General features: G+C 63.9%; 49 protein-coding genes, 2 tRNA genes, 1 rRNA gene and 1 pseudogene (1 of these 53 running past the window's edge). 15 read left to right on the forward strand and 38 right to left on the reverse strand.

What is annotated here, in order from left to right:
• Nucleotides 1–316 precede the first annotated feature (316 nt).
• Together AYK61_RS25305 and AYK61_RS25310 are read right to left on the reverse strand one after the other, a co-directional pair.
• Nucleotides 317–1,834: ribosomal RNA gene (locus tag AYK61_RS25305) — 16S ribosomal RNA — on the reverse strand.
• Nucleotides 1,835–2,385: 551 nt separating this feature from the next.
• Nucleotides 2,386–3,081 (reverse strand): pyridoxamine 5'-phosphate oxidase family protein, encoded by a 696-nt coding sequence (locus tag AYK61_RS25310; RefSeq protein ID WP_121873646.1) that lies wholly within the window; start codon nucleotides 3,079–3,081, stop codon nucleotides 2,386–2,388.
• A gap of 100 nt (nucleotides 3,082–3,181) precedes the next feature.
• On the opposite strand from AYK61_RS25310, the gene AYK61_RS25315 reads away from it, so the two are divergent.
• A complete protein-coding gene (locus tag AYK61_RS25315; RefSeq protein WP_121873647.1) occupies nucleotides 3,182–4,579 on the forward strand; it encodes a PLP-dependent aminotransferase family protein in 1,398 nt (465 codons plus the stop codon).
• Here the strand turns inward: AYK61_RS25315 and murA are convergent.
• Nucleotides 4,572–5,825 (reverse strand): UDP-N-acetylglucosamine 1-carboxyvinyltransferase, encoded by a 1,254-nt coding sequence (gene murA / locus AYK61_RS25320; protein WP_121873713.1) that lies wholly within the window; start codon nucleotides 5,823–5,825, stop codon nucleotides 4,572–4,574. The two genes, AYK61_RS25315 and murA, sit on opposite strands and share 8 nt — an antisense overlap.
• Nucleotides 5,826–5,879: 54 nt before the next feature.
• On the opposite strand from murA, the pseudogene AYK61_RS25325 reads away from it, so the two are divergent.
• Nucleotides 5,880–6,481, forward strand: a pseudogene (locus AYK61_RS25325) (cob(I)yrinic acid a,c-diamide adenosyltransferase).
• Here AYK61_RS25325 and AYK61_RS25330 read toward each other — a convergent pair.
• The 22 genes from AYK61_RS25330 to argS all read right to left on the reverse strand — a co-directional run bounded on the left by AYK61_RS25330 (nucleotide 6,482) and on the right by argS (nucleotide 29,161).
• Nucleotides 6,482–6,919, reverse strand: a complete 438-nt coding sequence (locus AYK61_RS25330) for a DUF2550 domain-containing protein (protein WP_094647098.1) — start codon at nucleotides 6,917–6,919, stop codon at nucleotides 6,482–6,484. It abuts the pseudogene before it with no gap.
• 29 nt (nucleotides 6,920–6,948) lie between these two features.
• Entirely contained in the window at nucleotides 6,949–7,308 is a 360-nt protein-coding gene (locus AYK61_RS25335; RefSeq protein ID WP_037193376.1) for a F0F1 ATP synthase subunit epsilon, read from the reverse strand.
• A 30-nt stretch (nucleotides 7,309–7,338) separates the two neighbouring features.
• Complete coding sequence (gene atpD / locus AYK61_RS25340; RefSeq protein WP_094638681.1) at nucleotides 7,339–8,787, reverse strand: F0F1 ATP synthase subunit beta; 1,449 nt, start codon at nucleotides 8,785–8,787, stop codon at nucleotides 7,339–7,341.
• 3 nt (nucleotides 8,788–8,790) lie between these two features.
• Complete coding sequence (locus AYK61_RS25345) at nucleotides 8,791–9,762, reverse strand: F0F1 ATP synthase subunit gamma (RefSeq protein WP_121873648.1); 972 nt, start codon at nucleotides 9,760–9,762, stop codon at nucleotides 8,791–8,793.
• 52 nt (nucleotides 9,763–9,814) lie between these two features.
• Complete coding sequence (atpA, locus tag AYK61_RS25350) at nucleotides 9,815–11,458, reverse strand: F0F1 ATP synthase subunit alpha (protein WP_037193380.1); 1,644 nt, start codon at nucleotides 11,456–11,458, stop codon at nucleotides 9,815–9,817.
• Nucleotides 11,459–11,546: 88 nt separating this feature from the next.
• A complete protein-coding gene (locus AYK61_RS25355) occupies nucleotides 11,547–12,374 on the reverse strand; it encodes a F0F1 ATP synthase subunit delta (RefSeq protein ID WP_121873649.1) in 828 nt (275 codons plus the stop codon).
• Nucleotides 12,375–12,382: 8 nt separating this feature from the next.
• Nucleotides 12,383–12,943 carry a F0F1 ATP synthase subunit B gene (locus AYK61_RS25360; protein WP_121873650.1) on the reverse strand — a complete coding sequence of 187 codons (561 nt, stop codon included), beginning with the start codon at nucleotides 12,941–12,943 and terminating at the stop codon, nucleotides 12,383–12,385.
• A gap of 7 nt (nucleotides 12,944–12,950) precedes the next feature.
• Nucleotides 12,951–13,190: an ATP synthase F0 subunit C gene (locus tag AYK61_RS25365; RefSeq protein WP_121873651.1), complete on the reverse strand. Its 240-nt coding sequence runs from the start codon at nucleotides 13,188–13,190 to the stop codon at nucleotides 12,951–12,953.
• A gap of 78 nt (nucleotides 13,191–13,268) precedes the next feature.
• A complete protein-coding gene (atpB, locus tag AYK61_RS25370; protein WP_243597129.1) occupies nucleotides 13,269–13,994 on the reverse strand; it encodes a F0F1 ATP synthase subunit A in 726 nt (241 codons plus the stop codon).
• A gap of 441 nt (nucleotides 13,995–14,435) precedes the next feature.
• Nucleotides 14,436–14,867: a hypothetical protein gene (locus tag AYK61_RS25380; RefSeq protein ID WP_183130562.1), complete on the reverse strand. Its 432-nt coding sequence runs from the start codon at nucleotides 14,865–14,867 to the stop codon at nucleotides 14,436–14,438.
• A gap of 66 nt (nucleotides 14,868–14,933) precedes the next feature.
• On the reverse strand, nucleotides 14,934–16,145 hold the full coding sequence (locus tag AYK61_RS25385; protein WP_121873654.1) for a glycosyltransferase family 4 protein: 1,212 nt from the start codon (nucleotides 16,143–16,145) through the stop codon (nucleotides 14,934–14,936).
• Between the two features lie 18 nt (nucleotides 16,146–16,163).
• Nucleotides 16,164–16,826, reverse strand: a complete 663-nt coding sequence (locus tag AYK61_RS25390; protein ID WP_121873655.1) for an L-threonylcarbamoyladenylate synthase — start codon at nucleotides 16,824–16,826, stop codon at nucleotides 16,164–16,166.
• Between the two features lie 66 nt (nucleotides 16,827–16,892).
• Nucleotides 16,893–17,777, reverse strand: a complete 885-nt coding sequence (prmC, locus tag AYK61_RS25395; protein ID WP_121873656.1) for a peptide chain release factor N(5)-glutamine methyltransferase — start codon at nucleotides 17,775–17,777, stop codon at nucleotides 16,893–16,895.
• A gap of 34 nt (nucleotides 17,778–17,811) precedes the next feature.
• Nucleotides 17,812–18,621, reverse strand: coding sequence for an SHOCT domain-containing protein (locus AYK61_RS25400; protein WP_121873657.1), 810 nt, complete (start codon nucleotides 18,619–18,621; stop codon nucleotides 17,812–17,814).
• Nucleotides 18,622–18,728: 107 nt separating this feature from the next.
• The gene (gene prfA / locus AYK61_RS25405) at nucleotides 18,729–19,805 is read right to left on the reverse strand and encodes a peptide chain release factor 1 (protein ID WP_121873658.1); all 1,077 of its coding nucleotides are present in this window, start codon (nucleotides 19,803–19,805) and stop codon (nucleotides 18,729–18,731) included.
• A 97-nt stretch (nucleotides 19,806–19,902) separates the two neighbouring features.
• Nucleotides 19,903–20,136, reverse strand: a complete 234-nt coding sequence (rpmE, locus tag AYK61_RS25410; RefSeq protein ID WP_008715081.1) for a 50S ribosomal protein L31 — start codon at nucleotides 20,134–20,136, stop codon at nucleotides 19,903–19,905.
• A 199-nt stretch (nucleotides 20,137–20,335) separates the two neighbouring features.
• Nucleotides 20,336–22,405: a transcription termination factor Rho gene (rho, locus tag AYK61_RS25415; protein ID WP_397485801.1), complete on the reverse strand. Its 2,070-nt coding sequence runs from the start codon at nucleotides 22,403–22,405 to the stop codon at nucleotides 20,336–20,338.
• A 371-nt stretch (nucleotides 22,406–22,776) separates the two neighbouring features.
• A complete protein-coding gene (thrB, locus tag AYK61_RS25420; protein ID WP_121873659.1) occupies nucleotides 22,777–23,709 on the reverse strand; it encodes a homoserine kinase in 933 nt (310 codons plus the stop codon).
• A gap of 19 nt (nucleotides 23,710–23,728) precedes the next feature.
• Nucleotides 23,729–24,796, reverse strand: coding sequence for a threonine synthase (thrC, locus tag AYK61_RS25425; protein ID WP_027497914.1), 1,068 nt, complete (start codon nucleotides 24,794–24,796; stop codon nucleotides 23,729–23,731).
• Nucleotides 24,793–26,094, reverse strand: coding sequence for a homoserine dehydrogenase (locus AYK61_RS25430; protein ID WP_121873660.1), 1,302 nt, complete (start codon nucleotides 26,092–26,094; stop codon nucleotides 24,793–24,795). Before AYK61_RS25430 ends, thrC begins: the two co-directional genes overlap by 4 nt.
• Complete coding sequence (gene lysA / locus AYK61_RS25435; protein ID WP_121873661.1) at nucleotides 26,091–27,512, reverse strand: diaminopimelate decarboxylase; 1,422 nt, start codon at nucleotides 27,510–27,512, stop codon at nucleotides 26,091–26,093. The genes AYK61_RS25430 and lysA overlap by 4 nt, the downstream gene beginning before the upstream one ends.
• A complete protein-coding gene (gene argS / locus AYK61_RS25440) occupies nucleotides 27,509–29,161 on the reverse strand; it encodes an arginine--tRNA ligase (RefSeq protein WP_121873662.1) in 1,653 nt (550 codons plus the stop codon). The genes lysA and argS overlap by 4 nt, the downstream gene beginning before the upstream one ends.
• A 231-nt stretch (nucleotides 29,162–29,392) precedes the next feature.
• On the opposite strand from argS, the gene AYK61_RS25445 reads away from it, so the two are divergent.
• From AYK61_RS25445 to AYK61_RS25465, 5 genes are all read left to right on the forward strand, one after another.
• On the forward strand, nucleotides 29,393–30,274 hold the full coding sequence (locus tag AYK61_RS25445; RefSeq protein WP_121873663.1) for a DUF3105 domain-containing protein: 882 nt from the start codon (nucleotides 29,393–29,395) through the stop codon (nucleotides 30,272–30,274).
• Nucleotides 30,274–30,996, forward strand: coding sequence for a DUF305 domain-containing protein (locus AYK61_RS25450; protein ID WP_121873664.1), 723 nt, complete (start codon nucleotides 30,274–30,276; stop codon nucleotides 30,994–30,996). Before AYK61_RS25445 ends, AYK61_RS25450 begins: the two co-directional genes overlap by 1 nt.
• A 68-nt stretch (nucleotides 30,997–31,064) precedes the next feature.
• Nucleotides 31,065–31,137: transfer RNA gene (locus AYK61_RS25455), tRNA-Arg, on the forward strand.
• Between the two features lie 60 nt (nucleotides 31,138–31,197).
• Nucleotides 31,198–32,079, forward strand: coding sequence for a hypothetical protein (locus AYK61_RS25460; RefSeq protein ID WP_121873665.1), 882 nt, complete (start codon nucleotides 31,198–31,200; stop codon nucleotides 32,077–32,079).
• 14 nt (nucleotides 32,080–32,093) lie between these two features.
• Nucleotides 32,094–32,681 carry a class I SAM-dependent methyltransferase gene (locus tag AYK61_RS25465; protein WP_121873666.1) on the forward strand — a complete coding sequence of 196 codons (588 nt, stop codon included), beginning with the start codon at nucleotides 32,094–32,096 and terminating at the stop codon, nucleotides 32,679–32,681.
• Between the two features lie 49 nt (nucleotides 32,682–32,730).
• Here AYK61_RS25465 and AYK61_RS27500 read toward each other — a convergent pair.
• Nucleotides 32,731–32,790: transfer RNA gene (locus tag AYK61_RS27500), tRNA-OTHER, on the reverse strand.
• A 215-nt stretch (nucleotides 32,791–33,005) separates the two neighbouring features.
• Here AYK61_RS27500 and AYK61_RS27120 point away from each other — a divergent pair.
• Nucleotides 33,006–34,295: an ATP-binding protein gene (locus AYK61_RS27120; RefSeq protein ID WP_147458406.1), complete on the forward strand. Its 1,290-nt coding sequence runs from the start codon at nucleotides 33,006–33,008 to the stop codon at nucleotides 34,293–34,295.
• A 64-nt stretch (nucleotides 34,296–34,359) separates the two neighbouring features.
• Nucleotides 34,360–34,854 carry a hypothetical protein gene (locus tag AYK61_RS25475; protein WP_121873668.1) on the forward strand — a complete coding sequence of 165 codons (495 nt, stop codon included), beginning with the start codon at nucleotides 34,360–34,362 and terminating at the stop codon, nucleotides 34,852–34,854.
• Nucleotides 34,855–36,273: 1,419 nt separating this feature from the next.
• On the opposite strand, the gene AYK61_RS25485 is transcribed toward AYK61_RS25475, so the two are convergent.
• The 3 genes from AYK61_RS25485 to AYK61_RS25495 are packed head-to-tail and all read right to left on the reverse strand — an operon-like array spanning nucleotide 36,274 to nucleotide 41,453.
• Nucleotides 36,274–36,531 (reverse strand): hypothetical protein, encoded by a 258-nt coding sequence (locus tag AYK61_RS25485; RefSeq protein ID WP_121873669.1) that lies wholly within the window; start codon nucleotides 36,529–36,531, stop codon nucleotides 36,274–36,276.
• Nucleotides 36,524–37,738 carry an alpha/beta hydrolase gene (locus tag AYK61_RS25490; RefSeq protein WP_183130559.1) on the reverse strand — a complete coding sequence of 405 codons (1,215 nt, stop codon included), beginning with the start codon at nucleotides 37,736–37,738 and terminating at the stop codon, nucleotides 36,524–36,526. The genes AYK61_RS25485 and AYK61_RS25490 overlap by 8 nt, the downstream gene beginning before the upstream one ends.
• Nucleotides 37,739–37,793: 55 nt before the next feature.
• The gene (locus tag AYK61_RS25495) at nucleotides 37,794–41,453 is read right to left on the reverse strand and encodes a CHAT domain-containing protein (protein ID WP_121873671.1); all 3,660 of its coding nucleotides are present in this window, start codon (nucleotides 41,451–41,453) and stop codon (nucleotides 37,794–37,796) included.
• 388 nt (nucleotides 41,454–41,841) lie between these two features.
• On the opposite strand from AYK61_RS25495, the gene AYK61_RS25500 reads away from it, so the two are divergent.
• From AYK61_RS25500 to AYK61_RS25510, 3 genes are all read left to right on the forward strand, one after another.
• Complete coding sequence (locus AYK61_RS25500; protein ID WP_121873672.1) at nucleotides 41,842–43,185, forward strand: DUF2254 domain-containing protein; 1,344 nt, start codon at nucleotides 41,842–41,844, stop codon at nucleotides 43,183–43,185.
• Between the two features lie 35 nt (nucleotides 43,186–43,220).
• Nucleotides 43,221–43,754 carry a MarR family winged helix-turn-helix transcriptional regulator gene (locus AYK61_RS25505; protein ID WP_121873715.1) on the forward strand — a complete coding sequence of 178 codons (534 nt, stop codon included), beginning with the start codon at nucleotides 43,221–43,223 and terminating at the stop codon, nucleotides 43,752–43,754.
• A gap of 102 nt (nucleotides 43,755–43,856) precedes the next feature.
• A complete protein-coding gene (locus AYK61_RS25510; protein WP_121873673.1) occupies nucleotides 43,857–44,681 on the forward strand; it encodes a hypothetical protein in 825 nt (274 codons plus the stop codon).
• A gap of 12 nt (nucleotides 44,682–44,693) precedes the next feature.
• On the opposite strand, the gene AYK61_RS25515 is transcribed toward AYK61_RS25510, so the two are convergent.
• The 7 genes from AYK61_RS25515 to AYK61_RS25545 all read right to left on the reverse strand — a co-directional run bounded on the left by AYK61_RS25515 (nucleotide 44,694) and on the right by AYK61_RS25545 (nucleotide 53,746).
• On the reverse strand, nucleotides 44,694–45,470 hold the full coding sequence (locus tag AYK61_RS25515; protein WP_121873674.1) for an enoyl-CoA hydratase: 777 nt from the start codon (nucleotides 45,468–45,470) through the stop codon (nucleotides 44,694–44,696).
• Nucleotides 45,467–46,375 carry a 3-hydroxyisobutyrate dehydrogenase gene (gene mmsB / locus AYK61_RS25520; RefSeq protein ID WP_121873675.1) on the reverse strand — a complete coding sequence of 303 codons (909 nt, stop codon included), beginning with the start codon at nucleotides 46,373–46,375 and terminating at the stop codon, nucleotides 45,467–45,469. The genes AYK61_RS25515 and mmsB overlap by 4 nt, the downstream gene beginning before the upstream one ends.
• Nucleotides 46,372–47,430 (reverse strand): enoyl-CoA hydratase/isomerase family protein, encoded by a 1,059-nt coding sequence (locus AYK61_RS25525; RefSeq protein ID WP_121873676.1) that lies wholly within the window; start codon nucleotides 47,428–47,430, stop codon nucleotides 46,372–46,374. The genes mmsB and AYK61_RS25525 overlap by 4 nt, the downstream gene beginning before the upstream one ends.
• Nucleotides 47,427–48,566, reverse strand: a complete 1,140-nt coding sequence (locus AYK61_RS25530; RefSeq protein ID WP_121873677.1) for an isobutyryl-CoA dehydrogenase — start codon at nucleotides 48,564–48,566, stop codon at nucleotides 47,427–47,429. Before AYK61_RS25530 ends, AYK61_RS25525 begins: the two co-directional genes overlap by 4 nt.
• A 7-nt stretch (nucleotides 48,567–48,573) precedes the next feature.
• A complete protein-coding gene (locus AYK61_RS25535) occupies nucleotides 48,574–50,082 on the reverse strand; it encodes a CoA-acylating methylmalonate-semialdehyde dehydrogenase (RefSeq protein WP_121873678.1) in 1,509 nt (502 codons plus the stop codon).
• A 77-nt stretch (nucleotides 50,083–50,159) separates the two neighbouring features.
• Nucleotides 50,160–50,912: an SWIM zinc finger family protein gene (locus AYK61_RS25540; RefSeq protein ID WP_121873679.1), complete on the reverse strand. Its 753-nt coding sequence runs from the start codon at nucleotides 50,910–50,912 to the stop codon at nucleotides 50,160–50,162.
• The gene (locus tag AYK61_RS25545) at nucleotides 50,912–53,746 is read right to left on the reverse strand and encodes a DEAD/DEAH box helicase (RefSeq protein ID WP_121873680.1); all 2,835 of its coding nucleotides are present in this window, start codon (nucleotides 53,744–53,746) and stop codon (nucleotides 50,912–50,914) included. The genes AYK61_RS25540 and AYK61_RS25545 overlap by 1 nt, the downstream gene beginning before the upstream one ends.
• Nucleotides 53,747–53,827: 81 nt before the next feature.
• On the opposite strand from AYK61_RS25545, the gene AYK61_RS25550 reads away from it, so the two are divergent.
• From AYK61_RS25550 to AYK61_RS25560, 3 genes are all read left to right on the forward strand, one after another.
• Complete coding sequence (locus AYK61_RS25550; protein WP_121873681.1) at nucleotides 53,828–54,733, forward strand: NADP-dependent oxidoreductase; 906 nt, start codon at nucleotides 53,828–53,830, stop codon at nucleotides 54,731–54,733.
• Between the two features lie 146 nt (nucleotides 54,734–54,879).
• Nucleotides 54,880–55,554, forward strand: coding sequence for an HNH endonuclease family protein (locus AYK61_RS25555; protein WP_094615616.1), 675 nt, complete (start codon nucleotides 54,880–54,882; stop codon nucleotides 55,552–55,554).
• A gap of 10 nt (nucleotides 55,555–55,564) precedes the next feature.
• Nucleotides 55,565–56,392, forward strand: coding sequence for a shikimate 5-dehydrogenase (locus tag AYK61_RS25560; protein ID WP_121873682.1), 828 nt, complete (start codon nucleotides 55,565–55,567; stop codon nucleotides 56,390–56,392).
• A 1-nt stretch (nucleotide 56,393) separates the two neighbouring features.
• On the opposite strand, the gene nagB is transcribed toward AYK61_RS25560, so the two are convergent.
• Together nagB and AYK61_RS25570 are read right to left on the reverse strand one after the other, a co-directional pair.
• Nucleotides 56,394–57,185, reverse strand: coding sequence for a glucosamine-6-phosphate deaminase (gene nagB, locus AYK61_RS25565; RefSeq protein ID WP_121873683.1), 792 nt, complete (start codon nucleotides 57,183–57,185; stop codon nucleotides 56,394–56,396).
• Nucleotides 57,186–57,671 carry the 3' portion of an N-acetylglucosamine-6-phosphate deacetylase gene (locus AYK61_RS25570; protein ID WP_259468295.1) on the reverse strand. 699 nt of this gene lie beyond the right edge of the window, so the window shows 486 of its 1,185 coding nt (coding positions 700–1,185); the start codon falls outside the window, past its right edge; it ends in the stop codon at nucleotides 57,186–57,188. It abuts the gene before it with no gap.

Below are 57,671 nucleotides of genomic sequence, written 5' to 3' on the forward strand. Positions count from 1 at the left end.
GTGCAATTCTCAAACAACACACACAACCCGGACTCACAGCAGCACCAGCCACTCCCCAAAGGAAGCACGGTATGACCACCATCCGAATTCTGTATATGTCTTGCCTTGAAAGAAACACTCGCGTGTTCTCTCAGGACCCAACAGTGCATCGATATAGTTCCTGCCGGCGAAACATGGTTTCGCGTTCTGCAGGATCTGATTGTCAGTGTTCCACCCGTGAGCTCCCGCCGTTCCACGTGTGGGAACGAAACGGGCTCTGCCAGACCATCATCCGAGCACCTGTGTGCTGGTACATGTCCTGGAGAATGCTCCTTAGAAAGGAGGTGATCCAGCCGCACCTTCCGGTACGGCTACCTTGTTACGACTTCGTCCCAATCGCCGATCCCACCTTCGACGGCTCCCTCCCACAAGGGGTTAGGCCACCGGCTTCGGGTGTTACCGACTTTCATGACGTGACGGGCGGTGTGTACAAGGCCCGGGAACGTATTCACCGCAGCGTTGCTGATCTGCGATTACTAGCGACTCCGACTTCACGGGGTCGAGTTGCAGACCCCGATCCGAACTGAGACCAGCTTTAAGGGATTCGCTCCACCTCACGGTCTCGCAGCCCTCTGTACTGGCCATTGTAGCATGTGTGAAGCCCTGGACATAAGGGGCATGATGACTTGACGTCGTCCCCACCTTCCTCCGAGTTGACCCCGGCAGTCTCTTACGAGTCCCCGCCATAACGCGCTGGCAACATAAGACAAGGGTTGCGCTCGTTGCGGGACTTAACCCAACATCTCACGACACGAGCTGACGACAGCCATGCACCACCTGTACACCGACCACAAGGGGGACCGTATCTCTACGGTTTTCCGGTGTATGTCAAACCCAGGTAAGGTTCTTCGCGTTGCATCGAATTAATCCACATGCTCCGCCGCTTGTGCGGGCCCCCGTCAATTCCTTTGAGTTTTAGCCTTGCGGCCGTACTCCCCAGGCGGGGCGCTTAATGCGTTAGCTACGGCACAGATTCCGTGGAAGGAACCCACACCTAGCGCCCACCGTTTACGGCGTGGACTACCAGGGTATCTAATCCTGTTTGCTACCCACGCTTTCGTTCCTCAGCGTCAGTTGTTTCCCAGAGACCCGCCTTCGCCACCGGTGTTCCTCCTGATATCTGCGCATTTCACCGCTACACCAGGAATTCCAGTCTCCCCTGAAACACTCAAGTCTGCCCGTATCGCCTGCAAGCCCGAAGTTGAGCCCCGGGTTTTCACAAACGACGCGACAAACCGCCTACGAACTCTTTACGCCCAGTAATTCCGGACAACGCTCGCACCCTACGTATTACCGCGGCTGCTGGCACGTAGTTAGCCGGTGCTTCTTCTGCAGGTACCGTCACTCACGCTTCGTCCCTGCTGAAAGAGGTTTACAACCCGAAGGCCTTCATCCCTCACGCGGCGTCGCTGCATCAGGCTTCCGCCCATTGTGCAATATTCCCCACTGCTGCCTCCCGTAGGAGTCTGGGCCGTGTCTCAGTCCCAGTGTGGCCGGTCACCCTCTCAGGTCGGCTACCCGTCGTCGCCTTGGTAGGCCATTACCCCACCAACAAGCTGATAGGCCGCGGGCCCATCCTGCACCGATAAATCTTTCCACCACACACCATGCGGCATGCAGTCATATCCGGTATTAGACCCAGTTTCCCAAGCTTATCCCAGAGTGCAGGGCAGATCACCCACGTGTTACTCACCCGTTCGCCGCTCGTGTACCCCGAAAGGCCTTACCGCTCGACTTGCATGTGTTAAGCACGCCGCCAGCGTTCGTCCTGAGCCAGGATCAAACTCTCCGTAAAAGACTCTCGATCATGGCCGAAACCACAAATCAGTCATAGACAAAAGAGTCAAATCACTAGCAGAAAAACTCAACTAGCATTTCAAACAACACCCGACAACAACCACCACAAGCGGGCAGCTGATACATCGAATGCTTTCACCAAAACAAATAATTTCGGCACTGACATTCATCGACACACTGTTGAGTTCTCAAAGAACACGCACACACTCTCACCCCACGAACACACAGTCCGTCGGCCTCAAGGGCAACTGCTCCAGCCTATCCCAGCTTGGTCTCGGACACAAGGCCCGACTCTTGGGGGATAAAACCTGCCGAGCCACACGTCCAACCTCGTTCACCCTGTCCGTGAAGACCGGGTCGGTGTCCGTCGCTCTGACTCGACAAAAGTTACGCCACCAACCACACCAACGCAAATCGGCAGGTCGACTGACACTCTCGAGGCATTCACGCAGCTCGACCTCGTAGTGTCACGTCACCGCGCCTGCCACATGCCCCAACGCGCAGATGTGATGCCAGCCACAGCCCGAACTGCCACTGCCGCAACAGCGTTCACCCCCGCATCGCGTTCCGGCGCACATTGTCCACATGCTCCGGCACCGGAATATCCCCCGCGAGGTCCGCGGCAGGTTCGGCGGGGCCGAGTGCCTCCCACACCGGAACAACTCCGGCCCACACGTCTCCCCGCTGGATGTCGAGGTCGTCGTCGACCGGTCCACCGGACCGCGATTTCACCGATGCCTCGTACATCGGAAGCGCCAGCACTGCGGTGGCAGCCAGCTCTTTCCGCGTATGCGAACGCACATGCGCGCTCCTTCCGGGGACCACCTGATCGACTATCGCGTCCAAGGCTCGAATCCGTTCGTCGGCGTCCTCCACTCGGCGAGGCCGGCCGACCACGACCGCACTTCGGTAGTTCATCGAATGGTGGAATGCCGATCGAGCCAGGACGAGTCCGTCGACGACAGTTGTGGTGACGCAGATGTCCTGGTCAAGAGCGTCGATCATGCTGCGTGACGCCACGGATCCGTGCAGGTACAGCGTGCCTTCCCTGTCCGGACCGGCGGGATCGACGCCGAACACCTTCGGTACGACGCGAGGCACCCCAGCGACGATCACGCCGATATGACAGATGCGCGCCGAGCGCAGGACGTCGAGCAGCGCTGCCCGTTCGAGGCCGGCACGATTCCTACCCCTCATCACTACGGTTCGCGCTGTCGGGGAAAGAGGCACGTCGTCGGCTGTCATGGTGTCCAGGATGCGGGACTAGTGGCCTTCCGTCATGGTCCAATGGAGATGAGTTTGTACAGGCCACTTTTACGCGGATGCCGAAGGAGAGCGAAACTCGATGCTCCCGATCTCTCTGTCGATCACCATCGATCGCGCCGACGCTCGGACGCTGCCCGTCCAATTGGCCGATCGCATCCGATCCGCAATCGACAACGGAGAGCTGCAACCCGATTCTCGATTGCCCAGTACCCGAGCGCTTTCCGTCGATCTGGGCATTGCGCGTGCGGTCGTGGAGAAGGCATACGAACAGCTCGTCGCAGAAGGCTGGCTCGATGCCCGGCGCGGTTCGGGCAACTACGTCCGACGAATCCCCCACGCAAGTCGATCGGCTGCGATGGCCTCGAGCGCACTTACTGCCCCACGAACACCCCCGCGGATATCGCTCCGCCCGGGAATCCCGTGGACTCCACCTTCGGCATCCGATGCCTGGAAGCGCGCGTGGCGCGATGTCGGCGGCACACCACCTCCCGGCGACTATCCGGATTCCGTCGGCACTCTCGAGCTGAGGACTCGCGTCGCCGAACTACTCCGCCGCGCACGCGGACTGCACACCACTCCAGCGTCGATCGTGATCACGACGGGCAGCATTCACGGTCTCGATCTCACCCTGGGTGCGCTTTCGGTTTCCGAATCCGTCGAACATGTTCTGGCACTGGAGAATCCGGGATACAAGTCCGCTGCTGCTCTCGCGACGCACCGCGGGTGGTCCTTACACGACGTTCCCGTCGATCGCGATGGCTTGATCGTCGAACAGCTCGACTCGGCTCCCCCGCGGACACCAGCCGTGTACGTCACGCCGTCGCATCAGTACCCGACCGGCGCATTCATGCCCATCGGCCGTCGCCGCGCCCTGGCGGACTGGGCACGCGGCAACGATTCGATGATCATCGAGGACGACTACGACTCCGAATTTCGTTATGGTGCAGCACTTTTGCCCACAGTGGCCGAACTGGCACCCGATCGAACCGTCTACCTCGGCACCGTATCCAAGACCCTCGGTGCCGGGATACGTCTCGGCTGGATGGTGGCACCCCAGACGATGGTCGACCGCATCTCGGCAACGCGCCGCGCGATCGGCGACCACCCATCGGTTCCCGTCCAGCAGGCAATGACGTCCATGCTGCGCGACGGCGAATGGGACAGAGCCGTCCGAACTGCGCGGCGAATATATCGCACCCGTGACCGCATGGTCGCCGCAGCGCTGGCCAGGTTCGGCGAGCTCCGGGGAGTCGGAGCCGGGCTGCATACGGTGTTGATCGTCGATACCGGCACAGCGCGCGACGTCGCTACCGCGTGTGCAGCGAGTGGCGTGGACGTACCGACACTCGAACACTCGACCCGCTCGCACACAGCCCGGGGTGGAATCGTCGTCGGATACGGATCCGTCTCCGACGACGAATTGGACTATGCCATAAGCATATTGGCCGAAGCGCTGGAAGCCGCGCTACTCAGCTGACCCGCTCGATGCTGCCACCGAGTGCACTCAGGTTCTCGACGAATCTCGGATAACCGCGATCGATGTGGAACACGTCGTGCACCTCTGTCGTACCGTCGGCCACCAACCCCGCGAGAACCAAGCCGGCCCCGGCCCGGATATCGGAGGACCATACCGGCGCACTGGACAGCTGCGGTACACCGCGAACCACGGCGTGGTGGCCATCGGTACGCGCGTCGGCCCCGAGCCTGATCATCTCCTCGACGAACCGGAATCGAGCTTCGAAGACGTTTTCGGTGATCATCGACGTGCCGTCGGCGACGGTCGCGAGTCCGATGGCCATCGGCTGCAGGTCGGTCGGGAACCCTGGATACGGAAGCGTCGCGAAATTGACCGCCCTCGGGCGCTCGTGCTGAACGACGCGGAAGCCGTCGGGCTCGCTGGTGACCTCGGCTCCGGCAGATCTCAACTTGTCCAACACCAACGACAGGTGCTTGGGGTTGACCCCACGGACTCGTACATCCCCACGAGTCATGGCAGCGGCGATTCCCCAGGTCGCAGCGACGATGCGATCGCCGATCACCCGATGGGTCGTCGGCTTCAGCGCGCTCACACCCCGAACGGTCAAGGTCGATGTACCTGCACCGCGGACGTCGGCACCCATCTCGTTGAGCATGTTGCACACGTCGACGATGTCCGGCTCACGCGCGGCGTTGTCGATCACCGTCTCCCCGGTGGCGAGGACTGCGGCCATCAAGATGTTCTCGGTGGCACCAACGGAAGGAAAGGCCAGTCTGATGTTCGCGCCGCGCAGCTCGTCCGCTTCCGCGACGACACACCCGTGTTGAATTTCGCTGCGTGCTCCGAGCAATTGGAGACCGGACTGGTGCATGTCGAGGGGACGCGACCCGATCGCGTCACCACCCGGCAGTGCCACGACAGCTCTCTTGCATCGCGCAACCAACGGTCCCAGCACACACACCGAAGCTCGGAACTGGCGAACTGCCGCGAAGTCGGCGTGATACTTCGGCATGGCCGGAGTGGTGATGTGAACGACCGATCCCTCCAACTCGACCTCACAGCCGAGCCCACGCAACACCTCCGCCATCAGTGGCACGTCCAGGATGTCGGGGCAATTGGTGATCGTGCTCGTGCCCTCTGCCAGCAGCGCTGCCGCCATCAACTTGAGGACGCTGTTCTTTGCACCACCGACCGCCACCTCACCGACGAGGCGATTTCCACCGTTGACCAAAAAGCGTTCACTCACGTCGACAGCGTAGCCAGCGGGACCGACCGACACCCGCGCGGTACCGTAGCGCGCATGGCCGTCCACCTCACCCGCATCTATACGAGAACCGGCGACGACGGGACCACCGGGCTGAGCGATTTCTCCAGGGTGTCCAAGAACGACGAACGTCTGATCGCCTACGCGGACTGCGACGAGACCAACGCAAGCCTGGGTGTGGTTCTCGCACTGGGCAACCCGCCCGAATCGGTGCATTCGGTGATCCGCACCATCCAGAGCGATCTTTTCGACGCGGGGCCGATCTGTCGACTCCGGTCGTCGAGAATCCGCAGTACCCGCCTCTGCGCATCGATCAGAGCTACGTAGACCGCCTTGAAGCCTGGTGCGACGAGTTCAACGAGGAGCTTCCCGCTCTGACGTCGTTCATTCTGCCAGGTGGAACGCCGCTGGGAGCGTTGCTACACGTGTCACGAACGGTGGCCCGACGCGCGGAGCGGTCGGCATGGGCCGCAGTGCACGCGAGCCCGGAGACAACGAGTGCCTTGCCGGCGAAATACCTCAACCGACTCTCGGATCTACTGTTCATTCTGAGTCGTTACGCCAACCCCGAAGGCGACGTCCAGTGGGTTCCCGGATCGAGCCGCACGCCGAGCGATCCGACTACCGACGAGAGCTGATCAGGCCGCCGGTCGGCGGCGACGGGATCGGCCGGAGGGCCGAGACTCGACCCAGGACAGGAAAGCGGTCAACGCACTTCTGTCCAAGGCGATCTCGAAATACTTACCGTTGTCGGACAGTTCCAACACCGCGATGTCGGGTGTCATGATGTCGAACTCGGTGTCCCGTGGGGCTCGTCGATCACCCACATGAATGTCCTGCCGACCCAGCCGATGATCGGGGCCGGGGCGAAGACTCGACAGCTTGAAGAAGACGAGGGTGTTGTCGCCGTATCGAATGATGCCGTGGCGCCAACCGGCACCACCGTCCGACGGCAGCACTCGCATGATCGCCGCAGTTCCCCCGCGGCGAAGAACCATCAGACGGTACGCAAAAGCCGCGACGAGCCCTGCGAGCAGCACAACCAGAATGATCAGAACAATCAATCCGTAGTGCATCGCAGGTCTCGTCGCGGCTTCTCGTGAACCTAGGACCGCTCGACAGCGCGGACACGCCCCTTCGCCACAGCAATGGCCTCGAGGTCGTCGCCGTTCTCTGCCACTACAGCCCGTGCCGCCTCGACATCGATGTCGTCGGCGAAATCGGCCGATTCTGCCAGCACGGTGACCGTCTTACCGGTCACCGACAGGAATCCACCGTGGACGGCTGCGATGAGCTTCTCACCGTCCGTGGTCGTGATCGACACCGTGCCACCCTCGATCAACTGCCCGAGGACAGGCTCGTGGCCCAGCATGATGCCGATCTCACCTTCGGTGGTCTGAGCGCTGACGATGGTCGCGGTACCGGACCACAGCTTTTGCTCCACAGCGACCAGGGAGACCTCCATGCCGCTCTTCTCGGAAGAAGTCACGTCGGTCTACTTTCCGGCCATCTTCTTCGCGGCTGCCTCGACATCGTCGAGACCGCCGCAGCTGTTGAAGGCCTGCTCGGGAAGGTGGTCGTACTCACCCTTGGTGACCTTGTCGAATGCCTCGATGGTGTCGGAGAGCGACACGACCGAACCGGCCTCGCCGGTGAACTTCTCGGCAACGATGAAGTTCTGGCCGAGGAACTTCTGGAGGCGGCGTGCGCGGCCGACCAGAACCTTGTCCTCTTCCTGAAGCTCGTCCATGCCGAGGATGGCGATGATGTCCTGCAGCTCCTTGTACTTCTGCAGGATCCGCTTGACCTCGTTGGCGACGCGGAAGTGTTCCGCACCGACGATGCCGGGCTCGAGGATGCGCGAGGTGGAGCTCAGCGGGTCCACAGCGGGGTAGATACCCATCTGCGAAATCGGACGCGAGAGCTCGGTCGTCGCATCGAGGTGCGCGAACGTCGTGGCCGGGGCCGGGTCGGTGTAGTCGTCGGCGGGAACGTAGATCGCCTGCAGCGAGGTGATCGAGCGTCCACGGGTCGAGGTGATGCGCTCCTGGAGCTCACCCATCTCGTCCGCCAGCGTGGGCTGGTAACCGACGGCCGACGGCATACGACCGAGAAGGGTCGACACCTCCGAACCTGCCTGGGTGAAGCGGAAGATGTTGTCGATGAACAGAAGAACGTCCTGTCCCTGAACATCGCGGAAGTACTCCGCCATGGTCAGTGCCGACAACGCCACGCGCATACGCGTGCCGGGCGGCTCATCCATCTGGCCGAAGACGAGGGCGGTGTCCTGGAGGACGCCCATCTCTTCCATCTCGAGGTGAAGGTCGGTGCCCTCACGGGTACGCTCGCCGACTCCTGCGAACACCGAGGTGCCCGAGAACTCGCGTGCGATACGAGTGATCATTTCCTGGATCAGAACGGTCTTGCCGACACCGGCACCACCGAACAGACCGATCTTTCCGCCCTTGACGTACGGGGTCAGAAGGTCGATGACCTTGATGCCGGTCTCGAGGATCTCGGTCTTGCCCTCGAGCTGATCGAAGGCTGGTGGCTTGCGGTGGATGCCCCACTGCTCGCCGTCGCGGCCGAGTCCGGGGGTGTCCAGGCAGTCACCGAGGGCGTTGAACACGTGGCCCTTGACGACGTCACCGACGGGAACCGAGATCGGCTTGCCCGAGTCGATGACTGCAGTGCCGCGGACGAGTCCGTCGGTGGGCTGCATCGAGATGGTGCGAACCAAGTTGTCGCCGAGGTGCTGTGCGACCTCGAGCGTCAGGGTCTTGGCCACGGTCGGCAGAGTGATCTCTGCGTTGAGGGCGTTGAACAGTGCGGGAATCGAGCCGCGCGGGAACTCGACGTCCACAACGGGGCCGATGACCCGAACGACACGGCCGGACTGTGTGTCCGCTCCGCTCGCGTTCTCTTGGGCTACTGCTGCGGTCATTGCTTAGTCACTTCCTGCGCTGTCGGCCAACGCGTTGGCGCCACCGACGATTTCGCTGATTTCCTGGGTGATCTGGGCCTGCCGAGCCTGGTTTGCCTGACGGCTCAAGGTCTCGACCAATTCGTTCGCGTTGTCCGTCGCTGCCTTCATGGCGGTACGACGCGCCGCGGACTCCGACGCTGCTGCATCGAGCAACGACGCGTAGATCCTGGTGCTGATGTACTTGGGCAGCAGCGCCGAGAGCAGAGTTCCTGCTTCCGGCTCGAACTCGTACTGTGCCTGCACATCTGCGGTCGGCGAGTCGCTCAACGCGTCTGCACCCATCTGGTACTCCTCGTCGGTGTACGAGATTTCGAGCGGTGCCATACGACGAACTTCGGGCTTCTGCGTGAGCATCGACACGAAGCGGGTGTAGACGATGTGCAACTCGTCCACGCCCTCGACGGTGCCTTCACCGTTGGGAGCGTCGACCTCGGTGCCCGAGCCGGCCATGAACAGCTCGACCAGGTGCCTGCTCGCCTTGGCCGCGTCGGCGTACCCGGGCTCCTGCGAGAAGCCCGTCCAGGCACCCTTCACATCCCGCTCGCGGAATGTGTAGTAGCCCAGGCCCTTTGCGCCGAGGACGTAGATGACCGGATCCTTGCCCTCGGAGCGGAGCAGCTGGAACAGCTCTTCCGTCTCCTTGAGCACGTTGGAGTTGTAGCCGCCGCACATACCGCGGTCGCTGGTCACGACCAGAACTGCGGCACGCTTGGGCTCGGTTCGCTCGTTGAGCAACGGGTGATCGAGCGAGCTCGATGCACTCGCCAACGCGGAGAGCACCTTGGTGATCTCTTCCGCATACGGCTTCGACGCGGCAACGCGGGCCTGGGCCTTGGTGATTCGCGATGTCGCGATCAACTCTTGTGCCTTGGTGATCTTCTTGGTCGAGTTGACCGACTTGATGCGGGAGCGAAGCTCGAGAATGCTTGCCATCTAGCTGTTCACGCTCCCTTCTGTGCTCGTCTTGTCACCTGTCATCGCCGGCCTACTTGCTGACTGTCTTGCGAGTGACGTTGACCTGCTCCTGGCTGACCTCATCGGCGTTCAGAGTGTCGGCCTCGGCCTCGTTGACGACGCGGTTGCCGTCCGAGTCGACGAATCCGGCCTTGAACTTCTCGGTCGCCTCGGTCAGCGCCTTCTGGTTGTCCTCGTCGAGAGCCTTGCCACCGGCAATGCTGTCGTAGACGCCGCTGGCGTTGCGGTGCAGATCCTCGAGCAGTTCGGTCTCGAAGCGACGCACGTCGCCGACGGGCACCGAGTCGTACGTGCCCTGGCCTGCGAGCCAGATCGAGACGATCTGGTCTTCGACGGCAACCGGGGCGTACTGATCCTGCTTGAGGAGCTCGACCAGACGTGCGCCGCGCTCGAGCTGCGCCTTGGAGGCCGCGTCGAGGTCGGATGCGAACGCCGAGAAGGCTTCCAGCTCACGGAACTGAGCGAGCTCGAGGCGAAGAGATCCGGAGACCTTCTTCATGCCCTTGGTCTGTGCCGCGCCGCCGACTCGGGACACCGAGATACCGACGTTGATCGCGGGACGGACGCCCTTGTTGAACAGGTCCGACTCCAGGAAGACCTGGCCGTCGGTGATCGAGATGACGTTGGTCGGGATGTACGCCGAGACGTCGTTGGCCTTGGTCTCGATGATCGGCAGAGCCGTCAACGATCCGCCACCGAGCTCGTCGGACAGCTTCGCCGAGCGCTCCAGCAGACGGGAGTGCAAGTAGAAGACGTCACCGGGGTATGCCTCGCGGCCCGGCGGACGACGCAGCAGCAGCGAGATGGCGCGGTACGCCTCGGCCTGCTTGGTCAGGTCGTCGAACACGATGAGGACGTGCTTGCCCTGGTACATCCAGTGCTGGCCGATGGCCGAGCCGGTGTACGGGGCGAGCCACTTGAAGCCGGCCGAATCGGACGCGGGAGCCGCGACGATGGTCGTGTATTCGAGTGCGCCCTGCTCCTCGAGTGCAGCCTTGACGCCTGCGATCGTGGAGCCCTTCTGGCCGATGGCGACGTAGATGCAGCGAACCTGCTTCTTCTCGTCACCGCTCTCCCAGTTGGCCTTCTGGTTCAGGATCGCGTCGATGCAGACCGCGGTCTTGCCGGTCTTGCGGTCGCCGATGATGAGCTGACGCTGGCCGCGGCCGATCGGGGTCATGGCGTCGATCGCCTTGATTCCGGTCTGCAGCGGCTCCTCGACGGGCTGGCGCTCGAGCACCGAGGCAGCCTGCAGTTCGAGGGCGCGGGTCTCGGAGGACTCGATGTCGCCGAGGCCGTCGATGGGCTTGCCCAGGGGGTCCACGACGCGGCCGAGGTAGCCGTCGCCCACGGGGACCGACAACACGTCTCCGGTGCGCTTGACTTCCTGGCCTTCTTCGATGTGCTCGTAGTCACCGAGGATGACGGCACCGATTTCGGTGGCATCCAGGTTCAGCGCGACACCGAGGACTCCGCCGGGGAATTCCAGGAGTTCGTTGGACATCGCCGACGGCAATCCGGACACGTGAGCGATTCCGTCGCTCGTGTCCGTAACCGTGCCGACCTCCTCGCGGGAAGACTCCGGTGAGTAGCTCGCGGTGAAGTTATCGATCGCGCTACGGATCTCGTCGGAGGAGATCGTCAGCTCCGCCATAGTGTTTCCTGCTCTTCCTTCAAATGATCGCGGGGTGAAATGTCTCGAAAGTCGAGACGCTTCTTCTCGTTACTGTGTCCGTGTCGGACTATTTGAGCGTCTTTCGCAATGCAGCGAGGCGGCCTGCCCCGCTACCGTCGATGACCTCGTCGCCGATACGAACGACAAGTCCGCTGAGCAGTTCGGTATCGACCTCTACATGCACCGTGACCTGCTTGCCGTACGTGCGGGTCAAGGTTGCCGTCAGCTTCTCGAGCTGACTGTCGCTCAGTGGGGCTGCGCTGCGGACGTGTGCAACCGCGCGGTCACGCTGTTCGGCGGCCAGATCGGCCAGTCCGTTCAGTACGTCCGCGGGAGCCGTCTTTCGCGGACGCGTCACAGCCTGAACTGCGAGCGCCTCGGTGACCGCGGTGACCTTGCCGTAGAGCAGGCGACCGAGCAGTTCACGCTTGGCCTGCGAAGGCTTCGAGCGATCCGACAGGGCCTGCTCGAGCTGCGGGTTGGCTGCCACGATCCGCCCGAGCCGGAACAGTTCGTCCTCGACCGTGTCCAACTGATCCTGATCGGCCGCGGCGCGAAGCAGAGCTTCACGTCCCAGCTCGACCAGCGAGTTCAGCAGGTCACGAGCGGTGGACCAGCTTTCACCGGCAGCGGCCTTGACGATCGTCGCCGTTGCACTCGACACCTGGCCGGAGAAGACCTCTCCGGCCAGATCGCTTCGCCGAACGCCCTCGACCGACGAATCGGCGAGAGCGGTACGCAACGTGCGCTGCGCGTCGAGAGTGTCGACGACGGCGAACAACTCGGCACCGGTCTGAGCAGCGACGGCTGTTGCCTCGCCTGCCGACGCGGACCCCAGAGCTTCGTGGGCAACCGACCGCGTGCGGGCGAGTGCCTCACGAGAAGTTGCGTACATGGTTCGACTCACTTTCCGGATGCGGAGTCCGCGGTGACGGAATCCAACTCGTTGAGGAAGCGATCGATCGAACTGGAACGCTTCGCGTCGTCGGACAACTGCTCTCCGATGACCTTCTCAGCGAGTTCGACGGCCGTGCGTCCCAGATCTCCCCGAAGCTCGGTGACGATCTGCTGACGCTGAGCAACGAGCTGATTGTGACCTGCAGCCACGATCCGGTCGCTTTCTTCCTGCGCCTTTTCCTTCATCTCGGCGAGAATCGCCTGCCCCTGAGTGCGCGCTTCCTCACGGATCTGCGCGGCCTCGGAACGGGCGTCGGCCAGCTGAGCGTGGTACTGCTCGAGTGCAGCCTTGGCTTCCGCCTGTGCCTCTTCGGCCTTCTTGATTCCGCCTTCGATGAGCTCGGAACGCTCAGCGAGAACCTTGGTGAAGCGCGGCACCACGTACTTCCAGAAGAGGAAGCCGATTGCCGCGACACAGACCAGCGACCAAACGATGTCGTAGGTTGCGGGCAGAAGAGGGTTGTATTCCTCCCCCTCCGCCGCCAGCAACGTAATCGCGTTTGTCATCGCGCTCTCAGAGAATGAAGCCGGCGACGAGGCCGATCAGGGCGAGGGACTCGGTGAATGCGATGCCGAGGAACATGGTGGTACGGAGCTGACCGGCCAGCTCGGGCTGGCGAGCGGTTGCTTCCATGTTCTTGGCGACGACGAGGCCGAGGCCGATGCCACCACCGATCGCTGCGAGGCCGTAGCCGATGGCGCCGTAGCCGCTTGCGTTGATTTCCTGCGCCTGGGCCAGAACTTCAAGGCTCATTGGGTTTTCCGTTCCCTTTCTTCGGTCCACATCCGGGTGTCGGAGGTGGCGGTGTAGCTGGTTCGGTCAGTTGGTCGGTCAGTGCGAGTCTGCGTGCAGCGACAGATCGATGTAGATCGCCGTGAGCAGCGCGAAAATGTAGGCCTGGAGGAAGATCACCAGCATCTCGAACAACGTGAACAGGAAGCCCATGATGAGCGAGGGTGCCGCGAAGATCTTCAGCCCGGCCGACGCCTCGAAGAGGAAGAACTGGGTCGCGCTGAAGAACAGCACGAGCATGATGTGGCCGGCCAGCATGTTGGCGAGCAGACGCACCGTCAACGTGAACGGGCGAAGTACGAAGTTCGAGACGAACTCGAGCGGGATCAGCAGCACGTGCATCGCCGGCGGAATGCCCGGGATGACGATGGTGCCCTTGACGAACTTCCCGACACCGAACTTCTTGACGCCTGCGTAGATGAACGCGACGTACGCGACCGCAGCGAGCACGATCGGTAAGCCGATGCGCGCATTCGACGAGATGTTCAGAAACGGAATGACAGCGCTCGCGTTCACCGCGAACACCGTGAAGAAGATGGTCATGATGACGGGCAGGAACCGACGACCCTGTTCTTTACCGAGCACATCTTCTGCGACGTGGATCCGAACGAAATCGAGAGCGATCTCTCCGACGTTCTGAAGACCACGCGGAACGATCTTCGGGCTGCGGAGGGCAACCACCATGAAGATGATCAGAATCGCCGACATCAGGATGCGGATGAGCATCAGCCTGTCGAGCTCGAACGGGGTCCCCTCGAACAGCACCGCGGGAGGAAAGAAATCGGATAGTGACGGCGGACTGTATTCCGCAGCCAGGGTGGTGACGCTCAGCGGTCTCTCCCGTGTTCGGGCCGCAGCCGGGTAACGACTGCGGTTCGATCGGACAATGACGATCTATCAAGTCGACGAAAATCGGCTCGCAATCGTCAGAGGCTGAGGCCCGGTCTTCATCGGCCAAGCGTCTGTCGGGTGTCGGCGACTCACGTCGACTCGGCAACTCTCAGGGCGGAACCTTACGTTGCCGAAGTCGATGACTCCGGGCCTACTGTAAGGAAGCTCACGCTGACTGCTACCTGCGGGGGTCGAGTCCAGGGAAAAAGTCTCTTTCGTCCCAGTCTTGCCCACCGCTTGATGCAAACTTTATCAACAGAACTACGACGTTGTGTAGGCGGCCCTCAGCTTAACCGATTACGACAGGCTGTCGTACTACCGATCGTCGGTCTTGTCCTCGGCGGGGACGCTGTCCACGTAGGCGACCTTGGTCTTGACGACCCCGAAGACCTCCGCACCGAGCACGACGACGAGCGCTCCCAGAATCGTCAGGCCCAACGCGTAGCGGTTGTAGAAGTCGGCGTCCTTGAGTGCGACCAGCACGATCAGCGCAATCACCATCTTCACCAACCAACCGCCCAACAGCAGGGCTCCGACCGCCGAGGCCGGAAATCGCGTGGTGAGAGCAACAGACAACGCCGTCGTGATGACGAAGCCTCCGCCGATGGCCACACCGATGATCGATCCCCACAGGCCGGGCGTTCCGGCCGCGGCCACGGATATACCTACGCTCACCACGGTCAGCATCACCAGTCCGATGAGTCCGTATCGGACTGCGGCGCGAAGCGGCGCGAATTGATCGGGCATGGACTGCGGAGTGAAGGTCACAGTTGTCGAGGGTACCCAGCTCGCGACCGCGAACAACCGACGGGATCAGCCGCCGCGTCGGGCGCTTCGCGCTTCCGAGCCCTGCGATCGGTCCACCCTCAATGTGGGCACAGCCGTGACGACCAGTGCGAACACCAGACCGGCTGCGACCAGAAGCACCACTATTCGGCGGTCCAACAGGGACGACCCCACCGCCCCGAAGGCGAGGACACCGACCCACAGGTAGATCACCAGCACCACCCGGCGGTGCGAATGTCCGATCTGCAGCAGCCGATGGTGCAGGTGCATCTTGTCGGGGCTGAAGGGACTCCGCCCTGCTCGCGTACGGCGGATGACAGCCAGCAGCAGGTCGAGGATCGGGATGAGCATCACGGCCCCGACCAGCAGAAGCGGCGACAGCAGACCCAGCAGGTCGCGTGGGCCGTACGCCGTCAACGGGATCCGCCCCGAGGCACTGGTCGAGATCGTGGCCAGCGTCAGACCGATGAGCATCGATCCCGAATCTCCCATGAAGATGCGCGCGGGTTGGAAGTTGTGCGGCAGAAACCCCAGGCACGCGCCCGCCAGCGCCGCTGCAATCAGCGCCGGCGGGTAGACGCCGACGTCACCGCCCTGCTCCTGCAACAGCCCTACCGAGAAGATGCAGATCGCCACTGAGGAAATGAGCCCGAGCCCGGCCGCCAGCCCGTCGAGACCGTCGACGAAATTCATTGCATTGACGATCACGACGGTGATCAGAACGGTCACCAGTCCGGCTTGCAGTTGGTCGAGCACCAGGGTGCTACCCGGCTGACCGGGCTCGCCTCCCCACGGCTGATACAGAACGACCCAGCTCACCCCCATGATGACGAGGACTCCGGCCGCCGTCACCTGACCGACGAACTTGGTCAGGGCGTCCAGACCCCATCGGTCGTCGATGACGCCGACCAGCACGATCACGAAGCCGGCAACCAATGCGGCGGGAATGTCGCGGTTGTAGGCGACGTCGAATCCGCGAGCCAGCGCTGGCAGCTGCGACGCGAAGAGCAGCGCCGCCAGCATGCCCACGTAGATTCCCACTCCCCCGAGCCTCGGGGTGGCCTGCACGTGGACGTCACGATCACGAGGAACAGCGACGGCACCGAACTTGATGGCCGCCACTCGGACTCCGCCGGTGGCGAAGAACGTGACGACGGCGGCAGTGAGAAAGACCAGCAGTAGCTCGCGGATAGGAACGCCTGCACCCAGATTCGACTGAGCCAACATCTCGACGCTCATGCGGCACGGACAGGCATGTCAGGACGCTCCCGGAACCAGGCTTTCGGCGGTGACACCGAGAACCTCGGCAATCTTCTCGGTGGGAATGGCACCGACCCGGAGAATTCGTGCTCGATCGCTCGTCAGATCGATGATGGTCGACGCCACCGCGTGATCGGCCGGTCCCCCGTCCAGGTAGACCGCCGCCGAGCCGCCGAGTTGATCTCGCGCCTCCGTCACGGTGGTGGCGGGTGGACTGCCGGAGATGTTGGCACTGGACACTGCGAGCGGGCCGACCTCGCGCAACAGCTCGAGTGCAACCGGGTGCAGCGGCATCCGCAACATGACGGTGCCCTGGGCGTCACCCAGATCCCAGGCCAAGGATGGAGCCTGCTGCACCACGACGCTCAGTGCGCCGGGCCAGAAGGCACGAATCAGGTCTCGGGTGCGTGGCCGGACACTCTGGACCAGGCCGTCGATGGTGTTCCACGAACCGACGAGCACGGGAACCGGCATATCGCGTCCCCTGCCCTTGGCCCGCAGCAGATCCGTGACAGCGCTGCCGTCGAATGCATCGGCGGCGATCCCGTACAGGGTGTCGGTAGGCATGACGACGAGTCGGCCGGACTTCAGGGCACCGCGGGCAGCGGTCAATCCGGCAGCGCGCGCGTCGGCTTCACGGCAGTCGTAGACGGTACTCACGGCACCTATCCTTCCACCTTCGATAACGAAGTGATGTCAGGTGTCGCCCGCCTGCCGTTCCCGTCGTCAGGCCGGGGCCGAGTGTGCCCGTGCGGCGACGACGAACCGTGGTCTACCCGCCAGATCCGGATGCGCGGTGACCTCGGTGAACACTCGTCGCCTGGACAGCAGAACCGCAACCTCGCTGCCATTGGAATCGTCGTGTTCGATCGCGACGCCGCCGCCGATCCGAAGCCAGCGGGCGATGTTGCCGATCATCGGTTCGATGACCGACAGTCCGTCCGCACCGCCGAACAGCGCCATGTGCGGGTCGTGATCGATCACCTCGGGGTCCAGGTCTGCCCCCTCCGGGATGTAGGGCGGGTTGGCGACGATCATGTCGACTGCACCGTCGAGTTCGGTCAACAGATCTCGGGCCGTGACGTCGCCGTGGTGCAGTGTGATCGGGGTGTCGCCGTGGCCGCTACGCAGATCGGCATTGCGCCGGGCCCACGCCAATGCAGACGGGTCGAGTTCGACGGCATGGACGACGGCGTCGGGCCGAGCGTTGGCGATCGCCAGTGCCAATGCGCCCGAGCCCGTACACAGATCGAGAATCACCGGCGGATGGTGGTCGACATTCTCGAGGAACGCCAGAGCCCAGGCCAACAACAATTCGGTTTCCGGCCGAGGCACGAACACACCCGGTCCTACTTCGACGTCGATGTTGCCCAGCGAGGTCGTTCCCGTGATGTATTGCAGCGGAATGCGTTTCGCGCGTTGCTCGACGGTGCGGAAGTACGCCTCGACAACCTCGGGTTCGACGAGAGGAACCAGACCGAGACGGCAGCGATCCACGCCGACGAGGTGTGCGGCGAGCAGCTCCGCATCGACCCGTGGGCTCGGCACACCGGCAGCATCGAGCATCGACGTTGCTTCGAGGATGGCCAGACGTAGCGGCTTGCGACTCACCAGTACAGACTGCCACGAGGCACCGACAACCCTGTCACACGCGCCCCAGCAACTCCGACTTCTTGGCGTAGAACTCGTCGTCGGTGAGGAAGCCCTTCGCGTGCAGACCTGCGAGTGCCTCGATCGCAGCCGTGATGTCGGAGATGTCCACGCCCGACGGGTTGCTCTGAGGCGTCTGGTTCGAGGACTGCTGCGAGGAGGACGGTTGCGTGTAGCTCTGCGGAGCGGCTTGCGGTGCCGCCTGGTTCTGCGAGTTCGTTCCGCTCGACTGCTGGTCGACGCGAGGCAGGCTGCCGGCGGTGAACGTGCCGTACTGGCTGGTGAACTCGAGCGAGCCCGGTCCACCGCCCTGCTGTTGCTGGACTCCGCCGATGGAGTGATCGAGAGTGTCGTACACGGCCAATTCGCCGCCGACCAACACGGCGAGGCGTCGAGAACCCGGGAACACTGCGTACTGCGAGCCGTTCTGACCCCCGCTCGAGCTCGGTGCACCGAGATCCGACGGCCACCACGAGCCGCCGCCGAACGAGTTTCCACCGAACGAGCTGTTGCCGGTCTCCCTGGGCGGGTACACCTGATGCTGCGCCAGCACTGCAGACAGATCGCGGCAGAGGCCGTCGACCCGGCTCTTGAGTCCGTGATCGAACATGTTGCCCACCATGGTCATTCCGCCGCGCATCCACTGCCCACTGCCGCCGAGCTCGGGGATGTTGAACTGCGCCATGGTGCCGCGGCCGTTGTTGACGGCGTCGAGCATCGTGCGGACGGCGTCGGTCGAGACGCCGTAGCGCGACGACAGCTCGGACACGGCGTTCTCGCCTGCGGGGGTCAGGGGCTGGTTCATGTCTGGTGTGCCTCTCGGGGCGCTGTTACGGGGTCGAACCTGGCCGCCAGGGTATCGCACCGATCGGCGAATCGGCCCGGCGAAATCTGTAAAGCTATGTGCCGCAATTACTCTGCTTGCATGCGCGCGTCGCGGTCCGCCTTGGCGAGCGCGTCGAGCAACGCATCCATCTCGCCGTCGAGCAGGGCGTCGAGATTGTGCGCCTTGAACCCGATGCGGTGATCGGTGATGCGGTTCTCGGGGTAGTTGTAGGTTCTGATCCGCTCCGAGCGGTCGACGGTGCGCACCTGGCTGGCTCGTCCGGCCGAGGCCTCTTCGTTGGCCGCTTCCTCAGCGGCCGCCTGCAGGCGAGCGGCGAGAACCTGCATCGCACGCGCCTTGTTCTGCAACTGCGAGCGCTCGTTCTGGCAGGTGACCACGATGCCCGTGGGAAGGTGCGTGAGCCGGACCGCGGAGTCGGTGGTGTTGACGCCCTGGCCGCCCTTGCCGGACGAGCGATACACGTCGATGCGCAAGTCGGTTTCGTCGATCTGAACTTCTTCGACCTCGTCCGGTTCGGGATACACGAGAATTCCGGCCGCAGAGGTGTGCACGCGTCCCTGTGATTCGGTGACCGGTACCCGCTGCACGCGGTGGACCCCACCCTCGAACTTCAACCGGGCCCAGACGCCGTCGAGTGGATCCTTGGTCTTGATCGACAGGGTCGCGTCCTTGTATCCACCCAGGTCCGAGACGTTCGCGTCGAGGACTTCGACCCGCCACCCGCGGCGTTCGGCGTAGCGCACGTACATCCGCGCGAGATCGGCTGCGAAGAGCGCCGATTCCTCGCCACCCTCACCCGACTTGACCTCCATCACGATGTCCTCGCCGTCGTGCGGGTCACGTGGTGCCAGCAGGTCGGTCAGAGTCTGCTCGAGCTGCAACACGGTCGCCTCGAGATCGGGAATCTCGGCCGCGAACGACGAATCGTCGGCCGCCAACTCACGCGCGGCTTCGAGGTCGTCCTGCGCGGAGGTCAGCTTGGTGTGCGCGGACATGATGGGGGCCAGTTCGGCGAATCTCTTGCCTGCTCTGCGGGCAGCGGACGGATCGTTGTGCAGAGCTGGGTCGGCGAGTTGCTGCTCGAGTCCGGAGTGTTCGGCAAGGATGTCGTCGATGGCCGAAGGCTTGTCTGTTCTCGCCATGGGGATGACTCACTCTCGAACGCGGGTGCAACTGGGTGTGGACACAAAAAAACCGACGCCCGTCCTGTGAATCACAGGACGGGCGTCGGCGGAACAGCTAGCTGTCTGCGTCGGCCTTCTTGCCGGCGCGCTTGCCGTAGCGAGCCTCGAAGCGAGCGACGCGGCCGCCGGTGTCGAGAATCTTCTGCTTGCCGGTGTAGAAGGGGTGGCACTGCGAGCAGACCTCGACGCTGATGCGCTCTTTGTCGGTGGTGCTTCGGGTCTCGAAAGTATTGCCGCAACCACAGACGACTGTCGTCAGTGTGTAGTCGGGGTGAATTCCTGCCTTCATGGTGTCCTTACCGTTCTTTGTAATGGTCGCCGGGTCGCCTTCGCCGATCGAAGACGTGAACCGGAACCGGACTCGGCCGTTGATTATGCCAGAGCGTGCATCCGCCCTGCTAATCGTCGGTACTTCTGTGCCGACAGATGCTTACAACGCACGCACCTGCCGGCTTGTTCCCCGGGCGAAAGATCCGGGGAACACCCGGTCAGTCGTTGTTGCCGCCCGGCGCGGTCTTGGAGACCTCCATGAGGAATTCCAGGTTGTTCTTGCTCTTCTTCAGGCGATCGACCAGCAGGTCGATGGCCTGATGCGAGTCGAGTCCGGACAACACGCGCCGTAGCTTGTGCACAACGGCAGCCTCGTCGGGAGCAAGGAGCAGCTCGTCGTGGCGGGTGCTCGACGGGTTGATGTCGACGGCCGGGAACACGCGGCGTTCGGCGATCTTGCGATCGAGCTTGAGCTCGGCGTTGCCGGTGCCCTTGAACTCCTCGAAGATCACGGTGTCGCCGGTGGATCCGGTTTCGACCATGGCCGTGGCGATGATCGTCAGCGATCCACCGTGCTCGATGTTTCGAGCCGCACCGAGGAATCGCTTCGGCGGGTACAGCGCGGTCGAGTCGACACCACCGGACAGGATTCGGCCGGATGCGGGCGAGCTGTTGTTGTACGCACGTCCCAGACGGGTGATCGAGTCGAGCAGAACCACCACGTCCTGGCCGGCTTCGACCAGGCGCTTGGCCCGTTCGATCGCCAGCTCGGCCACGGCGGTGTGGTCGCCCGGTGGCCGGTCGAACGTCGACGCGATGACCTCGCCCTTGACGGAGCGCTGCATATCCGTCACTTCCTCGGGACGCTCGTCGACGAGGATGACCATCAGATAACACTCGGGATTGTTGATCGCGATCGCGTTGGCGATGGCCTGCAGAACGCTCGTCTTACCTGCCTTCGGCGGGCTGACGATGAGCGCGCGTTGGCCCTTGCCGATCGGCATCACCAAGTCGATGATGCGTGTGGTCAGGATGTTCTGCTGCGTCTCGAGGCGCAGCCGCTGATTGGGGTACAGCGGGGTGAGCTTGCCGAATTCCGGACGCTTGCGCGCGGCCTCGACCTCTCCCCCGTTGACGGTGTCCAGACGCACGAGCGGGTTGAACTTCTGCCGCTGACCGGACTGCTCGCCTTCGCGTGCCACTCGAACTGCGCCGGTCACCGCGTCGCCGCGTCGAAGGCCGTTCTTGCGCACGAGGTTCATCGACACGTAGACGTCGTTGGGTCCGGCGAGGTAGCCGGAAGTGCGGACGAACGCGTAGTTGTCGAGCACGTCGAGGATGCCGGCTACCGGCTGAAGAACATCGTCCTCGCGAATCTCGGTGTCGCGCTCGCGGCCACCGCCACCCTCGTTGCCTTCGCCACGGTCGCGTCCGCGACGGCGTTCACGGAACCGACGTCCCCGACGTCCGCGGCCTTCGCCGTCGTCGTCCTGGTTGTTGTCGCGGTTGTCGCGCGGACCGTTGTTGCGATCCTCGTTGCGGTTGTCGTTGCGACCGTCGCCCTGATTGCGATTGCGACCGCCCTGATTGCGACCGCCGCCGTCGCGGTTCGAGTTGTCCCGGTCACCCTGATTGCGGTTTCCGTTGTCACGATTGCCGCTCTCGCGGTTGGAGCCGTCCCGGTCGCCTTGATTGCGGCTTCCGGACTCACGGTTCGCGTTGTCGCGGTTGCCGTCGGCGTCACGCGGTTCGCGCTCCGACCCGTCCTGGCGGTTACGTTCGCCGCGGCTACGACGGGGCCGCTCGGTGGCGGCGCTGTCGCCGGTCTCGTCCGACTTCTCGGCCTGCGGCGCGGCTGCGGGCGAATCGGTCGCCGCGGGAGCGGATCCGGCCGAATCGTTGCTGTCGTCGAGTGGGAGTTGATCGGGAGCACCGGCGCGCCGACCTGCGGCACGACGTCCGCGTGTCCGGCGACCCGTCTCGGGAGCCGCATCGGCAGAATCGCTCGATTGCGTCGCGGGTGCGTCCGAGGACGGCACTTCGGGAGCCGACTGCTTCGGTGCCGCCTCGGCTGCCGGCCGATCTTCGACGGCAGGCGCGGATGCAGCGGCACGACGCGACCGGGGTGCGTCGGATTTCGGTGCGTCGGATTTCGGCGCGTCCGACTTGGCCGGTGCGCTGCCCGACTGACGCTCGGAAATCGCAGCGATCAGATCGCCCTTGCGCATACCGGAAACGCTCTTGATACCGAGTTCACCAGCGAGGCTGCGCAGCTCGGTGAGAACCATTCCGGACAGGCCTGCACGTCGGCGTGACGTTTCGGGCGCAGAGATTAGTTCCGTATCGGTCACGGAGGTCCTTTCCTTCCCTCGCTCGCTCGATGCGCAGCCGAGGGTTCGTTCCGCAGTTCGGCGTTCTGCCGAGCTCGGATATTGCCGTTCATGTTCGACGCACTCCGTCGACGACACCATCGATCCGAGACCGCAGAGAACCACGGGGAGGATCGAGTCAGGAGCGTCACATCACTCGGACGTTTGAATCCCCCGAATACAGCGACCTGATTGCCCTGACGAAACCGGCGTCTGAAGCGCACGATGTACGGACAGGGTTCACCATAGCGCCGTTGTCCCCACTCGGCAAGAACCCTACTCGTCGGTTGTCACGCGACGGTGACTCCGTCGGCCACGTCGAGGTCGAGCACCCGCCACCCCTCGGCCGATGCAGCCTCACGCAGATCGGCCGGAAACTCCTCGGTGCACAGCGCCATGACCGTCGGGCCCGCGCCGGACACCACGGCTGCGATGGACCGCGCACGCAAGGTGGCGATCCAGCGAGTGGTGTCGGGCAACGCCTGGGCGCGCTGGCCTTGATGCAGCAGGTCCTCCGTCGCGGACATCAACAGATCAGGACGCTCGGTCAGCGCCACCACCGCAAGTGCACTTCGGCTGACATTGAAGGCCGCGTCACGATGGGGCACCAACTCGGGCAACAGTCCCCGGGTGTGCGACGTCGACGAGCGTTCGGACGGTATGAGCACGACGACCTTGATGCTCGGGTGCACCTCGAGCCGCACGGCTGCGTAGTTCCGCGCCGTCACACTGGCATTGGGCGGTTCGCTCCAGGACACGACCGCACCGCCGAGGCAACTCGCCGACGCGTTGTCGGGATGACCCTCGAACTCCGACGACAGCTGGACGAGCTGGCCCTCCGACAGCGCGAGCGACGGATCAACTTTCGCGGCCAGCGCATTGGCGGCAGCCAGGCCACCGACCACAGCCGACGCGGAGGAACCGAGCCCCCTCGAATGCGGAATCACGTTGCGGCAGTGGACATCCAAACCGTCGGCCCACACTCCGGCAGCTTCGAGTCCCCGCTCGATGGCGCGCACCACCAGATGCGTCGGACCCCACGGCACGTCCGCCGAACCCTCACCGTCGACGTGAATTCGAAGTCCCGACGCGGTGGTCGTGACCTCGATCTCGTCGTACAGCCCCAAAGCGATTCCGAGACTGTCGAATCCGGGTCCGATGTTGGCACTGGACGCCGGAACGCGCGCGGTGACCGTGAGCCCGATGGGGAGTGTCGTCGTCATTGCCGGAGATTCCGTCAACTCAGGCCAGCTCGAGCGCAGCCGCGACAGCGACGGGATCGACCGAGATGGGTTCTACGACAGGCATTCCCGACAGCGCTGTGTCGGGATCCTTGAGGCCGTTTCCGGTGACCGTGCACACGACGGTCAGGCCCGGTTCCAGCCAGCCTTCCTTCCGAGCTGCGAGCAGACCGGCGACGCTGGCCGCGGAGGCGGGCTCGACGAACACGCCCTCGGTCTTCGCGATCAATCGGTACGCCTCGAGGATTTCCTCGTCGGTCGCTGCGCGGAATGCTCCGTTCGATTCTTCCTTGGCGTTGACGGCACCGTTCCAGGATGCGGGCGAGCCGATCCGGATCGCGGTGGCGATCGTTTCCGGATCCTTCACCGGCGCACCGTGAACCAGAGGAGCGGCGCCTGCGGCCTGGACTCCGAGCATCCGCGGCTTGCGCGTGGTGAGACCGTCACGGAAGTACTCCGAGTAGCCGCGCCAGTACGCGGTGATGTTGCCTGCGTTGCCGACCGGCAGTGCATGGATGTCCGGTGCGTCGCCGAGGGCGTCGCAGATCTCGAAGGCCGCGGTCTTCTGGCCTTCGATGCGGACGGGGTTCACGGAGTTGACCAGACCGATGGTCGGGAACTCGGCCGTGGTCTTGCGGGCCAGTTCGAGGCAATCGTCGAAGTTGCCCTGCACCTGAATGATCTTGGCTCCGTGCATGACTGCCTGAGCGAGCTTGCCCATGGCGATCTTGCCCTGCGGAACCAGTACGGCACAGCTCATTCCGGCCTTGGCCGCATAGGCGGCCGCGGAGGCCGAGGTGTTGCCGGTCGAGGCGCAGAGAACGGCTTCCTGGCCTCGGGCGAGCGCGTCGGTGACGGCCATGGTCATCCCGCGGTCCTTGAAGGAGCCGGTGGGGTTGAGTCCCTCGACCTTCAGATGCACTGTGCACCCGGTCAGTTCGGACAGGTGCCCGGCCGGCAACAGCGGGGTGCCGCCCTCGCGCAACGTGACGGTCTTCCAATCCGGGCCGATCGCCAGACGCGAGCGGTACGCCTCGATCAGACCGGGCCAGGGGGTGTGGACGCTCATACGGTGGTGCCTTCCAATCGGAGAACGCTGGCGACGTTGACGACGACGTCGAGCTGCTCGAGGGATGCAACGGTGTCGGACAGTGCGGAGTCGGCCGCGAGGTGCGTGACGACGACGAGCCTGGCTCCGTCACCCGAACCCTGCTGCCGCACCGTGGAGATGCTGACGTCGCGCTTGGAGAACTCGGCCGCCACCGTGGCGAGAACGCCCGGCTTGTCCGCGACCTGCATGCTGACGTAGTAGCGAGTGAGGATGTCACCCATGGGGGCCACCTTGAGCTTGGCGTACTTGGATTCGAGGGGGCCCCGTCCGCCGTAGAACTTGTTGCGTGCGGCCATCACCAGGTCGCCGAGTACTGCGGACGCGGTCGGCGCACCGCCTGCACCTTGGCCGTAGAACATCAGGCGACCGGCGGCCTCTGCTTCGACGACCACGGCGTTGAACGCACCGTTCACCGATGCCAACGGGTGGTTCAGCGGAACGAGCGCGGGGTAGACCCGAGCGGAGATCCGCTCCTTGCCCTTGGGCGTGACGATCCGCTCGCAGATCGCCAACAGCTTGATGGTGCAGTCCAAGGATTTCGCGGTTTCGAGATCGTCCGAGGTGATTTTGCTGATTCCCTCGCGATAGACGTCACCGGCAGTGACCCGCGTGTGGAATGCGATGGACGCCAGGATGGCAGCCTTCGATGCAGCGTCGTAGCCTTCGACGTCAGCGGTCGGATCGGCCTCGGCGTAGCCCAGACGCCCTGCCTCGGCGAGGGTTTCGGCGTAGTCCGCGCCGGTCTCGTCCATGGCGGAGAGGATGAAGTTGGTGGTGCCGTTGACGATGCCGGCAACCTTGTTCACGCGGTCACCCGCGAGAGACTGCATCAGCGGACGAACCACGGGAATGGCTCCGGCCACGGCGGCCTCGAAATACAGGTCGGCACGGGACTTCTCGGCCGCGTCGGCGAGCTCTCCGGTGTACTCGGCCAGCAGGGCCTTGTTGGCCGTGATGACGGACTTGCCCTTCTCCAGAGCAGACAGCACCAGCTTGCGGGGAATGTCGATGCCGCCGAGTACCTCGACGACGATGTCGACGTCGTCGCGGCCGACCAGTTCTGCCGGGTCGTCGGTGAGCAGCTCGGCCGGTACTCCACGATCGCCGTCGACTCGACGCACAGCGATGCCTCGAATCGCCAGTGGCGCACCGATTCTGGCCTCGAAGTCCTCGGCGTTCTCGGTGAGGATGCGGACGACCTCGCTACCGACGTTTCCGAGTCCGAGTACGGCGACGCCTATCGGCTTCGATGTCATGGCTGAACCTCCAAGCTGAGCAGATCTTCGATGGTTTCCCGCCGCAGGATCAGGCGCGAGTGCCCGTCCTTGACCGCAACCACAGCGGGCCGCGTCAGCAGGTTGTAGCGACTGGACATGGAGTAGCAGTAGGCCCCGGTGGCCGCTACCGCGAGCAGGTCACCCGGCCCGACGTCTGCCGGCATCCATGTGTTCTTGATGACGATGTCGCCGCTCTCGCAATGCTTTCCGACCACCCGAGCCACGACGGCATCGGCATCGCTCGAGCGCGAGACCAATCGACAGTCGTATTCGGCCTGGTACAGCGAGGTGCGAATGTTGTCGCTCATGCCGCCGTCGACGCTGATGTAGCGCCTGCGCGTCGACTTGTCGACGGTGACATCCTTGATCGTGCCGACCTCGTAGAGCGTGACAGTGCCCGGTCCGGCGATGGCGCGGCCGGGCTCGACGGCGATCGTCGGAACAGGCAGTCCCACTGCGGCGGACTCCGTCTCCACGATAGCGGTCAACTTCGCCGCGAGCTGCTCCACCGGGGGCGGATCGTCACTCGGCACGTACGAAATACCCATGCCGCCACCGAGATCCAGAGTCGAGATCTGTGCGGTCTTGTCGACGCCGAACTCCGAGACGATGTCTCGCAGCAGCCCGATCACCTTGTGCGCCGCCAGCTCGAAGCCGTCGACCTCGAATATCTGCGAACCGATGTGACTGTGCAGTCCCACGAGGCGAAGGTTGTCGGCAGCGAACACACGCCGAACAGCGTCGAGCGCAGAGCCGTCGGCGAGCGAGAATCCGAATTTCTGATCCTCGTGCGCGGTGGCGATGAACTCGTGCGTATGCGCTTCGACCCCGACGGTGATGCGAATCAGAACGTCCTGCACCACACCGGCTGCGCCGGCGACACCGTCGAGACGGTCGATCTCGATGTTGGAGTCGAGAACCACATGCTCGACGCCTGCGCGCACGCCCGCCTCGAGCTCGGCGACCGATTTGTTGTTGCCGTGCATGGCAATTCGATCAGCCGGGAATCCGGCGGCCAATGCGATGGCCAACTCGCCTCCGGAGCAGATGTCGAGTGAGAGCCCTTCGTCGGCGACCCAGCGTGCGACCTCACCGCACAGGAAAGCCTTGGAGGCGTAGTGCACTCGTTCGGGTGCCCCGAATGCGGCGGCCATTTCACGGCAGCGCGAACGGAAGTCGTCCTCGTCGATGACGAACAACGGTGTGCCGTACTGCTCCGCGAGATCGGTGACCGACACTCCGGCGAGACGGACGGTGCCGTCCTCACCGCGCTCGGCGTTGCGGGGCCACACCTGCTCGGGCAGCGCCGTCATCTCCGACGCGTCGGCCGGGCGATGGGACATCGACTCTTTCGCGGGGGCATCGGCATGCTTGGGTCCCGCCGGATGTGCGCTCACATTCGCTCCGGTGCGCTGACCCCGAGCAGTTCGAGGCCGTTGGCCAGGACCTGCCGGGTCGCGTTCCCCAACGCCAGTCGTGCAGTGTTCACAGGTCCGGGCTCCTCGTCTCCTTGTGGAAGTACTCGACACGCACCGTAGAAACGGTGGTAGGCCCCCGCCAGCTCTTCGAGGTAGCGGGCGATCCGGTGTGGTTCGCGTAGTTCGGCGGCACTGGCCACCACTCGTGGGTACTCGCCGATCGTCCTAATCAGCTCGCCTTCCTGCTCGTGGGTGAGCAGGCTCAGATCCGGCTGGTGCGCGCTGACTCCCAGTTCGGCGGCGTTGCGCGCGAGCGAGGCCAGCCGGGCGTGGGCGTACTGGACGTAGTACACCGGATTCTCGTTGCTCGCACTCGCCCACAGCGCGAGGTCGATGTCGATGCTGGAGTCGACGGACGAACGGATCATGACGTACCGGGAGGCGTCGACGCCGATGGCTTCGACCAGGTCGTCGAGGGTGATGACGGTTCCGGCACGCTTGCTCATCTTCACCGCAACGCCGTCGCGGACGAGGTTGACCATCTGGCCGATGAGGACCTCGACGGTCTCGGGGTCGTCTCCGAACGCCGCCGCGGCGGCCTTGAGCCGCCCGATGTATCCGTGGTGATCTGCTCCGAGCATGTAGATGCACAGATCGAAGCCGCGCTGCCGCTTGTTCTGGAAGTACGCGATGTCGCCGGCGATGTAGGCGGCGTTGCCATCGCTCTTGATGACGACGCGATCCTTGTCGTCACCGAAGTCGGTGGACCGCAGCCACCAGGCCCCGTCTTCCTCGTAGAGGCTCCCCGAGGTCTTGAGGTATTCGACCGACTTGTCGACGGCTCCGGACTCGAACAGCGAGTTCTCGTGGAAGTAGACGTCGAAGTCGACGCCGAACTCGTGCAGGTTCGCCTTGATCCGATCGAACATCAACTCGGTGCCGATGGACCGGAACGCCTCTTCCTGCGCCTCGGTGTCCAACGCGAGCGCATCGGGTCGCTCGGCGAGCACGTGCGCTGCGATGTCGGCGATGTATTCGCCCGCGTAGCCGTTGTCGGGTGCAGGCTCACCCTTCGCTGCGGCGATGAGCGAGTGAGTGAAGCGCGCGATCTGAGCGCCGTGATCGTTGAAGAAGTACTCGCGGGTGACCTCTGCCCCGTGGGCGGACAGGATGCGGCCGAGTGCATCGCCGACGGCTGCCCACCGGGTACCGCCGAGGTGAACCGGACCGGTCGGGTTGGCCGAGACGAACTCGAGATTGACCTTCTTGCCAGCCATCGAGGACCCGTTGCCGAATGCCGAACCTGCCGCGAGCACCCGGGCAACGATCTCGCCCTGCGCTGCAGCGGCCAGTCTGATGTTCAGGAATCCGGGGCCTGCGACGTCGGCCTCGGCGATGGCGGCGTCGGCGGCAAGAGCCTCGGCCAGCCAGCCGGCGAAGTCGCGAGGATTGGCTCCGGCCTTCTTAGCGACCTGGAGTGCCACGTTGGTCGCGTAGTCGCCGTGCTCGGGATTGCGGGGACGCTCGACGGTCAGCTTCGCAGGGAGGACGGATGCATCCAGGCCACGGTCGGCAAGCACCTTCGCGGCGGTCGCGTGAAGCAGTTCGGCAAGATCGGCGGGAGTCACAGGTAGCTATCCTATTGGCTGGTGCGCGGCGTCCTCGCATCCACTGCCCGTCTGCCCGCGAGCAGCCTCGGCCGACGCGGTCCGCGCAGGCTCTGAGCACGCTCTCAGGCAGAGAACGTACAGTGAGGGCGCTCTGCGCCGACGCTCATCCAATGTTGCCGTCACCAGCAGATACGCAGCACCAGCGCAACCGACCACCACCTTTCCTCGACTGAGAGAGCAACTACAGCGATGCCAACGGGTCCCGACAAAGGCAGTCAGAACAAGTCGGCTGCGAAGGCAGACAAAGCCATCAATGCAGCCAACAAGAAGTCAGCTCGCAAGAAGAAGGGCGGCGTGCCCACTGCCACGGGCAGGCAGATTCCCTGGCTGACGGTTGCCGGTGTCGTCGTTGTCGTCGGTCTCGTTGCCGGCCTCGGGATCAATCTGTATCCGAAGTACCAGGACCGAGCCGAGGCGCAGAAGTTCGAGCCCAGCGAGGCCAATCAGGATCCATCGACCGGCATCGAGGGCGTGACGATGCAGGAGTACCCGGCCGCTCTGCACGTCGGGCGCACGCAGCGAGTCGCCTACGACCAGTCGCCGCCGTTCGGTGGACCGCACGATGCCGTGTGGGCCACCTGCACGGGAATCGTCTATCCCGAGGCCATTCGTACCGAGAATGCGGTGCACTCCCTCGAGCACGGTGCCGTCTGGGTCACCTACAACCCCGACGATCTGAATGCGGACCAGGTCCAGACCCTTGCCGATCGCGTCGACGGCGAAACGCAAATGATGATGTCGCCGTACCCCGGTCTCGACTCCCCGGTCTCGCTGCAGTCCTGGGGCCACCAGCTCAAGTTGGACAGCGTGGACGACGAACGCATCAGCCAGTTCATCTCTGCACTGCGACTCAATCGCTTCGCCTACCCGGAGGTCGGTGCGTCCTGCGCGTCCGTCCCGAACACCACCGGCGACGGCTTCGATCCCGACAACCCGCCGCTGTTCGACGCCTCCGCGCCCGGCCCGGACGCGGTGCCGATGGACGGTGCCGGGATCACTCCCGACGCCAGCGAGACCGGCGGGGCCGGCGGAATGCAGCTGCCGAGCGATCTCCAGATCCCCACCAACTGATGACCGACCCGACACCGACCGAGGACGCGGCAGCCACCACGTCCGCGACCAAGCCGAGTCAGCGCACCGCCCTGGTGGCGTTGGCGTTGATTGCCGTCCTGGCCATCGGCTTCGCCCTGGGCTTCCTGGTGCAGAGCCCGTTCCGGGACGACAACTCTTCGCCCGCCGCGGACTCGGTCGATGTCGGCTTCGCTCAGGACATGACCGTGCACCACAACCAGGCCATCGAGATGGCCGCGGTGGCGTTGACCAACGCCACCGATCAGGCCGTCAAGAACCTGGCGTTCGACATGCTCACCTCGCAGCAGAACCAGGTGGGACAGATGCAGGGCTGGCTGGCCCTGTGGGACCGAGCACCGATCTCGACCGACGGGTACATGACCTGGATGGCCGAGGACGACTCGCACGGTCACTCGATGAGCGGGATGTCCATGGATCCCGGATCCTCGGATCCCACCCGGGCCATGCCGGGCATGGCCAATTCGACCGAACTCGCCGCGCTTCGCCAAGCCACCGGCTCGGACGTCGACGTGATGTTCCTCCAACTCATGCTGCGCCACCACGAGGGCGGCTTGGCGATGATGGAGTACGCGCAGACTCACGCGCAGTCGCCTGCGGTGATCAATCTGGCTCAGTCCATGGTTGCCACTCAGACCAGCGAGTCGACGCTGATGAAGCAGATGCTCGCCGAGAAGGGTGCGCAGCCGCTGCCCGAGGGGTGATTTCGACTCCCGTCGCACATGCGCTAGTCTTTCGTACAGCCCAACAGGCACACCGGTTCGTCCGGTGCGCCCCCGTAGCTCAGGGGATAGAGCGTTCGCCTCCGGAGCGAAAGGCCGCAGGTTCGAATCCTGCCGGGGGCACACATCTTTCACGCACGTCACCGTCGTACGGTGACTGCTCGAACGAGACGGTGGACTTCGATGTCCGAGAATCTCCCCCGAGTCGAGACCATCGTCGACGATTTGTACTCACTCCCTCCCGCCGATTTCGTCTCGCATCGTGCCGGATATGTCGCCCGGTTCAAGAAAGCCGGCGACAAAGCCGGTGCCACCCGCATCGGTGCCCTCCGCAAGCCCACGGTCGTGGCGTGGTTGGTGAACACACTCGCTCGGCGAGACGAATCGGCGCTAGCGGAACTGTTCGATCTGGGTGAGCAACTCGAACGAGCCCAGCAGCGCGGCGACGGACCCCGACTGCGTGAATTGTCCACTGCTCGAAGCACTTCTATACGCGCCCTGACCGATCGAGCAGTCTCGCTGGGACGCGGCCTCGGCGCGACCGTCGGCGACAACGCTGCCCGCGAGATCGCCAACACCCTGAACGCGGCGATGGCCGATGCCGAGATACGCGACCGCGTCCGTACCGGCAGAACCGTGGTGGCCGAAACGTACAGCGGCTTCGGGCCTGCGCTGCTCTCCCTCGTTCCCGACCCGCCCGACGACGATGACGACGATGACTACCCAGCGTCTCCGGAGGTCGAGGACGACCGAGAGAAAGCCGACGAAGCCGAGCGGAACCGACTGCTCGCCGAACTCGACTCGGCCGAATCCGATCTCGATACCGCCCGAACCGAAGCCGACGAAGCCCAGGTCGACACCGAACGAACGGCGTCCGAATTACGCAGCGCTGCAGCGGAAGTAGAGCGGATCGAGGCCGAGCTGGAGGTCGCCAGAGTCGCAGAGCAGGCTGCGCGGGAAGCAATCGAGGCCAGTGTCGTACAGGCGAAGTCGGCGGCGGAAGCAGTCGAGTCGGCCCGCGCCCGGGTCGCCGAAGCCCAGTCGGCCCTCGAACAACTGACCTGACCTACCCTGGCGGGGTGACCACACGCTGGCAAGCCGAGAACTCCGCAGACGATTCCGCGCGGTACATCGAGCGATTCGACCGCCTGGCCGAGCGCGGCGTGGATCTGCACGGCGAGGCCCGCATGGTCGACGCGGTGGTCTCCCCCGCGTCGAGCATCCTCGATGCCGGATGCGGCACCGGCCGACTCGGGGTGGAGTTGGCCCGACGCGGACACCGTGTCACCGCAGTGGATCTCGATCCGGTTCTGGCCGAGGCCGCGCGAGCACACCCGGAACTCGACGTGCATGTCGCCGATCTGACGACGCTCGATCTGGGACGGACGTTCGACGCGGCCGTGGCAGCGGGCAACGTACTGGTCTTCATGAAGCCCGGCACCGAACGCGCAGCGCTCCAACGTATCTGGGCCCACCTGACCGACGGCGGGGTGTTCGTCACCGGATTCGCCACCGATCGCGAGTACACCGTCGACATGCTCGACGAGGACCTGGCGGCGGTCGGTTTCGTCCTCGAGCACCGATTCGCGACGTGGGATCTGCGGCCCTGGCGCGCCGACGCGGACTGGGCCGTCACCGTGGCACGAAAGCCAACTCTGCTCGCCTGATGGGAAACGAATCGAGACCGGCCGTCGGCGGCCGGCCTCGATCGACACGAGCGAGCGACGGGATTCGAACCCGTGTAAACGGCTTTGCAGGCCGGTTGAGACAACCCGCGCACGACTAACGCAGGAACAGCACCGCCTCGTGGCGGAAGTCGCCGCCGTGACGTCTCCGCAGGCCAGAGGCTTGAGCAAGTCCGAATACGAAGCGCCTGAAGTAAACGGTACCTCCGCCGTACCTCCACAAACGGCCGCCAGAACAGACAACCGAACGCTGCGTCGCACGGCTGGAATCGTGAGCGAAGGCCGGATTTGTGTCAGACTCTGGGGGTGGATACAGCCCTAAATATCTGGCCGACATTCGGGTTCAGAAAGAACCCATATGGCACGGAAGAGTTGAAGCCCGACTCTGAGGGCGACGAACTGCTAATTGGACGCGACGCCGAGGTGCGGAAGTTGCAGCGACGGTGGTACTCGTCCACTCAAATTGCCACGCTCGAAGGTCCGGTAGGCGTTGGAAAGACAAGCCTCGCGGGAGTTGCCGCGTACCGTGCAATGCAAGTTCGCCTCGCTGCGAGATCCGAGCTGATTGTTCCCTTGAACAAAACCATACAATTTGAAGCGGACACCCAATCGCTGACGCGAAAGATATTGTTCGAGATAGCCCAGGCGTTACTCCGGCATGAGACGACCTTTCGAAATTGTGGACACCCTTTACCGAACCTCAATGATCTTCGATCTTGGGTCAACAACCCGGTCTTCAAAGGCGGGTCGGTCGGAATTGCCCCACTGTCAGCTGGAAAAGCGACGCCGTCACCGAACTCCACAAGTGGATTTTCGGAATCAGGGTTCGAGGAACATATAACGTATCTCCTCCGGGAATGCTTTCCTGAGGACAAAACGGGATCGCTGGTCGGAGTAGTCGATAATCTCGAACTTCTCCGAACTGCCGGTTCAGCACGTGAATGCTTGGACCAGTTGCGCGACACAGCCTTCAAGCTACCGGGAATTCGCTGGGTACTAGTTGGAGCGACCGGGATTGTCAAGACTGCCGTGAGCGTTCCACGGCTATCCGGTAAGGTGGCCAATCCGATTCAACTTGAACCAGTCACCGACGAATATCTATCGTCGCTAATCGAAAAGCGAATCAACTATTATGCGGCAAGCGAAGGGGCAACTGCTCCTGTCAATCCGAAACAATTTCAACAGCTTTACGCAATCGCAGGCAAGAACCTGCGGGACACTTTCAAGCATGCGCAGGACATAGCACTGTGGCTTTTCGAGCTTTCAGAAGACGGTAAGCCCACACCCATCAATCCCGTCGAATCATGGATCGAGGAGCAGGCCGATTATGGCAATATCGCTACTCAAATGACTGCCGCTGCGCAAGAAGTCTTCGATGAGCTGGTTAAAAACGGAGGCGCGATCCCCGCCGCGCAGTTGGCCGATGACCCCAGCACCTACGCCCAGAAGGTTCGGTACCGCGTGCGCATCCTTGAGAAGCTTAATCTCGCCGAGACCGTTGGCACGGAAGACGATCTACGATTCAAAGTAGTCAGGTTGACCGCACTCGGTTGGTTTACCCATCATGTCCGCTCGTCGTCACAAGGCTCGCACTGAGCGGTTTGCAGCGACCTGCCTGTCGAACGGGCCGACTGTCGGTAGCCGGTGACACAATCACTCAATGAGCGATTCCCCGGAACCTGCAGACAACTCTGACGAGCCGACAATCTCCGAGTACCCAGAACTGACGAACGTTGACGACTGGTCTACCCATCCAGACTTCACCCTGCAATTGATGGCCAATTTCGCCAATAGGGCGCGAGCTGGTCTGGGACTCACCCTTGTCCTATCCGGCACAGTCATGTCTGGCGTTGTCGTCTCGGTCGAAGACTTCTACCAGTGGGGAAGCGATCGACAGACCGAGGACATCGACGGCTCAGACGACAGCCAGCAGAAGGTCAGGGCAATGTTCGCTGAGGCGTTCTTTGACACCCAGGTGGCGGAGCATCGCAGGGCAAGGGAAACCGGCGAGATCACAGATCCGCAGCGGACGCGTCACATCCACCTGAAAGACGCGAAAGTCTTTACTCCGGGGCAAGTCCACGGCATCGAGTTGGGTTGGACACGCGTTCTTCTTGCTCACGTCAACGCCTGGACGGTCGGCACGCTCAATTAGCTAGTTCGTACGGGCACCACGTTGTCTGCGCGGGCGGGGCGTCCAAATGCCCCCAGAGCGGCCATGGCGCCTGGGTGGTCGTCCTCGAACAGGTGCGCGTACACGCCTGACGTCACGTTCGCGTTGGCGTGCCCCATGAACTTCGAGAGCTTGAACGGTGCGATCCCGGCCGCGATGCACAAGCTGGCGTAGGTGTGCCGCAGCGAATCAAACCTGAAGTTAGGCAGCAGCTTTGCGCCGTTGAGGTTTTGCCCGCAACACCGCAGGGCGGTACATCGCGCCGTAAAAGTTGCGGTGCACCAGGGGGCAGGTCCAATCGAGCATCAGGCGCGCTTCGGCCTGGCTCACTGTGGCGGTTGCAGCCTGCGCGGCCGGTGACATCCGCGAGCCGTCCGCGTGGGTGGGTGCGGACTTCCCTGTCGGCCTAATGGGGCGCAGGCTGCATGCGGGAAACAGCGGCGCTTCCACTTCGTCGGCCCGCGGGTGCAGCGACAGATGGTCCCGGACCATTACGCAGGTGGCGGGGGTCAGCGGTACACGGCGACGGCTCCCCCGCGTCTTCGGCGTGTCGTAGACGATCTCTGGCTTTACCTCCCAGCGCGACGGCCTGGCTTCCGTTCACCTTCTGCGAGAGATCCGTCTCTGACGGGCACCGTACGAACGAACGTTCACCGCGCCGTGCGTGCGGCTGGTTTTCCGGCGGCAGCTCCATGTCACCAATCTGCAGTCCGGGCAGCTCGGCAGCGTAGGCCAGTCCACGCGGCCACGTGCACGGTGACGATGTACGGCCACGGAGTCGCGCTGACCAACGCCGTACCTGGCCAGCCATGAGGAACTGCGCCGGATCCACAACTCCATCGACCGACGACGCCTTAGGCGCGACAGCTGTCCGCGCAGTAGGCAACGTGACGTGCGCGCAGGGGTTGGCGCTGGGCCGTCCGTCTGCAATCGCTTGGTCCAGCACCTGCTCAAGAATGAAGTATTGGTGACGAACTGTGCTCGGTCGCTTGCCCTCGGCAGTGCGGCGAGTGATCCATTCGGCTACCAGCACTCGCGTAATCTTGTTGAGCGGATACCCACCGAACGTGCGGTCCAGGCCTGCCCCGGCGTTGAGAATGTAGGTGTATCCCTGGCGCGTGCGCGGCTTGAGGGCAACGCGGCTCGCCAGCCGCGCGTCCGCAACCTCGCGGAACGTGGCCCCGCCGGACTTGGGGTCGTCTGTCTGGCCGCGCTGTCTGGGGTGTAGGTCGCACTCATCGCGTAGAGCTCGGCAGCCTTGCGCGTCGCGAATCCGCCCTTTGTCCCCTGCTCGCCGTCGGACGTTCGGTACCTGACCTGATACACCGATTTCCCGGTGCGCAGGCTGGTGATCTTGCGGATACTCATCGCGAAGCGAGCCACGGATCCACATCATTCGGCCTACTCGACCCCTTCCTCGGCCAAGGTGATGACTCTGTTCAAAGACGCCGAATTTGGATGGCGCAGAGCAATACTCAGATTGGTGAGTGCTTTCAGGAGCAGGCCGGTCTCACCCGATGGGCGATACACCTCGACAAGCGAGTCAGAGGTGGCGATTGGACTATCCAGTGCATCAGTGCGGTGCCTGTCTGCCAGGAAGACTCGAATGCGTCCAGTCGCCTCGAGAAGATTCTCGACATCAGCGTCGCTGTCACGCACGCATCACCCAGTACGGTTTGCCGCTGGAATCGAAAGCCGCGTTCAGTCCGTAACGGTGGCCGGGTTCGAGATTACGAGTGAGGAGGTAGAAGACGTCAGCGGTGACAGTTCTCTCGTCCAAAGCGTAGGAATGCCCCATGAAATCGGTATCGACCTCGGAAGCATCGATAGTATCCACGCCGTCGAACACCCGCAGATCAGCGCCGGCGTTGCCTGCCCTTGGCGCGCTCCAGGCGCGATTCGATACTTTCAGGGCCCGATCGTTACTTGATGCGTACAGCGTGTACCGCTCGGCCTCCTTCGGAAACCCGTAGGCAGAGTGCGCAAAAATATCGGAATCGACATCGGGCGCAGCGAAGATGAGGTGGCCAAGGTTGATCGGCAGATTGCCTCTAAGCGCCGTCGTCACGAGCTGATTCCCCATACTGTGGGCGACGATATGAACCTGAGCGTCAACAGGGAGCGCAGCACCGAGTTCGGTCAGGAACTGGAGAAAATGCGGCTCACTTGCCAGCACACTCTGGTTGTCAGCCGCGTAGTCTCCGAGATTTCCTGCGGACGGCCAGGAATATGCGACTACGGTTCCTTGGAACTGGTAGCCACCGACAAGTTTTGCGGCTCGAATGAGCGCTTCCTCGAACGCGACTCGGTATCCGTGAACGAAGACAAGAACGTCGGATTTACTCGACTGCCCGGCGAGCAACTCGATCGGTTTCCGAATGTCATCAGAAGGATCGATGGACAGAGTCGGCTTCGCATCTCGCCCGAAAATCATCTTGAAGTAGCGTTTGACGTCGAACGTGCGGGTACGAGCGTCGTCTTTGACTGCAACACGAGCGATCCCGTACGACACCGAGGTACCCCTGTCCGCACCGAACTCTCTTCCCTCGGCCGCACGGTTGGTGGCGTACACGACAGGCACGATATTGAGCCGGACGGGAAGGGAAAGCGCACCACCCGATCCGCGCTCGGTACCCAACTGCAGAATCAGCCGCTCCTCGGCGACATTCTCTGCAATTTCAGGGGCTCTGTTCAGCACACTCACGACCCGACGCTGGGCTTCGCCAGTGTCGGCCGTCCCGTCCTCAAGAGCAGCTTCGAGGTCGCGCAACGCGTCGATCAGGTCTGGCTCGATGTCGAGCAGCGCCTGTCCCGTCCCTCCCCACACCTCGGCGATCGCCATCACCAGGGCTTCTGCTTCGTTCATCGACTCCCCCATCCCGGTAGATTCTTCCGACACTCGCTTGCCGCGCGTATCGCTATCACGTGTCGACATCGCAACCCCATCCGAAGACGGCGTATGGTGCCCAAGAGAACGGGTCCAACGCTGTCCGGGGATCTTTGCGCAAATTTCCCACCGATGCATGCAGCGCGCGAATTACCACGTCGCCGATAGCAGAATCTTCGGCCGAATCCAGAGCCTGATACAGCGACGCAACCACGGGTATTGCGGACGAATCTCGCATCGGCATCGTCGCCGCGACGGTATGCCGAAATCCGGCTTGTCGAGCGGCACCTGCCATGTGGAGAGCCTCATTCGGGAGACGGATATCACCAGTGGCGGAGTCGCATGTCAGGAAGACCGCCAATTGCGCATCGGGCACGTCACACTCGGCGAACTCACCGAGGGCGAAGACACCGTCGTGCAGGCGAAATCCGGATTGCACCGTCTCGTCGTCGCCGAGATGTCCGTGCGCACTCACGTGCAGGAACTGGTGAGTGTTGATCGCATCGCGCACTGCGTTCACAGTCGCGGCCGTGTCGAGAAGCTCGGTGATTGTGACGCTGCCGACCGCAGACGACATTGCGGTGTACTCCTCGGGAACGGCGTCGAGGTTCCCCTCGGTGTCGGTGGCCACGTACAGGAGTCGTCGATCACTTCGATCTGTTTTCGTCGTACGCCTCGGCTCCGACACCAGGACCGTGGGTAGGTACGCGTTGAGCGCCCCCTCTGCGACGCATGTCCACTCGGTCGAATCGACTTCGACCAACTGCTGCAACGTCCGCGGGTAGTGGCCGGCAGCATGCAGCGGAAGCAACGAGAAGTCACCAATCGGTGACCACCAGATACGAGCCAAGTCCACGCTGTCAGGCACATCAGCGAGGATCGGCGCCGCCACGCAATCCCACAGCCACCCGAGGCAATCAAATATCTCGTGACGTTGACGCCTGGCATCTCCGAATGTCGATTCGGAGGAATGAGTCTGACGCGCTGCAGCCTTGCGAAACAACTCGGTCTGCTGTGCGAGCGCGTCGGCCCCGACACGCGGCAGCTCGACCGTTCGCGACCCCTTCGAATCACCCACCAGGAGCGCGGTCGACGACTCCTCTCCAGGAATCAGCAACACCAGCGTTCCTGGCAAGGACAACGAGTCGTACGCCTTGCTGCCCGCGGCATCGAGCGTCAGCGCCATCCCCGCGTCATGAGCGAGGGATCTGCGTCGTTCCCGAACTTGCCTGTCTGTCACGGAGGCCAGACCGAGGAGCGGCGACAGATCAACCGAACCGACTGCCGTCTGCGCGGACCGCACATGCATCGTCTGTCGCCACAGCACTGAGCGGATCTGATCGGCCCACGCAAGCGCATCGCCGTACTGCTGTTGCGCAACAGCAAATCTCACTGCACTGACGAGCGCGCCCGCCAACTGTTCGAGCAACCGGCGGCGCTCGCCGAGACTCATACCGACCCAAGCGACTTCCGTCGTCAGTTCGACAGCCTGACGATGCGCCGAGAGCGCCTCGCCGGGAGCCGAGTACGCTTCGGCATCCTCCGCCCATAGCGCGGACTGCGCGAATCTGTGAGCTGCAGGAATCTCGCTGAGTGCAGCAGCGCGCCGCTGAACGTCGAGGATTTCACCGAGGGATACAGAATCTGGGTCGAGGGTGCGCGAATAACGCAGCGCGCGAGCTAGGTTGGCCAGCGCTGGCAGGAGCCTGGGATCACTGTCACCCGCGATCGCAATTCCATGTTCCGAGGTATCGATGGATGCTGCAATGTCAGCACGGGCGGCTTCCATCTCACCCACCGACTCCCGAAACACCGCACGCTGCCTGTACGCGTCGCCTAGGTTCGACAGACGGGACGCCGCATCTGCGTGGTTGTCCGGCAGCACCTCGACCGAGGTAGTCAGGTGGCGAATAGCTTCGTTGAAGTTCGTCACCAGTCCGGTGTGGTGCGCCTTGGCGGTCAGGGCGAGGCCTAGGTTTGAGGCGTACCCAGACATTTCGGCTACTCGTTCGCCTGCACGGGACAGCGCGTCGGCGAAGAATTCGATTGAAGCGTCGAGATCCTCCAATGATGCGGTGATCTCGTATCGTTCTACCAGTGCGTTGCCCAGGTTGCTCGCGAAGCCCGGCCACATCACCGAATTGCTGTCGGTGTCCTGAACCGCTCTCTCCGACAACGCGATTGATTCGTCGAGATCGCCTCGATCGAGAGTTGTCTCGAATCGAGCCCGCAGAGCAAGCGCCAGATCGTTACGTCTCTCGGCAACCCGAATTGCTACCGATTCCTCGCACGCGAGCGCTCCGCGGTAGAGGCCTATCGCGCGGTCGAGGTCTGACAGGTTCGCCCGTTCGTCGAAGTTATCGCTGAGCGTGACCGCGAGGTTGGTCAGGCGAGCCGGATACTCGCGGTGCGTATCCGGAGTGAGGCTCACGGCCTCGTACGCGGACGTGGTTGCCTGATCCAGGTCCTCCAGGGAACGAGTTGTCGCGTACCGGTCCCTTAACGCCGTGCACAGCGTCGTGAGCGCTGCCGCGCGGAAGAGACTCGGCCGATCCAACAGCAGCAGGGCATCGCCACTCCGCTCGATCGCCCGGTCGATCAGTGCCGGATCGGACAGTAGATCCGCCGCGACTCGTAGGGCAGCACTGTAGCTCGCCAGTGTGCGCCCGGTGTCTGCAGCGACCGGGTCTGCGGCGGCGATAGCGGACTCGTACCTATCGAGCGATTCACGGGCTGAATTTCTGTCGGCTAAGTGATGTGCGAGGTCGCTCGCCACGCCTGCCCACACTGCGAGGATGAATGCTCTGTCAGGGTGTGCGTCGACCACGTTCGATGGAAATTGCCGAAGCAGCCGAAGCCCCTCCACGAGATTCTTCGGCTCCGTCGTGTGATGGAACCGTTGCCTCATCAGTCCCACGAGAGTGGCGGTCAGTACAGGAAAATCGGGATCGTCACCGTCGAGATTCGCGAGCGCTTGGTGTGCGGCATCGACGGCCTGAACAATGAGCTCAGGATCCGGACGCTGATCGTGCAGGGCGTCGAGCGCATGGGACAGGGTCGACCAGCTGTTCGCCGTGTCACGCGAGTCTGGCGATTTCTCGTCAATCGCCTGCCTAGCGTAGCGAACGGCGTCCTCCAAGTCGGCCAAAGACGCATCGGCGTGACTCAGCGTTTCGGCGAGATTTGTTAACACACCACGGCGGGTATCTGGATCTACCGCACCTGATTCAGCCGCGGACCTCAACAGCTCCAGCGCCCGCGCGCGGTCGGCACCTGTTGGCTCGGGCCGTCGGTTCATCAGGCCGACAGCCAGATTGGCTTGGCACTCTGCCCGAAACTCTGCGTCCCCACTCTCCCCGATCTGCTCCAGCGCAAGTTCGAAAAGCCTGCAATATTCACCGAGATCGTCTGGATCGAACCTGTCCCACAACATGAGAGCCAGCTCCGCCAAGTACTCCGGCTTGCCTGACTTGGGCCCTGCTACCACCGCCCGTGCGCGCAGGATGGCGTCGTCGAGATCGTCGGCGTCGGCGTTTTGGTGATACCGCGCTTGCAACAAAGTGGCCACGTGCCACTGCAAGTCGGCCCAATCGTCATCCGTCTCGTCCAGTCGATCGAGCGCGTCGCGCATGGCATCGAGCGAAGGCTCGGCGGCCGCGAATTCCGACTCGTCTGGACCCTCAGCATCAGCCACATCGCAAGTATTACTGCGAGGAGCGATCGCAGGAATAGGCCGATTGAATCTGATCGGGAACTTACAGTGAATATCACTGCGAAATCACTCGAACGCATGACACAGTCGGCAGCACAATCTCGCCGAGAATCAGTCCCTCGGAACTGGCTACGCGACGGCAGCATCCATGGGTCGACGTTGCGAAGCACTGCTGCCGCGGACGTAGCGATCGAAATTGAGATGTATTGCCTAGGTAGTTTTCGCGGTCCGAACTGACCGCGCCTAGCCACTCGGCCACACCCGCATCACCGATGACGATGCCGTATCGGATGGACGTGGACCACAGTTTCGATCACCGTGATTCGAATACCGAGGGTTGATTCGGACGCCCACGGGAAGACTGTGCGTCATGAAGGAACACATGGCGAAGCTGCGGGAATCGTTCTGGTTCATTCCCGCCGTCCTCGGAGTTGTCGCACTCGTGCTCGCGCAGGCCCTGGTGAGTCTCGATCGCTATCTGCTCGACACTCGCGTGGATCTGACGGGCTCGTTGCTCTATCACGTGGGTGCCAGTGGCAGCCGCGACATCCTCGGTGCCATCGGCGGCTCGATGCTCGGTGTGGCCGCGACGTCGTTCTCCATCACCATCTCGGTTCTCGCCACCGCCAGTTCCTCGTACGGCCCCCGCCTGGTGCGCAACTTCATGGCCGATCGCGGCAACCAGGTGGTGCTCGGAATCTTCGGTGCCACGTTCCTGTACTCGCTGATGGTGCTGCGGTCGATTCGCTCGATCGAATCCGACGGGTCGGTCTTCGTCCCGGACATCGCCGTCAACGTTGCCGTTGCGCTCGCGGTGGTCGACGTGGGTGTGCTCGTCTACTTCATCCATCACATCGCGCAGTCGATCCAGGTGGCGACGCTGTCCGGCCGTGTCCGAGACGAACTGTCGGAGTCCGTCGACGCGCTGTACCCGCCCGAGCAACCCGCTGATGCAGCGTCGGCGGAGGGCATCGTCAAGCCGCCCGTCTACACCACGGTGTTGGCCGAGGAGTCCGGCGTGATCATCGACATCGACGAAAACGGCTTGCTGGACATCGCTGCCGACACCGACACATTGATCGACATCCATCGAGTGCCCGGTGAACATGTCGTTGCCGGTGAGCCGCTGGCCGATGTTCTGGCCGATCGCTCGGCCGACATCTCCGACGATGCGTTCGCGCGAGTTCGAGGGTCGTTCGACATCGGCACCAGTCGAACACCCCGGCACGACATCGCTTTCGCCGTCGAGCAGATGACCGAAATGGCGGTGCGCGCCTTGTCGACGGGGGTCAACGATCCGTACACGGCACGCAACGCCATCGACGATCTCACGGTCGGACTCGTCGCGGTCGTCCAGCGCCCCATGCCCTCTCGTGCTCGATGCGGCTCCGACGGCACCGTGCGGGTGATCACTCGCCGCGTCGCCGTTCCGTCGCTGATCGACCATGCCCTCGATGCCGTGCGGATCTACGGCACCGGCAGCCCGATGGTGGTGCAGGCAGGCATACGTCTCGCCGAGCGAGTCGGTCGCGCGGCACACTCCTCCGAGAACGTCGACGCTGTCCTGACCCAACTGGAGCTGCTGGACAGTGCGTTGGCATCGGGCGACGCCGACACCGCCCGCACAGCCGATGCCCGAGAGCAGATCTCGCGCGCGAGGACCGCGATCACCGATCGGGTTCCCCTGGCAGTACCTCGCGTCGTGATTCGGTAGACGCCACAACCGGACACCGTGGGAGGATGGTCGGTATGCCAGCACCGTCTCCGCTTCCCCTCGATCCCATTGCAGAGGCACACCGCCAGTGGACCGAGCACGGGTGGTCCGAGGCCGCCGACGGTATGGCAGCAGTGACGTCGTTGATGCGCGCGCAGCAGATCATGCTCGCCCGAGTCGAGGAAGCGTTGAAGCCGACGGGACTGACCTTTTCGCGCTACGAGTTGCTGACGTTGTTGACCTTCACCAAGAACGGCGCTCTGCCGATGGCGAAGGCGAGCGCACGTCTGCAGGTTCATCCCACGAGTGTGACCAACGCTGTCGATCGCCTCGAGTCGGTGGGATACGTTCGACGCATCCCGCATCCGAGCGATCGGCGCACCACGCTGGTCGAAATCACCGAGCAGGGACGCACGTTGGCAGTCGAGGCCACCGAGCGCCTGAACTCGCTGGTCTTCGCACGCCCCGGGCTGGCGCGTGACAAGTTGATGGCGCTCGTCCGGATCCTGGCGGAACTGCGTTCGGATGCAGGCGATTTCGACAGTGATGACATAACCACATCGTTCTGAGTTCGATGGTGACTCGTCACAAGACAATGGCACACCCGTACCGTTCGTGGTGCAATTGCACCGGGAACAGGGCGGAGTCGATCTGCTGAAGGGCGGGGCGGGGTGCTGGTGTTGGGGGTCGGGGCGGGTGCGCACGGTGCACGCGCGATTCTGACGTATCTGGACAGCCCCCACCGCACACCCATCGTGTCTCGGACGGTGCGCCGCGCTCCCGGGCAGTCGCTGTCCACCACGATCGCCACCGGCGTCGATGCGATCCACTCCATCGCCGCGACGATGTCGCTCCCGGTGCAGTTCTCGGCCATCGCCTACCGGGTTGCCACCGATCCCGGTTCGGTCGCCACCCGAGGCACGGCCCGCACGGCATCGCTCGTTCCGGAAACCGCTGCGCAAGTGCGCTATCTGCGTTTCATCGGGCTGGTACCCAATCACGGCGTCACCGTGTTGTGCGACATCGGAAGCACCGGAACCACCGTCACCGTCATCGATCTCGCGTCCACTCGCACCCTCATGACGCGGCGCACCGCCACGTTCTGCGGCGACGATCTCGATCACTCGGTTCGTAGGCTGCTCTCGTCCAACGGCGTTCGCGTCGGAATCGACGCCAGCCGATCCATCAAGGAGCAGTTGAGCGTCGACTCCGTCGTCAGCACCACCGATGCAGCCGGTGCTGCACGGCATGTGCTGACCCGACGCGACTTCGACGATCTGATCGCCGGACCGGTGCGGTACGCGGGCATGCTGGTGGAGCAGACCATCGAATTGTCCGGTGCCCGACCGCAGTCCATCGTCGTGGTCGGCGGCGGCGCGAACATCACCTCGATAGCGCGGTCTCTCGAGCTGAGGACCGGCCTGACGACGCTGGTGCCCTCGATGCCGGAGTTGGTCTCGGCCCGTGGGGCCGCCCTCCTGTCCCCGGACAGATAGGGCGGACCGGCCCTATCTGTGCTGGAAGTTCGGCGTCCGCTTCTCGATGAAGGCCGACATGCCTTCCTTCTGATCCTCGGTGGCGAAGGTCGAGTGAAACACGCGGCGCTCGAACAGAACCCCCTCGCGCAGGCTCAACTCGAACGATCGGTTCACCGCTTCCTTCGCCATCATGGCGACCGGTAGCGACATCTCGGCGATGGTGGTCGCGGTCGCGATGGCGTCGGCGAGCAAATCGGCGACCGGCACGATGCGCGAGACCAATCCTGCTCGCTCGGCTTCCTCGACCTTCATGTTGCGGCCGGTCAAGCACATCTCCATGGCCTTGGCCTTGCCCACCGCTCGCGTCAGGCGCTGCGACCCGCCGATTCCCGGAATCACACCGAGCTTGATCTCGGGTTGTCCGAATACCGCGGTGTCCGAGGCGATCAGAACGTCACACAGCATCGCGAGTTCACACCCGCCGCCGAGTGCGTAGCCGGAAACCGCCGCGATCAGAGGTGTTCGAGCCGATGCCAGTCGATCCCAGGCGGCGAAGAAGTCGTCGAGGTACACGTCCATGTAGGACTTGGGCTGCATCTCCTTGATGTCGGCCCCGGCCGCGAAGGCCCGCTCGGAGCCGGTGATCAGGATTGCACCGATGTCGGAGTCCGCGTCGAGTTCCTCGACCACCGAGACGACTTCACGCATCAGCTCGGAGTTGAGCGCGTTCAACGCCTTCGGACGGTTGAGCGTGATGATGCCGACGCGTCCTCGACGCTCGAGCAGAATTGTCTCGTAGTCACTCACAGGCCTGCTCCGTTCGAGCGCTCGCGGATGTCGTTGATGATGCCGGAGAAGTCGACATCGGTGCCGCCCCCGGACGTTTCCTTGAATCGAGCGTACAACTCGGCTGCCCGAAGGCCGAGGACGCCCTCGACACCGTTGTCGCGCAGTGCATTGGCAGCCAGACCCAGGTCCTTGTCCATGAGAGCCGCAGCGAAGCCAGGCTTGTACTCGTTGTTGGCGGGGCTAGTCGGAACCGGTCCGGGCACCGGGCAGTTCGTGGTCAGTGCCCAGCATTGACCGGACGCAGTCGAGGCCACATCGAACAGTGCCTGGTTGCTCAGCCCCAGCTTCTCCCCCAGCACGAAGGCCTCACTGATGGCGATCATCGACACTCCGAGGATCATGTTGTTGCAGATCTTGGCGGCCTGGCCGTTGCCCGCCGCACCGCAGTGCACCACCTTGCGGCCCATGACATCGAGAACCGCTGCAGCAGAGGCGAAATCCTCCTCGGATCCGCCGACCATGAAGGTCAACGTTCCCGCGGCCGCGCCCCCGACACCGCCGGAAACCGGCGCGTCGAGACTGCGGTGGCCGGCCTCGTGCACAAGCTTGTGCGCGGCGTGGGCGTCGGCGACGTCGATGGTCGAGGAATCGATGAACAACGTGCCCGGCGCGGCAGCAGGCAGCAGGTCCGCGTACAACCCGAGTACCAGTTTGCCGTTGGGCAGCATCGTGATCACGATGTCGGCATCGGCGACGGCGGCCACGGCCGATTCCACGACGGTGACACCGTCCTTCGTAGCCTGCTCCAGCGCCGCGGGTACCAGATCGAAGCCCTGCACCGTGTAGCCGGCGGCAGCCAGATTGGCGGCCATCGGTCCACCCATGTGGCCGAGGCCGATGAAGCCGATCGTCTTCTCGCTCATGACTGCTCACCTTCTGTGTGTGCGTTCGACAGGCCCAGCTCCGCGTCCCCGAGAGGTGCGAAGTACCGGTCGACGTCCTCGGGCGTGACGTCTGCCAACGTACGCGGTTGCCATTGCGGGTTGCGGTCTTTCTCGACCACCTGTGCTCGAATTCCCTCGACGAGGTCGTGGCTGGACAGCGACGCGACCGACACGCGGTATTCCTCGTCGAGTACCGCCTCGAGCGTCGGCAGCGTCGCTGCCCGACGCAGCGATCTCAGTGTCACTGCCAACGACACAGGCGATTTGGACGCAATGTCCTGCGCCGACTTCTGCGCCTCGGGCACTGCGCTGGCGGCCAGGGCGTCCACGATGCCCTGGACGTCGTCGCCGGCGTAGCACTCGTCGATCCATTCCTGCTGACCGACAACTGTGGACTCCGGTGCCGGCTCGCTGAACGTCGCGACGGCCTCTCCGACGCTGACCGTCTCGAGTGCTGAGTAGAAGTCCTCCAGCTTGTCGGAGGGGATGTAGTGATCGGCGAACCCGACCGCGATGGCGTCGGCGGCATTCATCCGCGCCGTGGTGAGCGCGAAGTGGGTGCCGATCTCGCCCGGTGCGCGCGAGAGCAGGTATGTGCCACCCACATCGGGAACGAAACCGATACCGACCTCGGGCATCGCGATCTTCGATCGCTCGGTGACGATGCGAGTGTTGGCATGTGCCGAGAGCCCGACGCCTCCGCCCATGACGATGCCGTCCATGATGGCAACGAACGGCTTGGGGAACCGAGCGATCGCGGCGTTGAGGATGTACTCCTCCCGCCAGAAGTCCTTGCTACCGCTGCCGCCGTCCTTGGCATCGTGGTAGATGGAGACGATATCGCCGCCGGCACACAGTCCGCGCTCACCTGCTCCGGTCAGCAGAACGACGTCGACTGCGTCGTCGGTTGCCCACTGCGCCAATGCCGGTGCGATCTCACGCACCATCGCATGATCGAGCGCGTTGATGGCTTTCGGGCGGTTCAAGGTGATCCGACCGATACCGCCGGAGACCTCGAGGATCACGTCGCTCATGCGGCACCCACGATCGATCGAGCGACGACCACCCGCATGATCTCGTTGGTGCCTTCCAGAATCTGATGCACCCGAAGGTCACGAACTATCTTCTCGACGCCGTATTCGCTGAGGTAGCCGTAGCCGCCCAGCAGTTGCAGCGCTCCGTTGGCGACCTCGAATCCGGTATCGGTTCCGAAACGCTTAGCCATCGCGCACATTTCGACCTTGTCCGGAGCGTCGTGCTGCAACGCGTCCGCGGCCCGCCACAGCAGCGTGCGGGCGGCCTCTAGTTCGGTCTTGAAATCGGCAAGTCGGAACTGGAGCGCCTGCGCATCGAGCAACCGCGCGCCGAACGCCTTGCGCTCGGAGAGGTAGGCAACGGCCTTGTCGAGAGCGGACTGCGCTCCGCCGATCGAACACGCGGCGATGTTGATGCGTCCGCCGTTGAGTCCGTTCATCGCGATACGGAACCCGTCGCCTTCGTTGCCGAGCAGATTCTCGGCCGGAATGCGAACGCCTTCGAGAACCACCTGCCGGGTGGGCTGAGCATTCCACCCCATCTTCTTCTCGTTGGCTCCGAACGAGAGTCCCGCGGAGTCCCTCGGCACGATGAACGCCGAGATGCCCCGCGGCCCTGGTGCACCGGTGCGCGCCATCACGATGTACACCTCGGATGTGCCTGCGCCGGAAATGAATTGCTTGACGCCGTCCAACACGTACTCGTCGCCGTCGCGCACCGCCTTGGTGCCGAGCATCGCTGCATCGGATCCCGCGCCCGGCTCGGTGAGGCAGTAGCTCCCCAGCTGGTCCATCGTGCACAGTCCCGGGAGCCAACGTTGCCGTTGCTCGTCGTTGCCGTAGGTGTCGATCATCCAGGCGACCATGTTGTGAATGGAGATGTATGCCGCGATGGACGGGTCACCGGTGGCCAGCTGCTCGAAAATCCGCACCGAGTCGACTCTGGTCAGACCCGATCCACCCACATCCTCGCGAATGTAGATGCCACCCATTCCCAGTCCCGCTGCCTTGCGCAGCACGTCGACCGGAAAGTGTTTCTGCTGATCCCATTCGATGGCATTCGGTGCCAGGAACTCGTCGGCGAATTCCCGAGCGGTGTCGTTGATCGCTCGCTCGTCCTCGTTCAAGGTGAACATCGCCGGATCAGTCCATGTTCGGAATGACGAAGTGATTCTGCGCTGCAGCCTCTTTGGTGCCCGACGGCCAGCGCTGGGTGACCGTCTTGGTCTTGGTGTAGAAGCGGATCGAATCGGGTCCGTGCTGGTTCAGATCGCCGAATCCCGAACGCTTCCAACCACCGAACGTGTGGTACGCGATCGGCACCGGAATCGGTACGTTGACTCCGACCATGCCCACCTGTACGCGGGAGCAGAAGTCTCGCGCAGTGTCGCCGTCACGGGTGAAGATGGAGACGCCGTTGCCGTATTCGTGCTCGGTGGGCAGACGCAGCGCATCCTCGTAGTCCTTCGCGCGGACGACGATCAGGACGGGTCCGAAGATCTCTTCCTTGTAGATCCGCATGTCGGTGGTCACCTTGTCGAACAGCGTTGCACCGGCGAAGAATCCGTTCTCGTGGCCTTCGAGACTGAAGCCGCGGCCGTCAACGACCAGCTCGGCTCCCTCGTCCACACCGATCTGGGTGTAATCGTTGACTCGCTTGAGCGCATCGCTGCCCACGAGCGGGCCGAAGTCCGCGTTCTCGTCATCGGAGCGACCGATCTTCAGCTTCGCCACGCGCTCGGTCAGCTTGGCGACCAACGCGTCGGCGGTCTCCTCCCCGACCGGAACCGCGACGGAGATGGCCATGCAGCGCTCGCCTGCCGAACCGTAGGCGGCACCGAGCAGCGCGTCGGCGACCTCGTCGAGGTCGGCGTCGGGCATCACGAGGGCGTGGTTCTTGGCTCCACCGAAGCACTGTGCGCGCTTGCCGTGCTGGGCTGCCGTCTCGTAGATGTACTGCGCGATGGGCGTCGAGCCGACGAAGCCGATGGCCTTGACGCGGTCGTCGGTGAGCAACACGTCGACGGCAGTCTTGTCACCGTTGACGACGTTGAACACGCCCGGCGGGAGTCCTGCTTCGAGGAACAGCTCGGCAAGCTTGAGTGGGACGGACGGGTCGCGCTCGGAGGGCTTGAGGATGAACGCGTTTCCGCAGGCGATGGCCGGTCCGGCCTTCCACAGGGGAATCATTGCGGGGAAGTTGAACGGGGTGATTCCGGCTACGACGCCGAGCGGCTGACGCATCGAGTAGACGTCGATTCCGCCGCCTGCACCTTCGGTGTACTCGCCCTTGAGCAGGTGCGGGACGCCGACGGCGAACTCGACGACCTCGACGCCACGCTGGATGTCACCCTTGGCGTCGGCGATCGTCTTGCCGTGTTCGGACGACAGCAGACGGGCGAGCTCTTCCATATCGCGAGTGACCAAGGCGAGGAACTTCATGAGCACCCGCGCACGACGCTGCGGGTTCCACTTGGCCCATTCACGTTGAGCCTGTTCGGCATCGGCGATGACGGCCTCGACCTCCGATACGTCGGCCAGGGGAACCCGGGCCTGAACCTCGCCGGTGTTGGGGTCGAAGACGTCCCCGAAGTTTCCGGAGGTGCCTGCGACATGCTTGCCGCCGATGAAGTGCGTGAGTTCGCGAGCCATGGAGTTTGTCCGTCCTCGAGCGTGGAAGTGAAGTACGCCCATCCTATAGTCGGATGTCCATGTAAGTCCAGGACTGGTCACATCCGGTCGTAGAACTGCCTCAGATCGGCACCGGCACGACTGACCTCGGCCTCGGTGGAGCCGTCGGCGCGGAAGATGCGGCGCAGGATCAACGGATCGAGATCGTCCATCGCAGGAGCGAACGTCACCTGGGGAAGTTCGGGGAACGACGCGCGATCGGCGAACCAGTCATCGGGGTCGAACTCGTCGTCCGCATCACCGACGCCCTCGATCAGTTGATCGAGATCGACTCCACGCAGCGTCAGGATGGTGGCGGCGGACGCGTCGATGTGCTCGGCGGCGATGTACATCAGAGCCGCCGCGTGTTTGCAGGGCCACCCGTCGTCGGGGCATGTGCAGTCGAAATCGAGCTGCCCCTTGTCGTGCGGCAGCAATACCGACGCCAACGCCTGCGGAATGGCATTGGAGGCCAGCTCGGCCAGCATGCCGGGGTTCGATCGCACCCTGCCGACCAGCGCGGCAACCTCACCCTGCGTGAGCGGGTCTACGGTGACCGAGGCCGAGAACGGCTCGAGCTGACTGCCCTGCACCTCGCCGTAAATCTGCCCGCGCTCCACCCCGAGAGTGAGCACCTGCCCTTGGCGCGCATACGTTCTGCCCCGAGCGATCCGACCCGGATCCGCGAGGTCCTCCATGGCCGCGACGAAATGCCTGCCCCACCACGTCTGCCCGAACGCACCGCGCTTGTTCCTGGACTCGATGCCGCCCTTGACTTTTCGACGCTTTCCGTACTGCGAGAAGTCGGCCATCACTCCCCCACCGCATCCTCGCTGAGGCGGAACAGTTCCTGCAGCTCCGCGGTGTCCATTTCGGTCACCCAGTTCTCGCCGGTGCCCACCGCCAGATTCGCCAGATCCTGCTTGGAGACGAGCATCGAGTCGATCCGTTCCTCCACGGTGCCCACGCACAGCAGTTTGCGCACCTCGACGTTCTTGCGCTGTCCGATGCGAAAGGCCCGGTCCGTCGCCTGATTCTCCACCGCCGGATTCCACCAACGATCGAGATGAACGACATGATTGGCGGCCGTGAGATTCAGCCCGGTGCCGCCGGCCTTGAGCGAGAGCATCATGATCGGCGGACCGTCGTCGCTCTGGAACTTCTCCACCATCTCGTCGCGCTTGGCCTTGCTCACGCCGCCGTGCAGGAACGGCACCTCGGTCCCGAATCGCTCGGCGAAGTACGGTGCCACGAGCTCACCGAACTCCCGGAACTGCGTGAACAGCAACGCTTTCTCGTTGTCGCCCAGAATCGAATCGAGCATGTCCTCCACCAAACCGATCTTGCCCGAGCGATGCTGCCCCCTCTTGAGCACCGGAGAGCCGTCGGACAGGAAATGGGCGGGGTGATTGCACACCTGCTTGAGACGAGTGAGCGCGGACAGCACCGCGCCCTTGCGCTTCATGCCCTTCGCGTCGGCGATCTGCGCCATCATCTCGTCGACGACCGCCTTGTACAGCGCGGCCTGCTCGGCCGTGAGGTTGGCGCGCACGGTCATCTCGTTCTTCTCGGGCAGATCCGAGATGACCGTCGGGTCGGTCTTGACGCGCCGCAGAATGAACGGCGAGGTGATGGCGCGCAGACGTGAGACTGCGTTCTCGTCGTTCTCGCGCTCGATCGGAACCGAGAATCGCTTCCGAAAGTCCGACGGCCTACCGAGCATGCCCGGGTTGGCGAAGTCGAGAATGGACCGCAGCTCGTCCAGGCGATTCTCGACCGGTGTTCCGGTGAGCGCCAACTTGTGATCCGCGGGAATCGCGAGCGCCGCCTTGGCCTGCACGGTGCCCGAGTTCTTGATGTGTTGCGCCTCGTCGAGGACCACGCGACGCCACGTCTGCTCCGCCAACTGCGCACGATCCTTGGCCATCAGCGCGTAGGTGGTGACGATCAAGTCGTGTTCGGAAATTGCCCGGTCGAGCTCGTCGCCCTTCGACCGGGCCGGCCCGTGATGCACCAGCACTCGCAGAGCCGGGGTGAATTTCGCCGCCTCACGCTGCCAGTTGCCGACCACCGACATCGGTGCCACCAGCAGCGTCGGCGTCGAACTCTTCTCGTGCGCGAGCAGTGTCAGTACCTGCAGAGTCTTGCCGAGCCCCATGTCGTCGGCGAGCACCGCCCCGAGACCGAGCCGACTCATGAACGCGAGCCAATCGAGCCCGCGCTGCTGATACGGCCGCAGAGTCGCGTTCACACCGGGCGGTACCGGGATCGTCTCCGGCACCGCACCGGGCTCGAGCAACGTGGCCGCCCATCCCGAGGCTCGAATGTCCTGGACCGGAGCCGGCGGCGGATCGGCCAGCGTCATCTCGCGCATCAGCGTGCTCAGCGCCGTCCCGTCGCCGTGATGCTCGGCGACGTACTTTGCGGCTCGCGCGAGCTGACCGCCGTCGGCCAGCACCCACTGACCGCGCAGCCGCACGAGATCGCCCTTCGAGACGGCGAGTCTGTTCATCTCCGCCTCGGTCAGCACCATGTCGCCGAGTTGGAGCTGCCAGTCGTAGGACACCAGCTCGTCCATGCCGACCGCACGATCGGCGGCCGCTTTCGTCACCGCGGGCGAATCGACGCGCAGCCTCATCGACGGATCCAGCCTCGTCCAGGCCCGAGGTAGCAGAACCGTCGTTCCGGTGGCCTGCAGTGCCGTCGCACCGTGTTCGACGAGGTCGATGACCACCGACGTCGGAAGCAACAGATCGAGGGTGCCTTCCTGAGACGGCAGATCACGCAGTCTCGGGTACGCCGCCACGGCATCGCCGAGCTTGCGCACGGCGATGGAGAGCAGCGTGGCATCGACCTTGCGGCTCATCGGAACCGGCCGCGGCGCTTCGCCATCGGCTCGCAGACACACCTGCAGCGTCCAGTACGACTCCGCTGCTTCCTCGGAGGAACCGTCCACGGCGTCATCGTCGTCATCGGGTTCGAGCAGGCGTAGCACCAGGGACGGCTCGTCGACGGTGAGGCTTCCGCGCCAGTTCTCGAGCAACGTCGAGATCTGTTGCGTGCCATCTGCATACGGGTCGTCGCGAATCAGAGCAGACAACAGCGGATGGTCCGAGTCCGGTCTGCCCAGAACCGATCTGACGATCGGATCGGTGAGCTCCTCCACCATGTCGTCGAGGATCTTCTTGGGCCGCTCGCTCGCACGCTGCACCGACGGCATGGCGACGGCGAGTTCGCTCAGCCAGGCCCGTTGACGCTCACCCCCGACCAGACGCCACCGTGGCCACCACTGCCCGTCCATCAACTTCAGGGCCGGAACGACGCGACCGCCGCGGACCCACCGTTCGATTCCGCGGGCGACGTGTGCCAGGTAGCGGAGATCACCGGAGATCGCCGCGTGCTCGGACGGCGTCCGCAGCAAGAGATCGGCTGCGTCGTGCGGGGCGAGCGCGATGGCCGGAACCTGCACCGGGGCCTGCGCGGTGGCACTGCGTCCGGACGCCGGAAACGAGACATCGGCACGGTGCCGAAACGTCCGGGTGAGAACGTGCGCGTGGGTCGGCGGCAGATCCGGTTCGTCGCCGGTGGTGATCTCGTCGTCCCACAGCATCAGCCCGGCACCGGGAGACCAGAGACCGTGCAGCATCGGTCCATCCAACCAGCAAGCACCGACACACTCGAGGTGAGGCGCTCCCGAGCGAGTCGCTGGGTGAGGCACAGTAGGTACATGATCGCGTACGGCTTCAGTGAATACGGCGGACCCGACACCGAATACCTTCTGGACCTACCCGTTGCGGAGCCGGGACCGGGGCAGATTCTCGTGGCGGTCCACGCCGCCGGGGTCAATCCTGCCGACTGGAAGGTGCGGGCGGGCAATCGCAAGGACACCGTGCAGATCACCTTGCCCGCGGTTCTGGGTCGGGAAGTATCGGGCACGGTCGTGTCGACCGGTGCCGGTGTGGCCGACTTCTCGGTGGGCGACCACGTGTTCGGAGCCACCGCCTCGGGACATGGAGGCTATGCGCAGTACACCGTGCTCAACGCGTCGAGCACGGCCCACAAGCCGGAGGCCGTCTCGTGGGCAGCCGCCGCCACCCTGCCGGTGGCTGCCGGGACCGCACACGACGCGCTGCGCCGGCTCGCCGTCGGCACTGGTGATTCCATCCTGGTGCTCGGGGCCGGTGGCGGCGTGGGTTCGGCCGTTCTGCAACTCGCGCGCGCCGACGGTATCGACGTTCTCGCCGTTGCGAGTGCAGGAAAGCGGGAGTGGATCGAGAGCCTCGGAGCCGAATTTTTCGCCTCTGGCCTGCACTTCGTCGATTCGATCTCGCGACCGGTGAACGGCATCGTCGACCTCGTCGGAGGCGAGACGTTGCGCGCTGCCGCGACCACTGTGACGGCGGGGGTACCGATCGTGAGCGTCGCAGACCCGATGCTCGCGGCGCAGTGGGGCGGTTCCGGAGTCGATCGCGACCGCACCACCGCAGCATTCGCGCGGCTGGCGGACCTGACCGCCTCGGGCGTCATTCGTCCGCGTATCGACCATGCCTTCCCGCTCGAGCGTGCGGGTGAGGCTCTCGCCCTCGTCGAGGACGGACACGTGCTCGGCAAGGTCGTGGTCGAGGTTCGCTGACGCCGGGTGCGGGTGAGCGGATCGCTGTCGGTACCTTCCGGCACACTGCTGTCGCGAGGGACCGATGACCGAGTACGAAGATCTACGATGGGGCGTGCGTGAGAAAGCTGTGGGTAGCGGTACTGCTGGTGATCGCTGCGGCAGTGATGGCTGTGTTCGGCTCGTGCGACCGGCCCGTCATCCCCGGTTTCTCCCCCGCCGAACCGGCTCCGGGTAGTCCCACTCGCACTCAGGTCGAGCAGTTGCTCGCCCAGGTTCGTGTGGTCGCTGCCAGGCCCGATGCCCTCGGCTACGAGCGTGGATGCAAGAGCGGCGAAGGGTGTGTGTTCGGCCCGGCGTGGACGGACGACTACGACGGGCCGGGTGGTCACGACGGCTGCGGTACCCGCGACAACGTCTTGGCGCTGTCGATGACCGAGGTCGAGTTCCGCGCAGGCACTCGCGACTGCGTCGTGCTGTCGGGTTCGCTCGCGGATCCGTACTCCGGTGAACCGATGCAGTTCACCAAGTCCGACGCCGGAAAGATTCAGATCGATCACGTCTACCCCCTGTCCGCTGCATGGGACATGGGCGCGAACACGTGGTTGCCCGACAAGCGCGTTCGATTCGCCAACGACGTGGCGTTCAATCTGCTCGCGGTCAACGGGGCGGACAATCAGAGCAAGAGCGACAAGACACCCTCGCAATGGTTGCCGCCGAACGCGGCCTACCACTGCTTCTATGCGGGCAAGTACCTGTCGGTCGCTGCCCAGTACGAGTTGCCGATCACGCAGGCCGATCAGAGTGTTCTCGCCTCGGTCGCCTCGACGTGCGCGGCGTAACGTCTCAGCGATGGCAACAGCACACCCGCGCAGCGTCCTCGACCGTGAGACACAGCTCTGTATGTCCCTGTCCGGCCGACCGAGCAACATCGGAACTCGTTTCCACAACTATCTCTACGACGAGTTGGACCTGAATTTCGTCTACAAGGCGTTCACCACCACCGACCTCGCCGCCGCGGTGGGAGGCGTTCGCGCGCTGGGCATTCGAGGCTGCGCCGTCTCCATGCCGTTCAAGGAAGACGTTATCGAACTGGTCGACGTGATGCACGAGTCGGCGAGCGCGATCGAATCCGTCAACACGATCGTCAACGAGAACGGCGTCCTCCACGCATACAACACCGACTACCAGGCCGTCGCGAACCTACTTGCTGCGAGTGGCTTCTCGACCGACTACTCGGTGGCCGTCACCGGCAGCGGCGGCATGGCCAAGGCTGTCGTTGCCGCACTGCGAGATTCGGGATACACCCGGGGCACCGTCGTCGCCCGCAACGCGAACACCGGCCCGGCCCTCGCCGAGACCTACGGCTACGACTGGTCGGCCGCAGCAGTGGGCGCAGACCTGCTGGTGAACGTGACCCCGGTGGGTATGGCCGGCGGGCCGGACGCTGATTCGGCACCGTTCACCGAACAGCAGATCGACGCAGCGAAGGCCGTGTTCGACGTGGTCGCCATGCCGTCGGAGACGCCGCTGATCGTTGCGGCCCGAGCGGCGAACAAGCCCGTGATCACCGGCGCTCAGGTCATCGCTCTGCAGGCGGCAGAACAGTTCGTTCTCTACACCGGAGTGCGGCCGTCGGACGAACAGATCGCGCGCGCATCGGAGTTCTCGCGCAGCTGACTCACAGGTGCTGCCACCGGGGCTTGTTGGCGTAGGCGTACCGGTAGTACTCCGCAAGTGCGAGCGACGACGCCGCAGCCTCGTCCAACAGCACCGTTGCGTGCGGGTGCCATTGGATCGCCGACGCCGGACAGTGCGCCGACAACGGCCCCTCGACGGCTGCCGCCACCGCGTCGGCTTTCGACTCCCCTGTGGCAATCAACACCAGGTGTCGCGCCTCGTCGATGGTGCCGAGACCCTGCGTCAGTACGTGATGCGGCACGTCCTCGGGCGAATCGAAGAAACGGGCATTGTCGACGCGAGTCTGTTCGGTCAGCGTCTTCACCCGCGTCCGTGATCTCAGTGATGATCCGGGTTCGTTGAAGCCGATGTGTCCGTCGGTGCCGATTCCGAGAATCTGAACATCGATGCCGCCTGCGGCTGCGATCGCCGCGTCGTACCGCTGGGCCTCGGCCGCGATGTCGTCCGCTTCGCCGTCGGGCGAGAACACTGCGGCGTCGTCCAGATCGACGTGGTCGACGAAGTTCTCTCGAATGAACGAGAAGTAGGACTGCTCTGCTGTTTTCGCCAGTCCGATGTACTCGTCGAGCAGGAAGGCTCGACATCGCGCGAACGACAGGCCGTCGTCCCGATGCCGTCGCGCCAGTTCGCGATACGTGCCCACCGGGGTGGACCCGGTTGCCAGTCCCAGTACAGGAGTGGAGCCTGCTCGCGCGACTCGTGCGACTCGTTCGACGATGTCGGCAGCCGTTCGGTCCACTGCGTCGGCCCCCTCGAGGATCACGACCTCCATCTAGCTGTCCTCTCCGATTGCTGTTCCGCCTCTTATCACCTGTAACGGCTCGAACGCCGCGTCGACCATCAGCACGTCGGCTCTCATGCCCTGTTCGAGGCAACCGACGTCGGAGCCGAGGCCGATCGACGCCGCCGGAGTCGACGATGCAGCCCGAACCGCATCGACCAGTGGCACACCGGCGTCCAGCACGGCGCGGCGCAACAGGTCCAGTACGGTCGCGGTTCCGCCCGCGATAGGAGCGGTCTCGGAATCTGCGTCACGGGACAACCGTGCGACCGAGTGGTGGACGGTCACATCCAGTGGCCCGAGCCGATAGCGGCCGTCCGGCATACCGGCCGCGGCCATCGCGTCGGACACCAGCGCGATCCGTGCGCCACCGACGAGATCGAACACCGCGCGCACGGTCTCGTCGGCGAGGTGCACTCCGTCGCCTATCAATTCGAGCACCATCACGCTGCGCGCCGCGGCAGCCAAGCACTCGCT

The organism is Rhodococcus sp. SBT000017, from assembly GCF_003688915.1.
GTDB lineage: Bacteria > Actinomycetota > Actinomycetes > Mycobacteriales > Mycobacteriaceae > Rhodococcoides.

What these genes read in the sequence shown, in the direction of transcription:
- AYK61_RS25310 (WP_121873646.1), bottom strand. Translation starts at nt 3,081, where the DNA reads ATGACAGCCGACGACGTGCCTCTTTCCCCGACAGCGCGAACCGTAGTG.
- AYK61_RS25315 (WP_121873647.1), top strand. Translation starts at nt 3,182, where the DNA reads ATGCTCCCGATCTCTCTGTCGATCACCATCGATCGCGCCGACGCTCGG.
- AYK61_RS25330 (WP_094647098.1), bottom strand. Translation starts at nt 6,919, where the DNA reads ATGCACTACGGATTGATTGTTCTGATCATTCTGGTTGTGCTGCTCGCA.
- AYK61_RS25335 (WP_037193376.1), bottom strand. Translation starts at nt 7,308, where the DNA reads ATGGAGGTCTCCCTGGTCGCTGTGGAGCAAAAGCTGTGGTCCGGTACC.
- atpD (WP_094638681.1), bottom strand. Translation starts at nt 8,787, where the DNA reads ATGACCGCAGCAGTAGCCCAAGAGAACGCGAGCGGAGCGGACACACAG.
- AYK61_RS25345 (WP_121873648.1), bottom strand. Translation starts at nt 9,762, where the DNA reads ATGGCAAGCATTCTCGAGCTTCGCTCCCGCATCAAGTCGGTCAACTCG.
- atpA (WP_037193380.1), bottom strand. Translation starts at nt 11,458, where the DNA reads ATGGCGGAGCTGACGATCTCCTCCGACGAGATCCGTAGCGCGATCGAT.
- AYK61_RS25355 (WP_121873649.1), bottom strand. Translation starts at nt 12,374, where the DNA reads ATGTACGCAACTTCTCGTGAGGCACTCGCCCGCACGCGGTCGGTTGCC.
- AYK61_RS25360 (WP_121873650.1), bottom strand. Translation starts at nt 12,943, where the DNA reads ATGACAAACGCGATTACGTTGCTGGCGGCGGAGGGGGAGGAATACAAC.
- AYK61_RS25365 (WP_121873651.1), bottom strand. Translation starts at nt 13,190, where the DNA reads ATGAGCCTTGAAGTTCTGGCCCAGGCGCAGGAAATCAACGCAAGCGGC.
- AYK61_RS25380 (WP_183130562.1), bottom strand. Translation starts at nt 14,867, where the DNA reads ATGCCCGATCAATTCGCGCCGCTTCGCGCCGCAGTCCGATACGGACTC.
- AYK61_RS25385 (WP_121873654.1), bottom strand. Translation starts at nt 16,145, where the DNA reads ATGAGCGTCGAGATGTTGGCTCAGTCGAATCTGGGTGCAGGCGTTCCT.
- AYK61_RS25400 (WP_121873657.1), bottom strand. Translation starts at nt 18,621, where the DNA reads ATGAACCAGCCCCTGACCCCCGCAGGCGAGAACGCCGTGTCCGAGCTG.
- prfA (WP_121873658.1), bottom strand. Translation starts at nt 19,805, where the DNA reads ATGGCGAGAACAGACAAGCCTTCGGCCATCGACGACATCCTTGCCGAA.
- rpmE (WP_008715081.1), bottom strand. Translation starts at nt 20,136, where the DNA reads ATGAAGGCAGGAATTCACCCCGACTACACACTGACGACAGTCGTCTGT.
- rho (WP_397485801.1), bottom strand. Translation starts at nt 22,405, where the DNA reads ATGGTTCTCACCGAGCTGCGCAGCCTCGCTGGTGAACTCGGTATCAAG.
- thrB (WP_121873659.1), bottom strand. Translation starts at nt 23,709, where the DNA reads ATGACGACGACACTCCCCATCGGGCTCACGGTCACCGCGCGCGTTCCG.
- thrC (WP_027497914.1), bottom strand. Translation starts at nt 24,796, where the DNA reads ATGAGCGTCCACACCCCCTGGCCCGGTCTGATCGAGGCGTACCGCTCG.
- AYK61_RS25430 (WP_121873660.1), bottom strand. Translation starts at nt 26,094, where the DNA reads ATGACATCGAAGCCGATAGGCGTCGCCGTACTCGGACTCGGAAACGTC.
- AYK61_RS25445 (WP_121873663.1), top strand. Translation starts at nt 29,393, where the DNA reads ATGCCAACGGGTCCCGACAAAGGCAGTCAGAACAAGTCGGCTGCGAAG.
- AYK61_RS25450 (WP_121873664.1), top strand. Translation starts at nt 30,274, where the DNA reads ATGACCGACCCGACACCGACCGAGGACGCGGCAGCCACCACGTCCGCG.
- AYK61_RS25460 (WP_121873665.1), top strand. Translation starts at nt 31,198, where the DNA reads ATGTCCGAGAATCTCCCCCGAGTCGAGACCATCGTCGACGATTTGTAC.
- AYK61_RS25475 (WP_121873668.1), top strand. Translation starts at nt 34,360, where the DNA reads ATGAGCGATTCCCCGGAACCTGCAGACAACTCTGACGAGCCGACAATC.
- AYK61_RS25490 (WP_183130559.1), bottom strand. Translation starts at nt 37,738, where the DNA reads ATGAACGAAGCAGAAGCCCTGGTGATGGCGATCGCCGAGGTGTGGGGA.
- AYK61_RS25500 (WP_121873672.1), top strand. Translation starts at nt 41,842, where the DNA reads ATGAAGGAACACATGGCGAAGCTGCGGGAATCGTTCTGGTTCATTCCC.
- AYK61_RS25505 (WP_121873715.1), top strand. Translation starts at nt 43,221, where the DNA reads ATGCCAGCACCGTCTCCGCTTCCCCTCGATCCCATTGCAGAGGCACAC.
- mmsB (WP_121873675.1), bottom strand. Translation starts at nt 46,375, where the DNA reads ATGAGCGAGAAGACGATCGGCTTCATCGGCCTCGGCCACATGGGTGGA.
- AYK61_RS25525 (WP_121873676.1), bottom strand. Translation starts at nt 47,430, where the DNA reads ATGAGCGACGTGATCCTCGAGGTCTCCGGCGGTATCGGTCGGATCACC.
- AYK61_RS25530 (WP_121873677.1), bottom strand. Translation starts at nt 48,566, where the DNA reads ATGTTCACCTTGAACGAGGACGAGCGAGCGATCAACGACACCGCTCGG.
- AYK61_RS25535 (WP_121873678.1), bottom strand. Translation starts at nt 50,082, where the DNA reads ATGGCTCGCGAACTCACGCACTTCATCGGCGGCAAGCATGTCGCAGGC.
- AYK61_RS25540 (WP_121873679.1), bottom strand. Translation starts at nt 50,912, where the DNA reads ATGGCCGACTTCTCGCAGTACGGAAAGCGTCGAAAAGTCAAGGGCGGC.
- AYK61_RS25545 (WP_121873680.1), bottom strand. Translation starts at nt 53,746, where the DNA reads ATGCTGCACGGTCTCTGGTCTCCCGGTGCCGGGCTGATGCTGTGGGAC.
- AYK61_RS25550 (WP_121873681.1), top strand. Translation starts at nt 53,828, where the DNA reads ATGATCGCGTACGGCTTCAGTGAATACGGCGGACCCGACACCGAATAC.
- AYK61_RS25555 (WP_094615616.1), top strand. Translation starts at nt 54,880, where the DNA reads ATGGCTGTGTTCGGCTCGTGCGACCGGCCCGTCATCCCCGGTTTCTCC.
- AYK61_RS25560 (WP_121873682.1), top strand. Translation starts at nt 55,565, where the DNA reads ATGGCAACAGCACACCCGCGCAGCGTCCTCGACCGTGAGACACAGCTC.
- nagB (WP_121873683.1), bottom strand. Translation starts at nt 57,185, where the DNA reads ATGGAGGTCGTGATCCTCGAGGGGGCCGACGCAGTGGACCGAACGGCT.